This window comes from Ihuprevotella massiliensis, from assembly GCA_900095835.1.
Classification (GTDB): domain Bacteria; phylum Bacteroidota; class Bacteroidia; order Bacteroidales; family Bacteroidaceae; genus Alloprevotella; species Alloprevotella massiliensis.
In genome coordinates this window covers 2,692,861-2,750,531 of sequence record LT608321.1, presented here as the reverse complement: position 1 = coordinate 2,750,531, position 57,671 = coordinate 2,692,861, and the positions used below count along the sequence as shown (strand labels likewise).

The window sequence follows — 57,671 nt, the reverse complement described above, 5'->3', positions numbered from 1 at the left end:
TGGAGAAGATAACTTCCTGTCATCTTTCATTCTCTTGTTGGTATCTTGTTTTTGTTAGTTCTCACCGTAGCCCGCTACGTCTTCGAACAAACGGTAAACAATCTGCTCAACAATCTAATGAAATCTGTTCAGGATATAATGACCGATTTGGCTTTAATCTAAATAGCGTTTTGCGAGAGGAGCAAACTCTTCTATGCGACGATCGCGAAGGAAGGGCCACCAGCGACGCACATTCTCACTGCGCTGCAAATCAATGTCGACGATGGCAACGACTTCTTCGTCAATGTCAGCGCGGAACAAGAACTCTCCCTGAGGACCAGCCACAAATGAGCTTCCCCAGAATTGGATGCCGTGAGTTTGTCCACTAGGATCTGGTTCATGACCTGTGCGGTTGACCGCTATTACGGGAAGTCCGTTGGCTACCGCATGACCACGCTGTACAGTGGTCCAAGCTTCGCGCTGGCGAGCTTGTTCTTCGGGCGTATCACTGCTTTCATAGCCAATAGCGGTGGGATAAATGAGGAGGTCAGCCCCACGGAGTGCCATCAAGCGTGCGCCTTCGGGATACCACTGATCCCAGCATACCTGCACACCCAAGCGACCCACACTTGTGTCAATGGGTTCAAAACCGAGATCACCAGGGGTGAAATAGAACTTCTCATAATAAGCTGGATCATCGGGAATGTGCATCTTGCGATATTTTCCTGCGATGGTGCCGTCTTTTTCGATGACTACAGCGGTGTTATGATAAAGACCAGCTGCGCGACGCTCAAAGAGACTGGCTACAATCACGACCCCAAACTGGCGCGCCAACGTACCGAAGAAGTCGGTGGAAGGACCGGGAATGGGTTCTGCCAAGTCGAAGAGGTCTGGATTCTCCGTCTGACAAAAATAAGGGGTGTTGTGGAGTTCTTGCAACACCACGAGTTCTGCCCCACGTTGGGCAGCTTGTGCAATTCCTTTGGCAAGTTTCTGAAGATTGAACTCGACATTGGGAGTGCAAGACATTTGTATGAGGGCTACTTTCATGAGCTAATAAATGGGATATTGGAGAGAAGTCGGAAATCGCAAACTCTGATTTGACGATGAAAACAGAACTTCCAACTATTAGGCACAAATTATTGAACAGGAGTGCGGAACACTTCGCGTGGAAACTGCATAGTGGCGCAGTGCAGCGAACCATGTTGACGAATGAGAGCACGACAATCTACCCCCACAATTTCGTGGTCAGAGAAAGCCGTTTGGATGATTTTGAGTGCCAAGGCGTCTTTCTCTGGCTGAGCATAGGTGGGCACAAGCACCGCCTTGTTCATGATCAAGAAATTGGCATAGGTGGCAGGCAATCGCTCCTCTTCATCGTAGCACGCATCGGGCAGGGGCACAGGAATCAAACGATAAGGCTTACCCTCGAGGGTGCGAAAGGCTTGAAGTTCGCGCTCCATAGCCGCCAGCGCTTCGTAGTGTTCGTCTACCGTGTCCGTGCATTGCACATATATAATTGTATCATTGGGACAAAGACGTGCGAGAGTGTCGATGTGAGAATCGGTGTCATCCCCTGCCAAATAGCCATGGTGCAACCAAAGGATGCGTTCCACTCCAAGGCGTTCTTTGAGGAGAGCTTCCACTTGTGCTTTATCGGATGTTGGCACTGCATCGCCTTGACGACGTCGGTTGGGATTGAGCAAACATTCTGCCGTTGTCAGCAGCGTGCCACGACCATCACTCTCTATGCCACCGCCTTCTAGTTCAAAGTCGAGTGCATCAACATAGTGTCCGCGCACGAGATTCGTGGCATACAGCAGCTTGTTGGCAGCATTGTCGTGTTCAGCTTTGAACTTTCCTCCCCAACCATTGAAGCGGAAATCCATCAGCTCCGCTCCGCCTGTACTTTGAACAGTGAGAAACCCATAGTCGCGCACCCAGGTGTCGTTGGTGGTGGGCACGAAGACGAAGTGGATGTTCTTCATTGCCGCTTGAGGAAGTTGTTTAGAGAGATAGTCTTCTAGCTTCAATCCTTCGACAGTGAGGATGATCAGTGGTTGGCGCACTGCTATTTCATAAGCTAGGCGGACATAACACTCCGTTACTTCCTGGAGGATGTCTGCCCAGTCCGTGGCAGCGTGGGGCCAAGTGATGAGAATCGCGCTTTGAGGTGCCCACTCCGCAGGGAGTGTGCGCAATGGTCGCGGCTCTTGTTGCTCAACATCAAGGGTTTGATGGAAGTTTTCTAAGTTGAACTCGGCGGTCATTCCGTGACCGGGACGAGGGGGAAGGGCTTCGAGAGGCATTGATTTTATTGACGTTTATAGGGCGTCATCCTAATATCGGGTGCAGTATGAATACTACACCACACGTATATCACACGTTTACCAGACTAGAACAAAGAATTATGATACGACCTCCTTTACCCCAAATCGGTCATTAGACCGTTATAGTGCAGATTGTTATAGAGAAGATAACTTCCTGTCATCTTTCTTTTTCTTGTTGGCATTTTGTTTCTTGTTCGTTCTCGACGTAGCCCGCTACGCCTTCGAACTCACAAACAACCATCTGCTCTACAACCAAATAAAATCTGTTCAGGATCTAATGGCCGATTTGGGGTTACACTACTCCACTCGGAGTTCGGCATCGGGACGATAACCACGGAGAAAATCCGTTATCGTCATGCGCTTTTTACCTGCAAGTTGGAGCGTTGTGAGGTGAAGATAACCATCAGAGAGGGCAACTTTCAAATAAGTTTTGCCATCACTAACCACATTTCCTACGGCATGTGCAGGAGTGCAAAGTTCTTTCTCTGTGGCAAAGAGTTTCACCACCGTATGTTTGCCAGAGACGTCCACAAATTCGGTCCACGCTGCGGGATAAGGCGACATGCCGCGCACAAAGTCATAGGCGGCTTTCACCCCTTTATCGAGCGACAAGCGACAAGTGTCTTTGAAAATCTTTGGCGCGTGGTGCATCTCCGCATCGGGAGCAAGTTCTATCTGAGGAATTGGACGAATGTTGCCTTGCATGATGTCATCGACCGTGCGGCAAACGAGGGGTGCTCCAAGATTCATCAATTTGTCGTGAACATCTTCGGCATTGTCTGTGTCGAGGATCTCCACTTCTTCGCGATGCAACACCAATCCGGTGTCAATTTCGTGATCCAACAAGAAAGTAGTCACTCCAGTCTTCTTCTCTCCATTGATAATCGCCCAGTTGATGGGAGCAGCTCCACGATATTGGGGCAAGAGAGAGGCATGAAGGTTGAAGGTGCCATGCGGCGGCATGTTCCAAACTACCTCAGGCAGCATGCGGAAAGCCACTACGACTTGCACATCGGCACGGAAATTGCTGAGTTGCTGCAAGAACGTTTCGTCTTTCAACTTCTCAGGTTGGAGCACAGGAAGTCCCTGACTCACGGCATATTGTTTGACGGCACTTTGGGAAAGCTCAGTTTGGTGACGCCCCATAGGTTTATCGGGCATCGTCACCACTGCCACAACATTGTAACCGCCTTCGACAAGTGCGCGCAAAGATGCCACTGCGAAGTCGGGGGTGCCCATGAAGACGATTCTAAAATCGGATTTCTGCATATAAAACGCTATATTTTTCTGCGAAGTTACGGCTTTTTCGGGAAAAAAGCACTAACTTTGCTCCGCTAAATATATAGCTTTACCACTAAATCATCTCAAATCTCTTAATTGAATGAGGGTTTTGTAGCTGATTTTGAACAACATTTCCCCGCGGCAATGCCGCATCCAGACAGAATCATCAACAATAAAAAAATAAAGAAACTCCCACCATGAACATTACTCTCGAAAAGAATGGTGTAAGTGCCCTCGTAACGGTTAAATTGGAACAGGGTGACTACCAGGATGCAGTAAAGAAAGAACTCAAGAATATCTCAGCAAAAGCTGAAATGCCTGGTTTCCGTCCTGGCAAGGTGCCTGCTGGTGTGATCAACAAACGCTTCGGTGCTCAAGTGAAAGCAGACACGATTAACCGTGTGTTGGGCGAAGGTTTGATGAACTACATCAATGAAAACAAGGTGAACATCCTTGGCGAGCCCATGATGTCTGAAAAGCAACAGCCCCAAGACATCGAGAACCAAACTGAGTTTGAGTTCATCTTCGACATCGCTCTCGCTCCTGAGTTCAACTTCGAGCTTTCAAGCGCAGACAAGCTCCCTTACTATGACATCGAGGTGAGCGAAGAGCAAATCGACACTCAAGTGAAGAACTTTGCTCAACAAGCTGGTCACCCCGAAAGCGTAGAAGAATATGCTGACCGCGATATCCTCCGTGGTGCACTCGCACAACAAGACGAGAAGGGTAACGTACTCGAAGGCGGTCTCGCACTCGACAAGGCTAGCTTGATGCCTGCTTACTTCGTTAACGACGACCAAAAGAAGATTTTCGAAGGCGCTAAGGTGGGTGATGTCATCACTTTCAATCCCTCTGCTGCTCATAGCGAAAACGAACTCGCTGCTCTCCTCAAGGTGAGCAAGGAAGAGGCTGCACAATACAACGGTAACTTCACTTTCCAAGTGGAAGAAATCAGCCGCTTCGTGCCTGCTGCTCTCGACCAAGAACTCTTCGACCGCGTGTTTGAACCCGGCACTGTGAAGTCTGAAGAAGAGATGCGCGCTAAGATTAAGGAGCTCATCCAAAACCAATACAACGAAGACGCTGACTACAAGTTCCTCCTCGACGTGCGCAAGTATGCTGACGAGAAGGTGGGCAAGCTCGAATTCCCCGAAGAGCTCCTCAAGCGCTTCATGAAGGAACAAAATGCGGACAAGGGTGAAGAGTTTGTAGAAAACAACTTCGCTCAAAGCCTCGAAGAACTCAAGTGGCACCTCATCAAGGAAAAGCTCGTGGCTAAGGCTGAAGTGAAGATTGACGATGCTGACGTGCGCGCTGCTGCTGTGAAGACTGCTCGCTTCCAGTTCGCTCAATACGGCATGAACAATGTGCCCGAGGAATACCTCGAGAACTATGCTGCTGAACTCCTCAAGGATCGCAACCAAGTGAATGGCTTTGTAGAACGTAGCATCAACGAAAAGTTGGCTAAGGCTCTCAAGGAAGTGGTAACTCTCGAACACAAGTCTGTGAGCGTGGAAGACTTCCAAAAGCTTTTCCAAGACGAAACTGCTGAGTAATCAGTTCCGCTGCTTCCCCGAAACCTATAGACACTGCGGTGTCGGCAAAGGTTGGTAGCAGTGTCTTATGACTCCATCTCGACAACGGGGAATGACGATGCTCACTTGCGCATCGTTGCTTCTCCGTTGTCCTTTTTTATCTCCTATCAGAGAGAAGTGATACCACAGTGCGCTGAAAAATACACTCCCCTTCTCTCCCAACCTCAAGAGATTATGCACCAAGATTTTCGCAAGTTTGCCACCAAACACATGGGCATTAACTCCCTCGTCCTTGACGATGTAGTGGCAGCACAAAACCAATATCTCAACCCCTACATCCTAGAAGAGCGCCAACTCAATGTGACGCAGATGGATGTATTTAGCCGATTGATGATGGACCGCATCATCTTCCTCGGCACAGCCATTGACGACTACACCGCCAATACGCTCCAAGCTCAACTGCTCTATCTTGACTCTACCGACCCTGGCAAAGATATCTCCATCTACATCAACTCTCCTGGTGGTAGTGTTTACGCTGGACTTGGCATCTACGACACGATGCAGTTCGTGCAAAGCGATGTTGCCACCACCTGCACTGGCATGGCTGCCTCTATGGCTGCCGTTCTCCTCGTGGCAGGACAGGAAGGCAAGCGCGCTGCCCTCCCCCACAGCCGCGTGATGATTCACCAACCTTTGGGTGGTGCACAAGGTCAAGCCTCTGACATCGAAATTACTGCACGCGAAATTATGAAGCTCAAAAAGGAACTCTACACCATCATCTCCGAACACAGCCACACCGAGTTTGACAAGGTATGGGCAGACAGCGACCGTGACTACTGGATGACTGCTAGCGAAGCCAAGGAATATGGTATGGTAGACAGAATCCTTTCGCGCAAAGGTTGAGCTTCTCCCACTCGCTGATGACTTCTGAACAATAATGCTCCAGCTTTCTCTCTTCTGTTCTTTTGCAACTAGCTACTAGCTTAGCTAACATATAGAGAAAGGCTGGCGGCATCTTCCATGAGGAAATCACAACGCGCCCTTATACGCAAGGTGTTATCCTTATATTCAAGTTGAAAACTCCCTTCAGCGAGCAATATCACTCCAGAAAAAATGGCAAAAAAAGACAATAACCAAAGACACTGTTCCTTTTGCGGTCGTGGCGAAGAAGAAGTAGAATTGTTGCTCACCGGCCCTGACGGAAACATCTGCAACGATTGTGCACAACGTGCTAAAGAGATGGTGGACATCGCCATTCCCACGCACACTTCTTCTGAGCACATCGAAGAGGAATTTGGCACACTCCCCACTCCCAAGGAGATTAAGACGTATCTCGATGAGTATATCATCGGACAAGACGCTGCTAAGAAATATCTCTCTGTGGCTGTGTACAACCACTACAAACGCATTCTCAACAAAAACAAGGCTTCTGACGATGACCAGGTGGAGATTGAGAAGAGCAACATTGTGATGGTCGGCTCCACGGGTACGGGTAAAACACTCCTGGCACGCACCATTGCCAAGCTCCTCAAAGTGCCTTTCACCATCGTCGACGCTACGGTCTTCACCGAAGCTGGTTATGTGGGTGAAGACGTAGAGAGCATTCTCTCTCGTTTGCTCCAAGTGGCTGATTTCGATGTGGAGAAAGCTGAGCGCGGTATCGTGTTTATCGATGAAATCGACAAGATTGCGCGCAAGAGCGACAATCCCTCAATCACGCGTGATGTGAGCGGAGAAGGTGTGCAACAAGGTATGCTTAAGCTCTTGGAAGGCAGCATTGTTAATGTACCTCCCAAGGGTGGCCGTAAACACCCCGACCAAGATTACATCCACGTAGACACCCACAACATTCTCTTCATCTGCGGTGGTGCTTTCGACGGCATTGAGAAGAAAATTGCTCAACGTCTCAACACGCACACTGTGGGTTATGACTCTGTGCAAAATCTCAAAAAGATTGACGCTTCCGATTTGATGCAATATGTGGAACCTCAAGATTTGAAATCCTTTGGTCTCATTCCCGAAATCATTGGTCGTCTTCCCGTGCTCACCTACTTGAAACCTTTGGACCGCACGGCATTGCGCAATATCCTCACCGAACCGAAGAACTCGATCATCAAGCAATACATCAAGCTTTTCGCACTCGACGACATTGCGCTGACCTTTGAAGACGCCGTACTCGACTACATTGTTGACCAAGCGGTGGAATACAAACTCGGTGCACGTGGACTCCGCTCCATCGTAGAAACCATCATGATGGACGCTATGTACGAAGCGCCTTCGAGCGACAAGAAGTCACTCACCATCACTTTGGACTATGCTCGCCAGCAGTTTGAGAAAACAAATCTCTCTGCTGTATAATCATTCGCAAAAGTTTTCCATCATTAGTTCTCCAGCAAAGTTGGCGAAGATGCTCCATCTTCACCAACTTTGCTTTTTTGTGCGCTGTTTATAAAGCCTCCTTTATTTGATTCGTTCCTTCAACTGCGAGTATTATCCAGAAGAAAAGCATTCTAAAATCAGAACCACAAAAAACTGCACCAACGCATAAGCATTGATGCAGTATAAATTTAGCACTTCGTTCGGCTGTATTAAGGCAAAACTTCCATTTGTGTGGGGAAACCTTGAACGCGGAGGGCAAGTCCAGTGATTTTCTTTGTAGCTAAATCGTAGGCATAGAAACCATTATCATCGGCATTGCTGACACCGAAATAGATTTTTCCATTGGCTTCTGCCACTGCCACAGCGTGACCATTAGAAGGTTTGACGCCTGGAATATAAGTTACAGTGCGCTTTTCGAGATCGATACACACAGGCACCATCACTTTTGCAAGATAAGGATTACCCGAAGCATCCAATTCGTAAGAGGCAGCCATAGCATAGAGTTTACCATCTGACCCCAAACGAACTGTTCCCAAATAATTGAGTGTGTGGTTGAAGTTCTCCACTTTGGCTTGCGCAATGTTCAAAGCATAGTCGGCGTCAAATTCTGTTTCTCCTTTTTTGATGCGCAAAATACCACCATCAAATCCTGGTTTGAAACCAAAAGAACCCATGCAATTCAAATAGATAGCACCGTCTTTGGGATTGACAAAAATGGAATGTGCATCAATGGGACGCGTGGCAAAGGAGAGCTGATGCTTGGTATCTACTATTTTCTTTAGCAACTTTCCTGCTTTAGTGTCAATGATGGCCACTTCTGCTTGCTTCAAACGGGGCATCCACTGACTATCAAACTGATTGAGTCCGACAAACAACAAACCATCGCGCACAACCATAGCACCTGGTGCCACACGCACCTCTGGTTGTGCGAGAGCATTTAGGTCTATATCGCGCACTTTTTGCATCGTGGTGGGATTAAACTCCATGACGATGCCAAGGTTTTGCATGCTTATATAGGCTTTATCTTCAGATGTCAATACGATATTGCTAGCCCCAGAGTTAGCAGGTAGAGTAAGCGTGCCACGCTCTGAAAGATTACCTTTTTTGTCGGTCACATAGTGAGTGAGCACAGACTTTGTGCTTCCCATATAGTCGGGGAGGATAAAAATGTGCTGACCAATGACAATAGGAGGTACACCAAAACCTGCTGGACGAGCTTGAGCATTATTGATAGAGCCTTCCATTTTTTCAACTGTTTGGAAGTAGCTCACTCCACTTGCCCCATCAGTATTGACAACATTAGTAGTGATGAGAAAACGGCCTCCAGCGGTTTCCGGTGTGTTTGGAGTGTCTTTGTCGCAACTAGGTATTGCAACGAGAGCAAGCGCAAAGGCTAGCCCAGAAAAAAGATGTTTGAACATAGGATAATATATTTGATGAATTAGAAAATGCAAAACATAGATGTTCTTATCGGAATAGATAGCGCAATTTGATGGAGAAATTACGTCCAGGCAGAGGTCTATTGAATTCTGAAACAACTTCTCTGTTGGTTAGATTTCTCAATTTGAAAGTCAGCGTCCATCGATTATTGTCGAAACTATGTTCGATAGCGGCGTCGCAAGTGAGTGATGTAGGAATCTTTCGATCTTGATAACGGCTCAATTCGAAATCATAGAAATACTGATGGATATAAGATGCATCAAGAAGCACGCGTGTGTTTTGTCCTTGTCCTCCTAACCAGTTTCTTCCGTGAAGTTCCAAACCACAATTAGCCATCATATAAGGCACATTGGGGATACGTTTTTCGTAAGAAGGATTGGGGACTTTAGTTTCTGGGATAAATTGACGAACATCGCGCAAATCTTGCCAAGTAGCATTTACATAGGCATAAAGCCAAGGAGTGAGATCACCTTTCACCTCTCCCTCGATGCCTCTAGAATTTACAGCACCAAAATTAGCATATCGCGCAGTAGAAGGTATCATTCCTGGAGTAAAGCGAATCATATCAGTGAGTTGACTAGCAAAAACATTGAGTTCTGCTTCAAACATACCTCCACGTTCTAAGTTTTTATGATAAAGCACACCCAAATTCAGACTATTATTGCGCTCAGGTTTCAGTTCTGGGGAGGGCACAATGGTATATCCATTGCCAATGAGCTCTTCGCTAGAAGGGATGCGCACTTCGGAACTTACCGCTGCTTTGAAGAGCCATTCTTGAATAGGTCTATAGGCAACAGCAAAATTCGCTCCCCATTCTACACGATCTATATAGATGGGTTTCAACTGATTGAGAAAATAATTCTCGAGATGCTGCCCTCTAGAATTGATGTAGAAGTTTTTGAGTGTCAAAGCAGTTTGCAGACGACGGTTGAAGAAAAAAGCGTCGTAGGAAAGACCAGTAGTGATGCTATTGAGTCGGGAGTCATAACCCACTCTGTATCCTAAAGCCCGATCCATCACTGTATTTTCAGGGTGCAAGGCCGTACCACTGCCATACACATTGAGGTTGACGAGATGGTTTTCGCTAAGTTCATAGTTCATATTGAGTTTTGACACCCAATTCAAAGTGCTGTTGTGAGAGTCGGAAGGAAAATTCATGGTCTCTCCACCATAAGGCGACTGCGAACGGTGCGTAGTTCCATCCCACCTATGCACCACATGCGCTGTGTCTACTTGACCATAACTCCCTACATTGACGGCTGCAGATAGGTCAAAATCCAATCCTTTGACGAAGAAATTTTGTCGTTTGGCTGTAACTGAGCCAAGAATCGAGCGTGCATGGTTGAAAGCGTGCTGATAATCCAATTCGATACCTTGCAGTTCTTGTCGAGTGAGGGTAGCTATCGCTTCAAGTTTGAGTTCATCGAACCACCATTTTGTGGCTTTCAACGAACCTCCAGCAACGGCTTTCGTAAACGCATCGTGGTTACGTCGCACACGAATGTCACCTTGGTGATGAAGCGTCATTTCATAATCATTGTCAGAGTGTACATATAGACCGCCTGCACCCCATTCTAAACCAGTCTTAGCATCGTGGCGTTTAAAAACAGAGTTAAATCGATGAGTGTTGAACGAACCATATTCATAAGACGCATCCAAATAGCGTGGAGGATAATCTTTCACAACCACATTGACTGCGCCTCCCAAGGCATCCCCTCCCAAACGATAGGGCACAATGCCTTTGTAGATTTCCACACGCTCTATCATATCAGTAGGAATGTCGTCAAGATTTACAAAATTACTGAATTGTCCGATAGCAGCCTCATCCACAAAAAGCCCCATGCGCTTACCTTCAAGACCACGAACAGAGATACGCGATGGGCTTCCCACACCTCCTGTGCTCCTGATGGTGACTCCTGCCACGCGATTGAGCACCTCGTTAAGGGAAGAAGCTGTGCCTTGCAACTGACGCTCTCCCACTAAACTCACAATCTGTGGCGCATACTTGAGTTGGTGAACTGTAGAATGTCCCACCACATGGGCTGTGCCTAAATAATGCTTACGTGAAGAAGATGAAGTTGTGGAAGCCTCCTTAGAAGTGTAACTTTCGTTTTTCTGAGTATTCACCGTATCAACCACATTGTTCACTTGCAATGTGCCAGACCAATTAGGAGCTAAGTTGGAAGGATGACCAGCTCCCCTAACTGATAAAAATGGAGGAAAAGTAGCAAAGACTAATGCTACTAGATGTGCATTTCGCATAACAAACTTTTTGTTTGCAAAGTTGAGGAGAAAATACCAACTGCACAATACTCAAATATAGGTAAATAGGACAGACTTTATCGTGCATATTCCTACCAACATACCTACAAATGATGATATGAAACAACAAATGCACTATCCTATCCCTTCAAACGAAATGAAAAGATGAGGACTACCCAAACAGCGTTTTTCGCAAATCAGAACGAAAAAAAGTGGGATAAGCTATCGAAAATATCAAAAGTTCTTTCTAACTTTGCGAGAGCAAGTCATCTCTATCTTACTCTTGTATCCATGACGAACGACACCAACCTACACGAACCTCTCAAACGGTACTTTGGCTTCGAGACGTTTCGCAACAATCAGGAAGCGATTATTCGCAGCCTGATGGCGGGGCATGACGTCTTTGTGCTGATGCCTACTGGTGGAGGAAAATCAATATGCTACCAACTTCCAGCATTACTCATGGATGGTGTGGCTATCGTTGTGTCTCCACTCATCGCACTGATGAAAAATCAAGTGGATGCAGTGAGACAAACAAGAGCGGATAATTGTGTGGCGCACTATATCTATGCGGCACTGACGAAACAAGAGATTGTCGAGATAATGAACGATGTGACCACGGGCAAGACTAAACTACTCTACGTCTCGCCTGAATTGTTCAATAAGGACAGCTTTGTCGATTTTCTCAAAACCGTGAAAGTGTCGTTTATTGCGGTGGACGAAGCGCACTGCATTTCAGAGTGGGGACACGATTTCCGCCCTGAATATCGCAAACTTCGCCCCATCATCAATGAAATTGGTCAAGTGCCCATCATCGCACTCACAGCCACTGCCACCGACAAGGTGCGCATGGACATCAAAAAGAATTTGGGAATCCTAGATGCACTCGAGTTTAAAAGCTCGTTTAATCGCCCCAACCTCTACTACGAAGTGCGACAGAAGACGGCTAAAGTGGATCACGACGTCATCCGATTCATCAAGAGTCACCCTCATGTGAGTGGTATCATCTACTGCCTTTCTCGCAAACGCGTGGAAGAACTCACCGAGGTGCTTCGCACCAACGACATCAATGCGTGCGCCTATCACGCGGGACTTGATGCCCAAGTGCGCAGCAACACCCAAGATGCTTTTCTCAAAGAAGACATCGATGTGATTGTGGCTACCATCGCCTTTGGCATGGGCATCGACAAGCCCGATGTGCGCTTCGTCATCCACTACGACATTCCCAAAAGCCTTGAAGGATATTACCAAGAAACAGGACGCGCCGGCAGAGATGGCGGCGAGGGCCTTTGCATTGCCTTCTATTCTCACAAAGATCTCCAAAAACTGGAGAAGTTCATGGAAGGCAAGCCCATTAGCGAACAAGACATTGGTCGTCAACTTCTCAAAGAAACGGCCGCTTATGCCGAGTCTGCGGTGTGCCGACGCAAGTTGCTCCTTCATTATTTTGGAGAACAATATGAAAGCCCCGACGGCTGTGGCAATTGTGACAATTGTAAACACCCTCATAAACAAGTGGAAGGAAAAGATTATTTATGTAGAGTCATCGAGACTGTTCTTGATTGCAAGGAGAACTTCCGCGATGACTATATTAAAAACATATTGATGGGCAATGCCACAGATGAGATTGTGGCACATCATCACGATGATTTGGACAACTTCGGTTGCTCTGAGAATGATGAGGACGAACAACTGTGGAATGCAGTGATTCGCCAAGCACTTTTAGCCGATTTCCTCAAAAAGGATATCGACAATTATGGTATCCTCAAGGTGACTGCAGCAGGAAAGAAATTCCTCAAAAAGCCAACGAGTTTCAAAATTGTGGAAGATAACGATTTTGAGGATGAACCTTCGGACCCTCCTGCACAAAGTGGTGCAGCCAGCGCTCTCGACCCACAACTCTACCAAATGCTTAAGGACTTGCGCAAACGCATGTCGAAAGAGTTGGAAGTGCCCCCTTATGTGATATTCCAAGATGGCTCACTCGAAGCAATGTCTACGGTTTATCCACAAACCATCAACGATCTTCAGAATATCCCTGGAGTAGGTGCAGGAAAGGCAAAACGATATGGCGAGAAGTTCTGCGCTTTGATTCGTCAACACTGCGAAGAAAACAATATCGCACACCCAGAGGAGTTCCGCATTCGCACCATTGCCAAGAAGTCACAACTCAAAGTGGACATCATCCAAAACATCGACCGCAAGGTGCCACTCGACGAAATCGCAAAAGCGAAAGGCATCGGCTTCGACGAACTTCTGGATGAACTGGACGCCATTGTCTACAGTGGCACCAAAATCAACCTCGACTACTTCATCAAAGAGGAAATGGATGAGGATTCTGTGGATGATATCTATGATTATTTCCACGAGTCAGAAACCGACGACCTCGAAGAAGCTTACAACGAACTCAGTAATGACTATTCTGAAGAGGAAATTAGACTTGTACGCATCAAGTTTATTTCTGAAATGGCGAACTAATCCTCCTCTTCTTCCCCTATACTCGTGCGTCCACGCAGAGTTTTTAATCACACATCCAAAATGTCTACCACTCCTGAACTCTCCAACGAGCAAGAACTCGTGAATGAGAAAAAAGAATCGCTCAACTTCATCGAGCAAATTGTGAAAGATGACCTCGCCGCTGGCAAAAACGGCGGACGCTTGCAAACGCGTTTCCCACCCGAACCCAATGGCTATCTCCATATCGGACACGCCAAAGCCATTGCCTTGGACTTCGGCATCGCTGAACGCTTTGGAGGAGTGTGCAATCTCCGTATGGACGACACTAACCCTCAAAAGGAAGACCACGAATATGTCGAAGCCATCAAGCACGACATCGAATGGTTAGGCTACAAGTGGGACAACATCTACTACGCTTCCGACTATTTCCAAGATCTTTGGGACTTTGCCGTTGCGCTTATCAAACAAGGTCGCGCTTATGTCGACGAACAAAGCAGCGAACAGATTGCAGCTCAAAAGGGAACTCCCACTCGTCCTGGTACAGAAAGCCCCTATCGCAATCGTCCAGTGGAAGAATCGCTTCGTCTATTTGAAGAGATGAACAGCGGTAACGTAGAACCCGGCAAAATGGTGCTTCGTGCCAAGATTGACATGGCAAGCGACAATATGCACTTCCGCGATCCTATCATGTATCGCGTGCTGAATATGCCCCACATCCGTACGGGCAATCACTGGAATGCATACCCCATGTATGACTTCACTCACGGACAAAGTGACTTCTTAGAAGGCGTTACACACTCCATCTGCACGCTTGAGTTTGTGCCCCACCGTCCACTCTACGATTTGTTTGTCGATTGGTACAAGGAAGTGCGCGGAGAAGACCTCTCCGACAACCGCCCACGTCAGTTTGAGTTCAACAAGTTGAATCTCAACTATACGCTCATGTCTAAGCGCAATCTCTTGCTTCTCACGAAAGAAGGCGTGGTGAATGGTTGGGATGATCCTCGCATGCCTACCCTTTGTGGTATCCGTCGTCGCGGTTATAGCCCCGAAAGCATCCGAATGTTCATCGACAAAATCGGCTATACCACCTTCGATGCGCTCAACGACATCAAACTGTTGGAAAGTGCTGCGCGTACAGACCTCAACGAACGTGCCACCCGCGTGTCGGCAGTTCTCGATCCTGTGAAGCTCATCATCACCAACTATCCCGAAGGACAAAGCGAATTGCTCGAAGTGCAAAACAATCCCGAACGCCCTGAAGAAGGCACGCACACCATTGAGTTTAGTCGCGAACTTTGGATTGAACGCGCCGATTTCAAGGAAGTAGCCGACAAAAAGTTCTTCCGCATGGCTGTGGGCAAGGAAACTCGCCTCAAGAGTGCCTATATCGTAGACTGCACTGGTTGCAAGAAGAACGAAGAAACTGGCGAAATCGAAGAAATCTATTGCACTTACGACCCCACTTCAAAGGCAGGTACTGAAGGTGCGAACCGCAAAGTAAAGGGTACCATCCACTGGTTGAGCTGTGACCACTGCTTGCCCGCAGAGGTGCGCAACTATGCTTGCCTATGGACGTGCGAAAATCCTCGTGATGCCATCAAGCAATACGAAGAAGAAAATGGCGTTCGTGGCATCGAAGCTATGCGCCCCTTCCTCAATCCCGATAGCATCCGTGTGAACAAGCAAGCGTTTGTGGAGAAATTCGTGCAAACTCTCCCTGCACTCTCCTACTTGCAGTTCACTCGCACCGGTTACTATAACATCGATCCCGATTCCACTCCCGAACATCTCATCTTCAACAGCACCGTTTCGCTCAAAGAAGACAAACACAAATAAAGCGTAGTGCGGAGGTGTTGCAAAACTCGTTTTGTAACATCTCCTTTTGGTGTTTGATAAAAGGATAAAATGCAAGACATTGAGATGGAGGCTGAAGGGAGCATACTGAAGTCTGTGACCAAAGCTGAATGTCGAAAATAACGCAGCAGTTTGCCCTTTATGAAACACCCTGACTGCGTTTTCTCATGTCCCCCCAATAACTTTCACCATTATGAGGCGTTCTCCAGAAGAATTGCAATCCCTAGTGCGAGAGTATCAGAAAAACTTGTCGGAAGCGTCCATTCCTTTTTGGATGGATGTTCCCGACATTTTAGATATTCTCGACCATTTTGAGCAGACTCAGCAGACCATAGAAGCTGAGCTGTGCCTTCGCCTTGCCCAGCGCATGCACCCCGAAGACGCGGATATCCTCATGCGCAAGGTCTATCGCCTAAAAAACGATGGAAGATGGTATGATGCCGAAGTGTTGGTCAAGCAACACCCTGACCAAGAACACCTCGATGTGCAGTTCTTCTTGGCAGAAAAAGCCCTTAGTGAACTGAGATTTTTCGACGCTGACGGCATCTACGAAAGCATTCTCACGCGAGAACAACAAGCTCTTGAGGAAGAACTTTTGGAGAATCCCGAACAAACTGGCAGTCTTGACGATTTGCGCATGGAGATTGCCGAACTCTTCCTCGACTATGGTAGTGAGGTATTTGCCAAGAAATATCTTCTGCTCATCGATAAAAACTCTCCGCTTCAGCCACGAGTACACTTGTTGGAAGGCGAAATACTGATGCGCTATGGAGATCCCGTGCAAGCCGAAGAAGAAGTGGAACGAGTGATTGACGAAGATCCCTACAACATCGATGCGTGGATATTCCGTGCAGAACTCGCCAATGAGCGCAAGGACTTCGACAAATGCTTAGAAGCTGCTGAATATGCCCTTGCCATCGAGCCCAATCATCAAAAAGCGCTACGCATGAAAGCCATTTCAGCCTTGGGCAAAGAAGATTGGGACACCGTCCTCAGCACCTACGACATCTACCACACACTAGAGCCTAACGACTACACGATGTCGCTCTCTGTGGGAGAGATTTATCTCAATCGTCAGAACATCGTCAAAGGAAGAGAGGCGCTGCAACACGCACTTCAAAACTGCAATAACGAAAATCCAGACAAACAGCGCATCACACACGACCTTGCCGTATCTTACGCCATGCAAGGGGACATTCGCAAAGCCTATGTTTGTATGGCAACTCTCAGTTCTCTGGGCGTTCCTCACGACGATATGCTATTCCAAGCAGCACGCATCGCCTTCAACTATGGATTTATTCCCTTTGGCATGGAGTTGATGCGTCATCGATTCAGCGTTGTCTCTGGCAACGATGAACGAAATGTCCAAGTGGCACAACTTTTTTATGAGTGCAAACTCTATAAAGAAGTACAAGAGTTTTGGGAATATCTCTTCAAAGTAGGTTTCCCAAATGAGAGCGAGGCACAAGTCTATCTCGCTTATGCCGCAGTTCAACTTCGCAACAAAGACGTGTTTAGCGCTACTTCTGCAGTAGCTGTGCAACATCAACCTAGTTTGATGCAACAAGTCTTTGGCGGATTATACAAAGATTTGCCAGTGCATCAAATGCCTGCACAAATCTTAATCGATTACTTCAGCAATAACCCAAATTAAAAGCAATGAATAAGACCCTATTAGCGAGCCTTTTCGCTGGCGCACTCTGTGTGATGTCACCAGCTATGGCACAAAATGCGCGTCCCTTCGTCGTCCCCGAACTCACTTCGTGGCAAGGCGGTAAGGGCAACTTCGTGCCTTCTGGCAGAATCGTGGTGCAAGATCGTCAGTTTCTCCCTGCTGCACGAGCTTTCGCTCAAGACTACTACACGATGTTGGGCAAAAATCTCATCATCAACAGTGGAAAACCACAGAAAGGTGACTTCGTCATCGCCAAAGCTGGTTTTGCTCCAGCATCTAAAACTGATACTCTCGGCACCGAAGGCTATCACCTCAACATTGCCGACCACGTTACACTCACCGCTTCCCAACCTACGGGCGCATTTTGGGGCACACGCACCCTTCTCCAACTGAGCGAACAAACACAATCGCACGCCATTCCACAAGGTGTCACCACCGACCGTCCACAATATGCCCTTCGTGGTTTCATGATCGACGCTGGTCGTAAATACATCCCTATGGACTACTTGCGCCAACTCGTCAAGGTGATGGCTTACTACAAGATGAACACGCTCCAAGTGCACCTCAACGACAACGGATTCAAACAGTATTTTGGCAACGATTGGGCTAAGACTCCCGCCGCTTTCCGATTGGAGAGTGACTATTTCCCTGGGCTTACCGCCAAAGATGGTCACTACACCAAGAAGGAGTTCGTTGACTTCCAGCGCGAAGCCGCAGCACAAGGCGTAGACATCATCCCCGAGATTGACGTCCCTGCGCACTCTCTGGCATTTACTCACTATCGTCCCTCACTTGGCAGCGAAGAGTTTGGAGCCGATCACCTCGATTTGCGCAATCCCGCTGTAGTTCCCTTCCTCGACAGCCTATTTACTGAATATTGCAGTGGCAAGAATCCCGTCTTTGTGGGCAAACGTGTACACATCGGCACTGACGAATACAGCAACAAAGACAAAGAAGTGGTGGAACTCTTCCGTTCTCTCACCGACCACCTCATTAAACACGTAGAACGCTATGGCAAACAAGCCGTGGCTTGGGGCGCACTCACCCACGCAGACGGCAAAACTCCCGTGAAATCAAAGGATGTTTTGCTCGAAATGTGGTACAATGGCTATGCCGACCCCAAGAAGATGAAGGAGCAAGGCTTCCAAATGGTATCTATCCCTGATGGCTATGTCTACATCGTCCCTGCTGCGGGGTATTATTACGACTATCTCAACTGCCCCTTCCTCTACGACCACTGGACACCTGCCCAAATCGGCAACCAGAAGTTTGAAGAGGGCGACCCTTCTATCCAAGGGGGTATGTTTGCCGTTTGGAATGACCACGCCGGAAATGGCATCACTGTGCGCGACATTCACCATCGTGTGATGCCTGCACTCCAAACCATTGCCACCAAAACGTGGACGGCAGCCAAGACTTCTTTACCTTATGCCGATTTTGCGCGCCTTAGTCCCATCCTCAGTGAAGCTCCTGGTGTCAACCTCCTTGGACGTACGCTAGGCAAAACTGGGCGTACCTCTGTGGAATATGCGCACTTGCCTTTGCTTCCTAACACAAACCTCGATTGGTTCGGTCGCGAAATTGGTTACGACTACACCGTGGACGTGACAGTCAAAGCCGACGAAGTGACAAAAGGTGCCATACTGTTCCAATCTCCTGATGCAACAGTCTATTTGGCTTCCCCACAAAATGGCAAATTAGCCTTTGAACGCGAAGGATATCTCAATGAGTTCGACTACGTTTTGCCCAAAGACCGCGCAGTCCGCCTCACCTTCATTGGTACGAACAAGGAAACAACGCTACTCGTAGACGGCAAATTCCGTCAATCGCTCTACCCTCTCACCGTAGGTAGCGCACAAGTCAATGCAGGGGCTGCAGGTGCTACTTCCGATCCCTATGCAGCTTCTAAAATGTACTACCAGCGCACGCTGGTCTTCCCCTTGGAACGCACGGGCAACTTCAAAGGACAAATCTTGAAACTCACAGTTTCTAACTTCGCACAAGAGCAGTAGAAACGCGTCTGACGTTTTAACCCAAATCGGTCATTAGACCGTTATAGTGCAGTTCATTAGTGAGGAGATAACTTCCTGTCATCTTTCATTTTCTTGTTGGCATTTTGTTTCTCGCTAGTTCTCGCCGTAGCCCACTACGCCTTCGAACTCACGAGAAACAATCTGCTCAACAATCTAATGAAATCTGTTCAGGATCTAATGACTGATTTGGGTTTAACAAACGAGGAACGCACCATCCCTTTGGTTGGCGCGTTCCTCTTTTTTCGGACAATACCGATTTGGGTTTAAGAAAAAGGTACAATTCCCACACTTCCATTTAACGCGTTCTCTTGAACGACAATATCATAGTTCGGAAATACGCGATTTTCGCAGGCTTAGAATCATGCATAAACTTGCACTCTTCGCATGAATTTTGCCCATTTTTGTAAATATCAGCCATAAATAAAAGCGAACTCCCTATTTCTAAGCAAAAAACATCGGACTTCGCTCAAATTATCTCCCTTGAAATCTCGAAAACGTCCGACGAAATTTTGAAAATGTCCGACGAAATTTTGAAAACTTCCCACAAAACTACTCGAAGTTGCAGACAAAACAAAAAACAGCTCCCAAGGTCTATTTATTTCTTCTCTAGATGCACCTAAAATCTAGAGATTTTTCCCCTCTGATTTTAACACACCACACCGCGTAAATCCATTAGATTCGTTAATAAGTGCGATGATATTTCAGTAATCTAGCACGAGTACCATTGCCAGAAGCATACTCCAACTCTATATATCGCAGCTATTCATAGCGTCATCCTTTTATTGACAGAGAACAACATATAAGTTGGCATACAACTTGCAATCTGAACACACAATTATCCAATCCTCAGAACACCTTATCCCTGCATTCATCTATTTCTTATCATATATTGTACACCTCATCACAACACCCCTATTTTTCTACTATGCAAGCTTTTCAAATATCACAATATAACGCCAAAGATATTTCAGTACAGTCTGTAGATATTCCCCGTCCCACACTGCGCCCTCATGAGATTCTCATAGAAGTCAAAGCTGCCGGTGTCAATCCACTTGACAACCTCATCACACAAGGTGAAGTAAAACTAGTGACTCCCTACACTCTACCGCTCACCATGGGCAACGAATGCTCGGGAGTCGTAGTTGAAGTGGGGGAAGCCGTCAAAAACTTCACTGTGGGTCAGAAAGTTTTCACTCGCCTTCCCACCAAGCAAATCGGTGCTTTTGCTCAATACGTCGCTGTGCCTGAAGATGCCGTTGCACTCATGCCTAACAATTTGTCTTTTGAGGAAGCAGCAGCCATTCCCCTCACAGCCCTCACCGCATTTCAAGCCCTCGAACTGATGCAACCTCAGCCTGGTCAGAGCATTTTCATTTCAGGAGGTTCGGGTGGTTTGGGAGCTATGGCAATTCCTCTCGCAAAGGCACGCGGACTTATAGTCTACACCAACGGAAACGCGCAAAGTAAAGAACGTGTGCTAGCCTTAGGTGCAGACAGATATCTAGACTATCGCACAGAAGACTACCTCGAACATTTGCCCAAGGTGAACTTCGTGCTCGACAGTTTGGGAGGCAAAGAACTGGAACGCCAAATGAATCTCCTCAAACATGGAGGAAAAATGGTGTCACTCCGCGGACTTCCCAATCGTTCTTTCGCACAACGCTTTGGACTTCCTTTATGGAAACAATGGCTCTTCGGCTTGGCTGCATGGAAAACCACTCAGCAAGCAAACAAAGTGGGAGCAACCTATGATTTCCTCTTCGTAGAAAGCAATGGTAAACAACTAGCGGAGATTGCAACTTTGGTAGAAAAACTTGATATCCACCCTTCAGTGGAACACATCTTCCCCTTTGCGCAAACCAACGAAGCCTTGCACCAAGTGGCACAACGCGGTTCTACAGGAAAAGTCATCATCAATTTTGACTAACTTGGCTTTCCCTTCATTTTGATTCAACCTCACACTTGCAAAACCATTGGCCTAAAAGCAGCATCCCCCATCGCTCTATGTGAACGATGGGGGATGTTTTGTATAATGCTCCCAACAAGGGGCAACAAAAGTGCGTGGCAGGTGTTTAGCTCACCACGTTCTGTGGAGTTCCAGCAAGGAAAGCCTCGAGATTGTCTGCCATAATGCTAATGATGCGACCACGAGCGGCAGCACCAGCCCAAGCAATGTGGGGAGTGACATAAGTATTGGGCGCGGAAAGTATGGGATTGTCGGCAGCAGGGGGCTCTTGTGCCAGCACGTCACAAGCATACGCTGCAAGTTGTCCGCTATGTAGGGCTGCAGCAACGGCTGCTTCATCTATCAATCCGCCGCGCGCCGTATTGATGAGCACCAATCCTTTGCGCGCCTTCGACAAAAGTTCTGCGTTCACAAAACCTTTATTCTCGGGCTTCAGAGGACAGTGGAGAGAAACCACAGCTGATGTAGCAAACGCCTCATCCATCGTGATTTTCTTCACACCCTCAGGCAAAGATTCCGCAGCTTGGCTCGTGACCACACACACCTCAGCTTCAAGCACAAGGAGCAATTCTGCTACCTTTCTGCCGATATTTCCCCACCCTACTATAGTAATGCGCTGTTGTGCGAGTTCTTCCACAGCTTCGTCCCAAAGACTGAAATCGCGACTGCGCGCCCAGTAGCCACCGCGGTTGAGTTCGGCATAATGTCCCACACGATTGGTATGCTCCAGCAAGAGCGCAAGCGTATGTTGCGCCACAGCCAGCGTGCTATACGCTGGAACATTGCACACCGTCACACCATGACGGCGCGCAGCTTCGAGATCAATGACATCATAACCCGTGGCGCAAACCAAGATGAGTCGCAATTTGGGAAGTTGCGCAAAGATTTCTTCCGTCATCCGCTTTTTGTTGAGGATAATCACCTCAGCATCTTTGGCGCGCTCTACAATTTGGTTGGAAGGGGTGCGGTCATACACCGTAAACTGCCCAAATTCTGCCAAGCGTCCCCACTGGAGGTCGCCAGGATTGAGCACAAAACTATCGAGAAATACGATATTCATAGTCTTATCTAATTAGAGTTGAGTCAAAATAATTATCGATAACCTTAGCTTAGCAGCAACAAAGATGGCAGAAGACAGCATCTATCGCTACCGAGCAGGAAAGGCGAAGCTCTACTTTATGGACGAAAATGAGGAATCTCCACAGGCATTCCACCTTGTTCAGCCGAAGCTCGGGTAAGCTCCACAAGGCACGACCATTCCGCAGCATCATATACATCGATGTCAAGGGGCAAACCAGCCTGCAAACACCCTATGAACCGTGCATCCATGGCATAGTTCATCGGATTTTCCAAACCACGCGCCTTACCCTCCTGCCACAACTTCATCTGGGCCGTCAGAGAAGCGCTCCACAACTGGGCTTCAGCTTCCTCATGGGTCCAAACTCCATCATCCGTTTGTAAAGTAACATTAGGATATTTCTGCGCAAAGGCTTTTGTGCCACAGAGCGTTTGCAAACGGCTATAAGGGCGTGGCGTGGTACAGTCAAACTGAAGCAAAATGGTTACGCCCTTCTCCGTTGTGATTAGGGTAGAATTTGCATGTCCCAAACTACTTTCATGCCCCATTGCTCTGCCCGTCATTGACACGAGTCGCACCATACGGTCGTCATTGTCGCGCAATAATTGCCCTATTGGAGCAATACCATGCGTGGGATAGGGATTGCCACCCTGAAAAGCGCCTTGCTCGTAGCTCTGTGTTTGAGCATCGGCAAAAAACTTCCGCCAATCATGCAGATAACCGCCTTCAGCATGCGTCAACGTACCGAAAAAACCGCTATTATATAAAGAGCGCGTGGCGAGCGAAAACCAGTCATAGCAGCAATTCTCCGTCATGAAGCAATGTCGCTGCGTTTCTTCTGCCGTGCGCACCAACATCCAGCATTCCTCTACGGAGGTAGCAGCAGGAACTTCCACTGCCACATGCTTGCCAGCGCGCATTGCCTCCACAGCCAAGGGAGTATGAGAAGCCCAATCGGTACAGAGATACACCACATCCACCTCACCCGAATGAATCAGTCGGGATGCGGCATCTTTCCCCACGTAGCATTGGAGCTTTTCTGCTGAGCAACGAGCCCAACTTTCAGAGGGTTCTCCCACTTCCTCAGACTTATGCCAACCTTGCAGCACTGACTTTGCTGACGCCACGCAGGTTTCCGACAAATCCGCCAAAGCAGTGACCTGCACTCCACCTATATATTGATAACGGCGCAACGTAGCAAGTCCCCTTCTGCCTAGACCGACAAAACCAATGCGGACAAGCGGAAGAGGAGCACAGCGAAGTGCAAGTGCAGAAGTGCGAGAATGAATCATGAGCAATGCGATTTTCAGACGAGAAACAGCAATTTTATACTAGGCAAAGATACGAATTTTCGCCCAACTATGACGAGAATATATGCAATAATAAGGTATATGCACCCTCCCGGCTAGGATTTTCCTTCTGTTTTCGATACGACTCTTTGAACAAAAACAGCCCCTTCTACCCTGATGTAAGGATTTCTCGCCTTCTAAATCCCATGAAAATCGCATTTTCTTCAAAGATTTTCATCCAAACTCTTGGTCGTTTGAAAAAAAGTACCTACTTTTGCACTGCGTTTGACAAACAAATGCACCCAAGGAAGGTTGGGTGAGTGGCTGAAACCACCAGTTTGCTAAACTGACGTACGGGCAACCGTACCGGGGGTTCGAATCCCCCACCTTCCGCACCTTAAGGTGCCTTCATCTAATGGTTAGGATACATGCCTCTCACGCATGACATACGGGTTCGATTCCCGTAGGCACTACCACTAAATGGCACAAACGACTAGGCGAGTTTCTCATTGAAACTCGCTTTTTTTCTTAAAAGCCTTTACACCCTACAGCACACTTGCGCACTTCCAGCACAAGCCCCCTGCGCAACACATGGTCATCTACACCAATTTGCCCCATGAATACTTATAACATCGCTGTCGCTGGCACTGGATATGTCGGCATGAGCATCGCCACTCTCCTTGCACAGCACCATCACGTCACTGCTGTTGACATCGTTCCCGAACGTGTCGATGCCGTCAACGCAAGACGCTCCCCCATCCAAGACACTTATATCGAAAAATATCTGGCAGAAAAGGAATTAGACTTGACTGCCACCCTCGATGCTGCGAGTGCCTATCGCAACGCTGACTTTGTGGTCATTGCAGCTCCCACCAACTACGATGTACAACGCAATTTCTTCGACACCTCTGCCGTAGAAGCCGTGATAGAAGCTGTGATGGCTGTCAACGACAACGCCATCATGGTCATCAAAAGCACCATTCCCGTGGGATATACTGCACAGATTCGCCAGCGAATGGGGAGCGAAAACATCATTTTTTCGCCTGAGTTTCTACGAGAAAGCAAAGCGCTCTACGACAATCTTTACCCTTCGCGCATCATCGTGGGACGTCCCGAAGGCGATGCTCGACTGGACGAGGCTGCACACACCTTTGCCGCTCTGCTTCAACAAGGAGCTTTGAAGCCCGACGTCGACACGCTCTTCATGGGACTCACCGAAGCCGAGGCAGTAAAGCTCTTTGCCAACACCTATCTCGCACTGCGCGTGAGCTACTTCAATGAACTCGACACTTACGCCGAACTCAAAGGGCTCAACACCGAGCAGATTATACATGGCGTTTGCCTTGATCCACGCATCGGCAACGACTACAACAACCCTTCCTTCGGATATGGTGGCTATTGTTTGCCTAAAGACTCCAAACAACTTCTGGCGAACTATCAAGATGTGCCCCAAAACTTGGTGCGTGCCATCGTGGAATCCAACGTAACGCGCAAAGACTTCATCGCCGAACGCGTGTTGCGCGCAGCAGGATACTATGGTGAAAACCCAGCTTTCAATCCTGCCAACGAAAAAGACTGCGTGATTGGTGTGTATCGACTGACGATGAAAGCCAATTCCGACAATTTCCGCCAAAGTTCCATCCAAGGAGTGATGAAACGCATCAAAGCCAAAGGCGCAAAAGTAGTAGTTTATGAGCCTACCCTCCAAGATGGCAGCACCTTCTTCGGTAGTTTGGTGGTCAACGATTTGGAGAAATTCAAATCGATGTCGCAAGCCATCATTGCCAATCGCTACGATGCACAACTCAATGACGTCAAAAACAAGGTCTACACTCGCGATCTTTTCTCTAGAGACTAAACAAACTAGAGCAAATTTATGAGGTCGCTACGCTCTTTTAGGGCGATTTTCAATGCAAAATCGACTTTTTTCAGGATAAAACGCGAAAAAAACGCAGAAACATTTGGAGATTTCAGAAAAAGCGCGTAATTTTGCACCCGAAACAAGGAAACAATGCTACTAAGCACTGCACTCTTAGCTCAGTTGGTAGAGCAACTGACTCTTAATCAGTGGGTCCAGGGTTCGAATCCCTGAGAGTGTACCAACCTCCTTTGGAGGATTTAGTAGCAAAGTTCCAATGTTGCACTCTTAGCTCAGTTGGTAGAGCAACTGACTCTTAATCAGTGGGTCCAGGGTTCGAATCCCTGAGAGTGTACTCCAAAAGCTTCATCTCAATGAGATGGAGCTTTTTTTGTGTGACAAGAATAACCTGCTTCCCCTCTACCACAACCTCTCATTCATTTTCAATCAAACGGAACAACCTATAAAGACTGCGACGAACACCTAAAGAGCATCTATTCCTAATTACTCATCGCGTTCATCGCAGTCTTCGTATATACATAGCCACTATTGGCGTGTTTTGCTATAAGAGAATTAAAATCATCGCTCTATCGGCTTTGACCATCCCATAAACATCTTGGTCACTTCAGCACTATGATGACTAGGTATAATTACTGGTTCATGAGTGTCTAGCTGAGCAAGCACAGACATTTCTTCTGAACTCAGCTCAAAATCAAAGACATCAAAATTTTCAGCCATACGTTCTTTGCGCACAGACTTAGGAATCACGATGACATCGCGCTGCAATAAGTAGCGAAGTGCCACTTGCGCAACCGACTTTCTATGATTTTCTCCAATCGACTTCATAACTTCATTGGAAAAGAAGTTATTCTTTCCCTCTGCAAGCGGTCCCCATGACATATGTTTCACGCCCAACTCGTCCATATATTGACGCGCCTCCTGTTGCTGAAAGAACATATGCGTTTCCACCTGGTTGACTGCAGGTATGACCTCCATAAAGTTAGAAAGATCAATCAAATGATCTGAGTAGAAATTGCTCACTCCTATGGCACGAACCTTCCCCACCTTTAACGCTTCTTCCAAATCGCGATAGGCATTATATCGATCACCATAGGGTTGATGTAGCAACATTAAGTCTATATAGTCAGTACCAAGTTTGCGCAAACTATCCTCTATACTTTTTGTTGCAGAATCTCCTGCGTATTGCGAAAACCATATTTTATCGACGACAAAAAGATCTTCGCGTTTGATACCGCTTTTCTGAATAGCACGCCCCACCCCTTCTTCGTTTTGATAGGCTTGTGCAGTATCAACCATACGATAACCTACACTCAAAGCATCAGCTACGCAACGCTCCGCTTCATCTGGCGACACTTGAAACACGCCATAACCTATTTGTGGCATTTCAACGCCATTGTTCAATGTGATAGTTCTCATGACTTCTTGATTTTAGTTTTACATTCAGCTAAATAAAATATAGTTATTTATTGGATACTCTCGTTGACAACACAACTTTTTCCAAGTTCATTCCATGTTTTGTGTAATCTTCTCGGAGCAGTAAAAAAACAGCTCTAATTTCTTACGGCTACAACCTGAGAATTATCAGTTAGGAGTACAAGAAGAAGTTTCAAAAGAGGTTTTTAACCCAGTCTACAGAAGTAAGACCAATGAGGAAACCTCCTACTACAACTAAGAATAGTCCGAGGAAAACACGTTTAAGTTCCCACTTCGTCTTACGTTCTCCCAAAATATATATACTACCAAGAGTAGCTAGCACTACATTCATCTGAGCCATAGAAGCAGCAATGGACACTCCATTAAACTCAATCGATATAAGATAAAGCAGAACTGCGATGGCAAAGATAAAACCACCTAGCAAGTTTTGGGCACTCTTTTTAGAAAATGGACGCTGACGTAGAAAGAAAAGAGAAAGCAACAGAGACATAACCACCATTCCAAGAGCTTGTGGGAAAAATGCAACTTGACCAGACACATGAAATTTGGCAGGAATAAACGAAAAGCCCACATAGCCCACGGTAGCAATGGTGAGTGTAATCAATCCACCTCGCATATCTCTTTGAGGAGCTTTCGATTCATCATGAGAGACACCACCCACCTCTTGCAATAGTTCCACACTAGCGTTGGACACAGACTCTTTTTTCTCTTCCAACGTGGTGAGATAAATACCAATAACAATGATGGCAATGGCACCGAATCCCAGGATGCGTTCACCCAAAGTCGGCCAATCTCCAAGAAACAGAGTACCCACCACAGCATTTGCTGTTAATTGCATCCCCACAGAAATAGGAATACCATTGGAAACTCCGATTTGCTCAAAAGAACGATACTGTAGCATTTGAGCAAATGCCCAAAAAGCACCCGACAGGGCGCACCAGCCAAAAATACTCTGCCCAATTTCAGGACGTTGTACAAGGAAGACCAACGAAGCCACAAGAAAAGTGCCGACGGTTGTTCCTATAATTTGTTGAATAGGACGTCCGCCAACTTTAGCAACTGCTAGAGGTAAAAGCCCCCAAAACAAAGCTGGCAGCAAAGAAAATAGGATATACATAATCGTAAAGTTTGTTGAGTATAAGTCTGTCAATAAGACTTCACAGACCATAGCCGAGAAATTAGAGAGGGTACAAAGGTAACAATTAATCAACACCTACATTGTAATACTAGAAAAAAAATCATTTTATGGCTTACGTACTATCGATTTTGGAAATCTCATGTGACACTTCGCAAAAAGTGTGTCAAATTACGCTTCATTTTTGGGACTTTGCTCAGAAAACGAAAGGCTATTCGTCTAGAAATCCGTATTTTTGCAAGGAATAGCTTGACTACAACATAGAGACAAACATGACAACTCCTACAACAAACAAGACTAATACGAGTCACTCATCGGCAACAGCCCACAATGACATGGGCAACAAACCATCGCTTCTTGGACTTTCGCTCGAAGAACTCACAGAAGTGGCACTCGCTTTGGGCTTACCCAAATTTGTGGGAAAACAAATCTGTGGTTGGCTCTACGACAAGCATGCGCGCTCCTTTGACGAGATGACTAATCTCTCCAAGGCTGCGCGACAAAAACTCGCAGAAAACTACCAGATTGGCATCTCTACTCCTGTAGAAAGCGTGGAATCTAAAGATGGCACCATCAAATATCTCTACAAGACAGAGCGCGGACACTATATCGAAACGGTGTACATCCCTGATGGCAAACGCGCCACGCTCTGCGTTTCGTCGCAAGTGGGCTGCAAGATGGCTTGTGAATTTTGCATGACTGGCAGACAAGGCTTCATGGCAAACCTCACAGCAGCCGACATTCTCAACCAGATTTATTCGCTCCCTCAGCGCGAACAGCTCACCAACATCGTCTTTATGGGTCAAGGTGAGCCGATGGACAACATAGAGAATGTGCTCCGCGCCACCAAAGCCATGACTGCCGAATGGGGATATGGCTGGAGTCCAAAGCGCATCACGGTGTCTACCGTGGGAGTTGCCAAAGGTTTGATTCGTTTCCTCAATGAAAGCAACTGTTCGCTAGCGGTTTCTCTCCACCATCCTTTGCCAGATGAGCGCAAAGCCATGATGCCTGCCGAACGTGCTTTTGGCGTTGAAGACCTGGTTCAGCTGCTGAGTCAATATGATTTCTGCCGCAAGACCAACGAGGACTACGCAGAAGGCGCAAAGCAACGCCGACTCACTTTTGAATACATTGTCTTCAAAGGCATCAACGATTCGATAGAGCATGCCAAAGCCTTGATTAAACTCTTGGCTCCCTTGGATTGTCGCATCAATATGATTCGATTCCACACGATTCCCGACACGCGCTTTGACGGCACAGACGAAGTGGCGATGGAACGTATGCGCGATTATCTCAATAATCACGGCATCACCACCACCATTCGCGCTTCACGCGGACAAGACATCTACGCAGCCTGTGGTATGCTCACCACCAAGCGTATGGAAGAAGAACGCGCATAATCACTCTGCCCTCCCAATGAGCAGACAAGTTTTTCCAGGACTCTCTTCTACAACCTCTTAGCATCAACAACATGACACATAAGATACGCGTGGGCATCACCCACGGAGATATGAACGGCATCGGCTATGAGACGATTCTCAAAGCCTTTTCTCAACCCGCTCTCTTTGAACTTTGCACACCCATCGTCTATGGTAGTGACCAAGCAGCCCAAGTGCACCGCCAACAACTCGGACTGGAGACCACATGGAAAGTAGTAGCCTCAGCTGAGGCAGCCAAAGAAGGGCAACTTAACTTGGTCGATGTGACAGAAGGCGCTGAGGTGCAAGTGAACTTCGGGCAACCTTCGGCAGAAGCTGGTCGATGGGCACACCAAGCACTCGAACGCGCAGTTGAAGACATCAAAGCTGGCAAGATTGATGTAGTGGTAACCTGCCCCATCAATAAGGCGAGCATCCAAAGCGAGACTTTCCAATTTCCTGGACATACGGAGTTTTTTGAAGCACGCAGCGAAGGTAATGCCTTGATGATTTTAATGAATGAGTTGCTTCGCGTAGCTTTGGCAACAGTGCACGTGCCTATCAAGGAAGTGCCTGAGCAGATTACCCTAGAGCGCGTGGAGGCTTGCATTCGCCAAATCCTAGCCAGCCTGAAGCGCGACTTTGATTGTTCTGCACCTCGCCTAGCTGTGCTCAGTCTCAACCCACACAACGGCGATGGAGGCTTGTTGGGCAAGGAAGAACAAGACGTGCTCAAGCCCCTCATCGCGCAGTTGCAAGCCGAAGGTCTCCCCGTTTTCGGCACCTACAGCCCTGACGGCTTCTTCGGTGCCGGAGCTTACCGCCATTTTGACGCAGTTCTCGCGATGTATCACGATCAAGGGCTCGCACCTTTCAAGGCGCTCTCCATGGAAGATGGAGTAAACTTCACGGCAGGGCTAAACATCGTGCGCACCTCCCCAGACCACGGCACGGCTTTCGACATTGCGGGCAAGGGTGTGGCTTCGGAACTCTCTCTCCTCCAAGCTATTTATGCGGCTATCGACATTTATCGCCACCGTCTAAGCTACGACGAGGCAAATGCTAACCCTCTTCCCTTCGCTCCTCGTCATCATCGTGAGGATCGTCGCCCACGTCAAAACTAAACGACCCTGGTTCTTTCTCCACTTAATTAGATTATTGCTAACACTTTCTCCCTATATGAAGAGATTTCTCCTCTTGCTACCGCTCCTCATACTAGGCTGTTTGTCAGCCAGTGCCCAACGATTGGTGGGCCGCGTGCTTGATGCCAAGACGGGCGAGGCGACTCCTTTCGCCAATGTCTTTTATGATGGCACAAAGGGTGCGGTGCAAACTGATGCTGAAGGCCGTTTTTCAATCCCTTTCCGCAAGGGAGGCAAACTGATTGTCTCAAGTATTGGCTATCAAACCCAGAGCTTACACCCTAAATCGACCGCAGATTCGCTCATTGTTAAGTTGCGCACCATCGACATGAACCTTAATACAGCAGTGGTACAGGCGAAGCGCGAAAAGTATTCTCGCAAGAACAATCCTGCGGTCATCTTGATGGAAAAGGTGATTGCCGCCAAAAAGGCTAGCAACCTCCGCCAGCGCGACTACTACAGCGTAGAGAAATACGACAAACTCGCCTTTGCACTGAGCGATATTACCCCAAAAGTCTTTGAAGAAGGCACCTTTAAGGCGATGCCTTTCTTGAAGGAACACGTGGAAACCTCACCCGAAACTGGTAAACTCATCCTTCCGCTCTCGGTGGATGAGACAGTGTCGCAAGAGATTTATCGCAAGAAGCAGGACGAGAAAAAGAGCATCATCAAAGGTCAACGCACGACGGGCATGAATGAACTCATTGACACGGGTGACATCCTGGCTTCTATGCTCCAAGACGTCTTCACGGAGGTGAATATCTACGAAGACGACATCCGCTTTGTCCAATCGCAGTTCTTGAGCCCCATAGCCACGAACGGAGCTATCGCATTTTATCGCTACTTCATCGAGGACACCACCTACGTTGATGGCAACAAGTGTATCCAAGTGTCGTTTGGTCCTAATAACTCTCGCGACTTCGGCTTCACAGGCTCCCTCTACATTATGGCGGACTCCACCTTCCGCATCGCCAAAGCCGACATCAGCATCCCCATCAAGTCGACGGTCAACTACGTGAAGCGCATCAACATCGCCCAACAGTTCACCCAATTACCCAGCGGTGAGCAAGTTCTAGCCAAAAACGACATGTTTGTCTTGTTGGAAGCTGCTAAATTCTTGAAAACTTTGGAGGTGAAACGCTATACAGAGTATACTAACTACTCTTTTGAGCCACTTTCCGACCGTCTGTTCCGATTCCGTGGCAATACCAAGATAGAACCCGATGCGATGATGCAAGAAGACAAGTTCTGGGCTCAGCACCGCACAGAACAACTCACCAAGTCGGAAGACCAAACTTCGCTCTTCGTGAAGCGCATCATGAACATTCCGGGCATCAAGCCCTTTATTTGGGTAGGTAAATCCCTAATTGAAAACTTCGTTCCAACCTCTATTGACGACGAACATCCCTCAAAATTGGACGTAGGTCCAGTAAACACGATGGTAACCACCAACCCTGTGGATGGACTTCGCCTTCGTGCTTCAGCACAAACCACAGCGAATTTCAATCCCCACTTCTTTTGGCGTGGTTACTTGGCGTATGGCTTCCGCGACAGACGCTGGAAAGGTATGGGAGAAATGACCTATTCTTTCAAGAAGAAGGCTTATCTGCCCATGGAATTTCCCACTGCCAACCTCACCTTCAACTACTCTTATGACGTGGGTGTGCCTTCCGACCAATATCTCAACACAGATAAGGACAATGTGTTCCGTGCATTGACGTGGTCTTCTGTGAAGCACATGATGTACGATCGCAGTTTCAAGTTGATTTTCGACCGCGAATGGGAAGATGGCCTCCAATGGAAGACGCAACTTCGCCACAGCCAGACAGAGCCCACCTACCATCTCTTCTATCAACCAGTGTCTCACGCTCACCAATCTGAGGTAGGACAGCCCTACACCATCACACCTTGGGGACCAGATAGCGGACGCAATTTCGCCAACCTCAACCGAAATTTCCTCAACACGACGGATCTTTCGATGACCCTCAAGTACCAACCTGGTGTCGCCTACATCAATACGAAACAAAGACGTATCTTGGTGAACAAGGAAGCTCCGATTTATCGCATTTCCCACACCGTGGGTTTGAAAGGACTTGCCAGTGATTACACCTACAACCTCACAGAGATAGGCGTGCGCAAGCGTGTATGGCTCCACTCTTGGGGACGCATGGACTTCGACTTCGCAGCTGGTGCGCAATGGAATAGAGTTCCTTTCCCGCTCCTCATCATGCCTAAGGCGAATCTCTCTTATGTCTACGAAGACGATATGTATTATCTCGTCAACAACATGGAATTCTTCAACGACAGATATGCGCAGTTGATGTTCAACTGGAACCTTCATGGCAAGATTTTCAACCGCATTCCGCTCATCAATCGTTTGAAGATTCGCGAGCACATTGGGGTGAATGTGCTGTGGGGACGCCTTACAGACAAGAACAATCCGAATATTGAGCAAAACCGCAACCGCGAAGATCTCTTCATCTTCCCTGGTGAGTTCAAGAATGGCGTATTTAAGTCCACTGGTTATGCCATGGATCCCAAAGTACCCTACGTAGAAGCCGCCTTCGGTGTCCACAATATCTTCAAACTTGTTCACGTGGACTATGTGCGTCGCTTCACCTACATCGACGATCCTTCGATTGCGCGCTGGGGTATCCGCTTCATGGTGCGCGTCATCTTCTAATTTTCTCCTTATTATAATAGGATAACGCAGCACCCTTTCTTCAAAGAAAGTGGTGCTGCTTTGCTTATTTTCCCTTTGTATCTCTCGTTTAGGGGATGGAAATGCTCCGTGTCTTCATGACATCGCTCGGAGATTCAGTCCACCCCACAATAGATAATCCCATACCTCTACATGAAATTTGCCATCATTGCCGCAGGCGAAGGCAGTCGTCTAGCCACAGAAGGCGTCACTCAGCCGAAACCTCTGATTCCACTCTGCGGAGTTCCCATGATAGAAAGGCTCATTAGCATCTTTCATCGCTGTGGAGCAGAAGAAATCATCGTAGCCGTCAATAGTGCGCGCCCAGAAACCCACCAGTATTTATTGGAGTTTTCGGAGGCCAATCCCACCTTTCCTTTGCGCATTGTGGTGGCAGACACCCCTTCGTCCATGCACACCTTCGCGGCACTCGCACCCTACTTGCAAGAAGCTCCCTTCTGCTTGACCACGGTAGACACAATTTTTCAAGAAGAAGCCTTTCGCGCTTACCTGCATGCCACAGAACAATATCTACTTGACGGATATGACGGTTGCATGGCGGTAACAGATTTCGTAGACGACGAAAGTCCGCTCTATGTTGCTGCAACATCACAGTTCGACATCACTGGTTTTCACGACAAAATCACGGATGTTTCTGATAGGAAGGCTGACTTCTCAGACAAGAATACAGACTTTTCCGAGGAGAGTTCAGACAGAGACAAGAATCATCATGTAGACTCAATCTTCATCTCTGGAGGGATTTACACCCTTTCTCCAAAGGCACTCACCACCCTCTCGCGCTGCATGGCAGAAGGTCAGCATCGTTTGCGCAATTTTCAGCGCGGTCTTCTCGTCGATGGTCTGCGACTAAAAGCACATCTCTTCGACAAAATACTTGACATTGACCACGCCAGCGACATTGCTAAGGCAGAAAGTTTCTTGCAAGAAGGGATATAACTTTCTATTCTAGCCACGCCTGTCGTAGCGAAACAAACAGCTCCGCGCCCTCTAACGTCTAACGTCTAATTTCTTACGTCTAATATGCTTACCCTCATCGCAAGACATCCTCGTTACTCTCCAAATTCTGAAGCACGTGACGAAGCGCTCTTCCGTTCTCTCGTCATGAACTTCGCGCTCCAAGGCGTGAGTGTCGCCACATTCGACGAAGCAGTATTTGAAAATCACCCACCACAGTTGGAAAAGTCCACACTCATCCTCTCCATGGCGCGCAGCGAAGCAGCTCTCCATGCCCTTTCAGCTGCAGAAGAATGTGGAGTGACAGTCCTCAATAGCCCACGAGCGCTGCAAAAAGCACAACGCACCGACTTCCAACAGTGGTTTGCCGAGAGTGGACATGCCGCCAAGCATTGGCACACTTCCGAACTGACTCCAGAGCTCAAAGTTACTCTCCCCTTTCCTCTCTGGTGGAAGCGCAACAACACTGCCACAACCTCCGCCAACGATGTGCAATTTGTGGAGCATCTCGCCCAACTCGACGCGATTCTCTCCGAGCACGCAAACGAAGATGCACTAGTCATGGAGCATATCGACGGACAACTGGTGAAATTCTACGGAGTGGTAGGCACGAATTTCTTTCATGCCGAGCCGCACTCTCCAAAGGGATTCTCTAAATTTGGGCATGAACAGCACAACCACCACAAGGAATTGGCTCTATCCTCCCCAATGTGGAAGCAAACGCTCCGCGCCATGCACACCGCTGCCACACAAGTGGCACAACAATCAGGCTTTTCCATCTATGGAGGTGATGCCATCCTTCGCGAAGATGGCACCTTTGTCTTCATCGACTTCAACGATTTCCCCTCCTTCTCCGCTTGTTTGCCCGAAGCCTCCGCAGCCATCGTGCAACATTGTCTTTCTCTCCTTGCTAAATAAAGGCTAGAAATTGCCCTTCAACAGCTTTTCTTTCTTAGCATTCTCAGAATAGTCCTTCCGGCTTATCCTTCTTTTTCAATCCCCTCTCCAACAAATTCCTTATCTTCTCATGAGCGAACAACCTATTTCTCTGCAAGCCACGCTAAAAAGTAGCGACACCGAAGAAAACATCGACGTTTATTTCACTCGTCCCATCGGACTTCTTTGGGCGCGCTTCTTTCGTGCACTCCACATCCATCCCAATGTGGTCACTATTCTTAGCATTTTTCTCGGTATCGGTGCGGCATATTTCATGTACCTTGGAGAGAACAACCTGCTTTTCACCCTCATAGGCATTGCACTACTCATGTGGGCGAACTTTTATGACTCAGCGGATGGGCAACTTGCCCGAATGACGGGACAGAAAACCCTTTGGGGGCGCATCCTCGATGGCTTTGCCGGCAATGTTTGGTTCATTTGCATCTATCTTGCTGTGGGACTTCGCCTCTACAATCAGCCCATGGTTCCTGGGTGGTCGGAGAGTCCCAACTGGCATTTGACCATCTTCGTACTCCTCTTACTCGTTGGCACCCGAATCCACGGACCGCAAAGCCGACTAGCCGACTATTACCGCAACATCCATCTCTATTTCATTCGAGGGAAAGCCCAAAGCGAACTCGATAGTTCTCGACAACTGCGCCAAGATTTCGCAGAAGTTTCCGCACGTCAGCAACCTGCGTGGAAAATCTTCCTCTGGTTCTACATCAGCTATACACAAGCGCAAGAACAAGCTACGCCACAGTTCCAACAATTCAAGCGCACGCTCGATGAACACTATCCTGCGGAACTTCCCGCATCTTTAGTAGAAACATTCCGCTCTGGCAGTCTTCCGTTGATGAAATGGGCAAATGCCCTCACTTTCAACTGGCGTGCCTTTGTGCTTTATGCTAGTTTGCTCCTCGCCGTATGGCATCCTTGGGCAGTCATCTTGTTTCCACTTGCCGACCTCACCGTGTTTTTGGTCATCTACATCCACATGCACCGCCAGCACGAAGCACTGTGTCAGCGACTTCGCCTGCAAATCGAATCAGAAACTACGGAAGAATAAGAGCTGAGCTATCACTTTTTATCCCTAATCGGTCATTAGATCCTGAACAGTTTTTATTTGATTGTTGAGCAGATGGTTGGTTGTGAGTTCGAAGGCGTAGCGGGCTACGTCGAGAACGAACAAGAAACAAGATGCCAACAAGAGAATGAAAGATGGCAGGAAGTTATCTTCTCTATAACGAATTGCACTATAACGGTCTAATGACCGATTTGGGTTTATTCTCCCTCTCTCCCCCCTTCTCTCATTCCTCTGCAACTCCTTGCATGAAACCTCTCTATCGCAATCTGTTCTTCGCCTTTGGACTGCTCGCCATCGGGCTTCTCATCTGGCGTTTCCCTGATGGGTGGCAAGTCATTCGCCACAATCTTGTCCGCGTAGTCCGTTATCTTCCTCTCGTTGTAGGAAGTTGGATTCCTGTTTACGTCCTCAACGCCTATGCTTTTCAGCTTTTAGTCAATACAGGGCACGCTGATCATCACATTTCTCTCGCACGCGCTGGCCAACTCACCGTGTCGGGCTTCGCCTTTTCCTACACCACTCCCTTCGGTTCTGGCGGAGCTCCTTATCGCGTTCTCGAACTTTCGCACCTCGTAGGCACACAGCGCGCACTGGCTTCTGTGACGCTCTATTCGCTGCTTCACGTTTTTAGCCACTTCTTCTTGTGGACCACTGCCTTGATTGTTTTTGTGGTTTGCCACTTCTCTGCAATTACACCTTGGCTTGCTGGCTTGTTCGCTCTCTACCTCTTGTTGTTTGTGGCTGCAATTCTCTTTTTTCAGCAATGCTACAAACGCGGAGTTGCCTTACGTTTCTTCCAGATTCTTGGTCTTCTTCCCTTAGTTGGAGGATGGGCAAAGCGATTTCGCGAAGCGCATCAAGCCAACCTCCTCACCATCGATGGGCACATCCGCACCCTCTACGCTCATCCGCGCGTGTTTCTCCGCGCCCTCTTGGCAGAATATGTGGGACGTTTGTTTAATAGTTTTGAGTTCTACGGCATCCTCCTTGCCTTCGGACTCACCAATGCCACGCTAGCCGATGGCCTCATCATTCTAGGTTTCTCTTCGCTCATGGGAAATCTCCTCTTCTTTCTGCCTATGCAGTTGGGAGCGCGCGAGGGAAGTTTGGCTGTTATTGTCGCCCTACTCTTCCCTACTGTCGGAGCTTCTATGGGCGTCTACGCGGCTTTCTTCACCCGCATCCGCGAAATCTTTTGGATAGTGGTCGGAGTTGCTTTGGTGAAAATCAAACCTGCTCACCGACACTCGCCTCCCTCTCCTCAATAACCTCCCTTTCTTTCTCGACATTCTCTCATGCCTACCCTCCTTTTCGACTATGGCGGAACGCTCGATTCCGATGCACGCCACTGGAACTACGTGCTTCGCGATGGATTCACCAAAGCTGCGATCGAACACCCCGCACTTGCGCAACTCGACACCGACACTTGGCGTGCAGCCTATGTGCACGGTGAGCGCGCACTAGCCCAACATCCCATCATTCTCCCGGAAGATGACTTCGCTACTCTCCTACATAAGAAAGTGACGCTCGAAGTGGAACACCTCTGCACTGAAGGAGGTTTTCAGTTCTCAGCCGAAGAGCGCGAGAGCATCGTAGACATTGTGGCGACCTATTGCGACACGCAAGCACGCCACACCACACTTCGTGCGCGCAAAGTCCTTGACACGTTAGTTGCACGCGGATATGACTTCGTGCTGGTCACCAATTTTTATGGCAACATCCGTGCTGTGCTGCAAGGCTACGGACTGCTCGACCTCTTCCCTCGCATTGTGGAGAGTGCCACGGCTGGAGTGCGCAAACCCGATCCCACGATATGGCAACTCGGCATCGACCTTGCCCAGCGCGCCCCACAAGATTGCATTGCCATCGGTGATGCTTTCGGCAAAGACATCGCACCTGCTCACACTTTAGGGTGCAAAACCATTTGGTTTCGTGGGGAAGAATGGACGCCAAAGTCCGTAGATGAATCTATCCCTACGCACATTATCGAAGACCTCTCGGAGCTACTCACACTCCTGCCGTAGTCTTCCCTTCACCCACACTGACATTTGCCACACACAAAGGGTCGTCTCTCGCAAACCTTGCCAGAGACGACCCTTTTTCTCATTTTATCTTTTTACCACAACCGCAGCTATTTCTTCTACTTCCGCCGTATTATCTGTGAGATTCTCCTCCAATAGCTGTGGCTATTAGCCTATGGCTTCAATATAGCACTCTCAATTTTCTTATCAATCTCTCGACTTCCAGCCTGATGCTTACGCCCAAATCCAAAATTGTAAGCCACAGTCAGATTCAAACATCTACCTTGTGCTTCAAAGGCTCGGACAACCTCGCGCTGATACTGGCCATAATCCATGTGAATTTGCTGTTCAAAATAGCGTTTAAACACATTCTGCGCAGCAAAAGTCAGACTCCAATCCTGATGTGTCCATTGTACACTGAAACTATAACGAGGGTCAATGCGCACAAAAAAGGGTTCACGAATGTCAAGAGCATGATACCCACTAGTGAAACGAGCATTTATCCGAAAATCTCCCACAAGATAAGTGACATTGCCCGCATAGCGCAATATAGACTTCGAGAGGTGATAATCATCGCCACGGAGATAATTCAACTCTTGTTGGACAGTCGTTGTAAGCAATAAGTGGTTTTGGAAGAAATTATGCGAAAGCTCCAATGTAAAATGGTTGCCACAGAAGAAAGAGTGGTTTACCCTCATACGATAAATACGCGATTCATCTAATGAAAATCTGTCAAGTTCATTATCAAAATAGCACAAACTCAAATAAGTTCCAGAGAGTTTTAGCCCTTTCACGCTCGTATTGTAAGAAAGCGTGTTGGTCATCACTTTAATGGGCTTAATATTCGGGTTACCGACCACAGATTCAAAAAAAGAAACTGGCACGACTACCGAGTTTTTGTTGGAGGGTGTGAAGTTTGTATGGGTGAACTCTCCATTCAAACTCACACTACTCTTCTCGTTCAACAAATAATTGCCCCCATAATATAGTACAGGATGCAAATAATGTTGGCGGTCGCCATTGAGATTGACCCCAATATTTGAAATACCAGCAAACAGATAGCCATAATATTTCTCAGTATATCGCGAAATGCTCAAAGCTCCATAAGAATTTTGCGTGGTGAGTGACTGGTTGCTAGGAGATGTGCCGAGATATTCATCATCATAATGTTTCCACTCATGAGAAAGCTGGACTTCTCCAGACCACCCTCCTTCCCAATATTTGGAATATTGAGAAACAGCCAACACACTATGCGTGTGTTCCGACGCATCTGTCCACAAATCTGATTGATTATCCTCGTGGTTAAATAAAGAGGTTTTCTCCCTACCTAGGCCAGCATTTAAAATGATTCGCCAATTTTGATTGTGCGGCAAAGAACGCTGATAGTCAATGTACAAAGTAGGCGTCCATGCTCTACCATGATAACGATCATACTTTTGAGTTTTTCCCATATACTTCCCAGCATAAGTGGCTTCATTCACAGTTTCGTGGCTAGGACTTGCAGAATACACAAAATTGAGATAGGAGTTAAAAGTGGATTCTGGTGTAGTGTGGGTGTACTTCAACCTTCCCCCAAAACTATTATCGGAGTTGAGATTACCTTTGTTGGACATGATGCGCGACAACTCATCACCATTGGTAAATTTATAGTGCTCTTTTCCTTCTGTATAGTCATGATTGCGCGACCAATTTTGGAAGATGAGTGTAGAGAAGTAGGATTTACCTCGCGTATAATCCGCAAATGCTAGATAATCTCCCTTTTTATATGCCATTCCTTGTTCTGCCGAGAGGTAGATATTTCCACCACCTTCTGCCAAATCTGTGACAAAATTCAGTAAACCTGCTTTTCCTACATATTTACCAGAGGGCGTTCGGGTGTACTCCACTCGTTTAATTCGCTTGGCACGCAACGTTCTTACCTCTTCCATCGTGGCTTCTCGCCCATCGATGCAGACAACCAGTTCGCCTCCTCCTTTAAGGGAAATGGCATAATCCAAGAGGGATACTTCAAGTTGGGGGATTTGGAGTAAATCTAAGAGTTGGAATCCATTGGTACTATGTTTTTTCTGTAGCTTTGTAGGTAGGAACAAAGAGGCAACTGGGGTTTCCACTTGTGTATTAGCGGTGACTTTCACTTCATCTAACTGGCGAGTCTGGACACTGTCAGTAGGTTGCTGCGCCATAACCCCTAAGGGGAAAGCTAGAAAAACGAAAAGACTAGAAAAGTTAGCACAGGTCATGGTCGTTATGCACTTGAAAGTAGAGTTGATTAGACTAAGTCCTCACAAGAAAGAAGGTCAGAGATCATGTAATTCTTCCATTCCTGCAATAGCCAAAGGCTGAATGCAAGAAAAATGATAGTTACAAAAGTAGGAATTATCTAGCAACTGCCAAAAACATAGCGTGTTTATTTCAAGAATAAGGAGACCAAAATCCACGATATTCCTAGAAGAAACAGGATTCTTCGGAGGAACGCAAAAAAACGTCGGAGATTTTCGAAAAAACGTCGGACTTTTTCCAAAAAACGATGGACATTTTCGGAAAAACGTCGGAGATTTTTATTTGACAGCTTGGAGAAGGATGAAGAAAGGAGGGAGAAGAGGCAAAATAAAAAGGAACTTTCCCACCATAGGGTGAGAAAGTTCCAAGCAGAAAATAGGAGATTGCCAAGCAAGATATAGTACTTTGCAGGTGGCAATCCTCAATAGCGCAACCAACGGAACATATCTTTCAGCGAAGGTTTCTTGCCATACATCAAGATGCCTACGCGATAAATCTTAGCGGCGACAAAGACCATGCCGATAGAAGTGCCGTAAAGTAAAGCTAGACTCAAAAGTTCTTGCCACAAAGGTACGCCGAAGGGGATGCGAATCATCATGACGATGGGAGAAGTGAGGGGAAAGAGTGATGCCCAAAAGGCGAGCGGTCCATCGGTGTTGGAGGCACTGCCCATGGCAGCGTACATGCTGAAGAGCAACAACAAGATGATGGGCGACATGAACTGACTAGAATCTTCCTGACTATTGATAGCTGCGCCAATTGCTGCGAAGATGGAGGCAAAGAAAAGGTAACCTCCGAGGAAATAAAGCACGAAGAGGAGGAGCATCTCGCCTAAAGGAAGACTGAAAATAGCAGAGAAGATCGCAGTTTCTCCGGACAATATCGAAGCTGCATCGGTGGGTGCGGTGGGTGTTGCGCCACCCATGAAACTACTAGCGGCAGAAAGAATGATGCCCCCAAGGACACCCCAAAGCAACAACTGGGTGATGCCCACCAGCGCAACGCCGATAATCTTGCCCATCATGAGTTCAAAAGGACGAACGCTCGATACCATGATTTCCATGATGCGATTGGTTTTCTCTTCCATCACACCTTGCATCACCATTCCTCCGTAGGTGAGGATGAAGATATAGATGATGAGGGTGAAAAAGAAACCAGCTGCTTTTGCCACTTCGGACGAAGAAGTGGCGGTTTCTCCCTTTGCATTCCACTTTGCTGTGGAGATTTCCACGTTGCTTCCCATGTCACTGACGATGGTATCTAGTCCTGAGATGCCGTAGCGCGCTATTTTCTGTTCGCGCACCGCACTGTCTAAGAGATTACTTACGTGATTATTCAAATCGCTCTGCACTTCTTTGTGGCTGAGCACCTCAAGCGCATTGCGATTGAGGCTCAGATCGGACTTGATGTGCACCACAGCTTCTATATCCTCTGGGAGATCGGTGAGTTTGGGCAGTGCTTTCTCGTGCACAAAGTGGAACTGCGGAGTGGATCGAAACAAAGAGTCGTAGAGATGACTCTCATCGACCACCATGACGGTGCGATTCTCTCCGCTCGAAATGCTGCCAAGCCAGATGGGAACAAACACGAGGGCTACCATCAAAATGGGCATGAGGAGTGTGAGCAATAGGAAAGATTTGCGACGGATACGCGTGAGATATTCGCGCTGTATGATGAGAAATATCTTGTTCATGAGAAAATGGAGCTTGAAATGGGGAATGAAAACACCTAAACTGTACCCTTAACGATCAGGAAAGGGGAAAGGTTAGGCTTGCTGTGTTTGATTGCCAGTGAGGGCAGCCACGTCGTCGCCTACCGTGCGTAGGAAGATGTCGTTCATCGTGGGAAGGATTTCCGAAAAGCTACGGATTTCCACCTCACTGGCTAGGCTTTGCACCAGGGCGGAATTGGAGAGTCCTTCTTGTTTTTTCAAGCGATAGGTGATGAGTCCATGGTGTTCCACTTGCTCCAAGATGGAAAATAGTTCGGGATGCTCGGAGAGTTGCCCTGCAGTGGTGGTGAGGGAAAATTCGCCCGTGCGATGTTGCTCGCGAATCTCTCGCACACTGCCCTGCAAACGTACTTGTGAGCGGTGGATGAGTGCGATGTCGTCGCAAACTTCTTCGACACTTGCCATGTTGTGCGTGGAGAAAATGATGGTGGCTCCGCGATCGCGCAACTGCAACATTTCGTGTTTCAGCAACTCTGCATTGAGGGGATCGAAGCCCGAAAAGGGTTCGTCGAAGATCAACAACTTAGGTTCGTGCAAGACAGTGATGATAAACTGTATCTTTTGTTGCATCCCCTTGGAGAGTTCTTCGAGCTTCTTGTTCCACCAAGGCATGATTTGGAATTTCTCAAACCACATTTCCAACCGCTGTTTGGCTTCGGCGTGAGAAAGTCCCTTGAGTTGTGCAAGATACAAGGCTTGTTCGCCCACTTTCATCTTACGATAGAGTCCGCGCTCTTCGGGAAGATAACCAATATAAGCCACATCTTCTTGAGTGAGTGGCTTTCCGTCGAACAACACCTCGCCCGTGTCGGGGAGAGTGATGTGATTGATGATGCGAATGAGGGTGGTTTTGCCTGCCCCATTGGGACCAAGCAAACCAAAGATGCGACCGCGTGGCACTTCGATGCTGACATTGTCCAACGCAGTGTGCGCTGCAAATCGCTTAGAAACCCCACGAACAGAGAGGAGATTAGACATATTAGAGGTTAGATATTAGAAGTTAGAAAGTAGACGTTAGAGGGTAGACATTAGACATTAGACGTTAGAGGGTAGACGTTAGACGTTAGAGCATAGAGGTTAGAAGGTAGGAATTAGAATGTAGTAGACACACGAAGATGGATGTACAATCTAATATCTAACGTCTAACGTCTAATCTCTAACGTCTATATCATGGCTCTGTTTCGCCTTCAATGTAATCTTCCAAGAAAAGATTTTCTCCATCGAAGACAGCGTAGGTGAAGAGGCTAATCCAGTCGCCCAGAATTACGACACGCGATGATTTTGACAACATCAAATCGTAGTCAATATGGCGATGTCCAAAAAGGAAGAAGTTGATGTCAGGATGATCTTTCAGGTATTGTTTTGCAAACAGAATGAGATGCTCCTTGTCTTCTCCCATAAATGGGGGTTCTTTGCCGTCTTCACGCTTCAAACGACTGTGTTTCGCCCAGTTCAGTCCGAAACTCATGCCCCAACGTGGGTGAATCGCTGCAAAAAGTGCCTGCGCAATGGGATTATGAAAGAGTGCGCGCAAGAAACGGAAGCCACGGCTGTCGTCGCCAATACCATCGCCATGGGCTAGATAAAAGATTTTACCATATAATTCTACGGTGCACGCGGTCTTATGAAGCACTACTCCGCACTCTTCTACGAGATAGTCTTTCATCCAAAGGTCATGATTGCCCGTAAAATAGTGCACTTCTACGCCAAGGTCGGTGAGTTCGGAGATTTTGCCCAAGAATCGGGTGAAACCTTTGGGAACTACCGTCTTATATTCATGCCAGAAGTCGAACATATCGCCAAGCAGATACACGGCACCTGCCTTGTGTTTGATGCTATCGAGGAAGCGTACGAGACGACGCTCCTGCATGCGACGGCTTTGAATGGCGAGACTGCCAAGATGTGCATCGGAGAGGAAATAGATGGGTTTCATATAGACGTTGGACGTTAGACATTAGACGTTAGAGGGTAGACGTTAGACATTATAGCCTAGACCTTAGAGGCTAGATGATAGAACGGAGAATCTAGGCTGAAATACCGATAGATGGGCATTTAACTTCAATTGTTAACCATCAAATGGTGAGTATCCTGACATAAAGTGTCGGATTTTAGTATCTAGCAACTAGGAGTTTGGTGTTGGATCCTCGCTACTCTCTGAGGAGGGTTTGGGCGTATTGGGACGATATGCCCGCAGTTCGTTAGGATTAAAGACGGCAGTAACATCGGGAATACCAAGTTCTTCGGCAGAAAGTCTGCCCGAGTGGTACTGTCCTGCCGCACAGAGGGTGAAAAATCTCAGACGAGCATCACTCACCGCTGCGATGGTGCGCGCAATACTGCTGAGAGTGGCTCCCACCGTGAGGACATCGTCGAGGATGATCCAGCACTTGCCTTGCAGACGTTCGGGATGTTGCACCGCAAAGATGCCTTCTACATTGGCTTTTCGTTCGGTAGGCGCAAGCGTGGTCTGGGAGGGATTGTCCACCTTACGCACCAGAATGTCTGTCACAATGGGAAGTCCCGTGATGGCAGACACACCACGCGCGAGGAGTTCACTCTGATTATAGCCACGCTTAGCCATTCTTTGTCGAGATAATGGCACAGGAATGATGCCGGCTACGCCCTCAAAGAAGTCTGTGTCACGGAGTTCCGTGGCCATGGCTCTGCCAAAACTTTGTGCGAGTGCCGTGCGCCCTTGATATTTGAAGCCATGCACAGCTTGCGCCACGGCATATTCTGGCTTATACCACATGAAAGCACTCACGCGCTCTACGTTAGGTTCGCCCCAGAACACACGTTCTAACACATTGCCCTTGCGGCCTTTGAGGTGGGTATAGGGAAGTTTGAACCAGCATTGTGGGCAAAGTCCGTTGCCATAAAGGGTTTTACCACAAATGGCGCAGCAGGAACCTGTGAGCTGTGCCCATGCGAGTTTAAGAACCTCGCGGAGGGGCTGCCATGCGTTGGTATTTTTCTGCTGCGCCATTGTGTGTCAATGATTAGTATTTTCCCACCATCACGACAATCATTGCACGTTGTGTTCACCAATCATCGGCTGTACACTTCGAAAATGTCTCATGGCGAAAGGTAGAAAAAGGAAACGGACTAGAGGAAACCAAGGTCGAGCTTGGCTTCTTCGCTCATCATTTCGCGGTCCCACTCGGGTTCAAACACGAGATTGACACGAACATCCTTCACACCTGGCACACCTGCGCTCTTGATGCGCACATCCTCCATGATGAAATCTGCGGCAGGACAGTTGGGAGCTGTGAGTGTCATCTCAATTTCTAGGAGACCATCTTCGGCAAGATCGATATTGTAGATCAAACCAAGGTTATAAATATCTACAGGAATCTCAGGGTCGTAGACGGTCTTGAGGACTTCCACGATTTGTTCTTCGATTTTCAATTTTTCTTCTGGAGTCATGTTTGTTGTTTGTTGCGTTGTTTGAATCCAAATCGGTCATAAGACCGTTATAGTACGACTCATAATTGAATAGATAACTTCCTGTCATCTTTCATTTTCTTGTTGGCATCTTGTCTTTCGTTCGTTCTCGCCGTAGCCCGCTACGCCTTCGAACCAACGACAAACAATCTGCTCAACAATCTAATGAAATCTATTCAGAATCTAACGACCGGTTTGGGTTGAAAGAATAGTTCAAAAGGAGTTGTGCCAAATCATAAACGATTCTGGTCGGCATAACTATAATACTGCGTGTCGGCTAGGATGATGTGGTCGATAAACCGCAAATCCACTTCCCGACAAGCGCGTTTGAGTTGCTGAGTTATTGCATCGTCTGCTGCAGAAGGTTCGGGATAGCCCGAAGGATGATTGTGACACAGGGCGATGTGTACAGCATTGCTCACCAAAGCCTCGCGGAGAATGACACGGATGTCAATCGTGGTGCCATCAATGCCGCCACGTGCCACCATGACACTACGGATGAAGCGGAGATTATGATTGAGCAAAAGCACGTGCGCTTCCTCAATGGGGAGATCATGTAGCTTTTCGTAGAAGAAACGATAGAGCTTTTCGGAACAATTAAACTGTTCTTCTTGCAGCCCCTCGGCACCTCTGCGCGCTCCCAACTCACAAGCCGCCAAGATGGTCACTGCTTTGGCTGGTCCAATGCCGTGATAGGCGCAGAGTTCTTCGATGCTTCGTTTGCCCAATGTGGTGAGTTGTCCATTGCAGTCGGAGAGGATGCGTTGCATCAAGGTGACTGCGTTCTCCTTGTCATTACCACTTCCCACAAGAATCGCCAAGAGTTCTGCTGCGCTGAGGGAACTTCCGCCAGAAGTCATGAACTTCTCTCGAGGGCGGTCGTTGATGTCCAACTCAGTGATGGACTTTTTCTGAGGTTGCAGCGTAGGTGCAGAAGGTTCAAGGAGTTTCATAGTGAGAAAGATTGGAAGGGAATGCGGTGTCTCTCGGTGCGCTACCTGCTACGCTGGGATTGCCTTGCAGTGACACCGTGGCTAATGTCTGATTTACAGCAGAAATACAGAATACTTCTATTGATAGAAGGTTTGAGAGAAGGCTTCAAATTCGCCCTCCCCTCGCACATTACATCGCCACCATGCAGAGAGATAGCCGGTGCCGTAGCCCGTGAGCTGCACGAAAGCCGCAGCGATGGAAGTAATGCCCACAGCGAGCGAGCAAGATTGCCGAGTGGCATCGACACCAATCAGAAGGGCAAAGAGCAACAAGGGACTGAGGCTCACGAGTGTCCCTATTTCACAGCCAAAACACAGAGATAAGAGCGCGAGCACAAGAAGAAAGGCTACGCCCAAGGTGAAGACGGCTGGCAAAAGATGGACAAGTTTGTGAGTTCCAGGGTGACGATGGGAGAGATGTATGCGAGCGATGCCGCTATTGTGCACTTGTTTGAAAAACTTCTTCAAGTCGGTGCGACGTTTATGATAGACCCACGCTTCGGGAAATAGGCGACAACGATAGCCACTCTTGAAGATGCGGGTGGAGAAATCAATGTCTTCGCCAAAACGCATAGCTGAAAATCCCTCTAAGGCTTGGTAAACCTCGCGGCGCACTCCCATGTTGAAGGAGCGTGGATAGAACTTATCCAACTTAGCTTTGCCCCCTCTGATGCCTCCCGTGGTGAAAAAAGAAGTCATGGCGTAGTTAATCGCCTTCTGCGTGGTAGAAAACGACTCGTGTGCTCGGTCAGGACCACCAAAGGCATCGCAGGGATTAGCTGCAAGTTCGGCATCAATCGCTGCAAAATAGCCTTCGGGCAGCACGACATCACTATCGAGAATGATGACATATTCGCCATTGGCGCGCTCCACTCCATAGTTTCGGGTCTGCCCCGGTCCACTATTGGGCTTGTCGTAGTAGTGCACGGCAAGTTTGTCGGCATATCGTTCCACAACATCGCGACAAGGCACGCTACTTCCATCCTCAACGATGATGACTTCAAAGTCGCGCTGAGTCTGATGGGTGAGACTTTCCAAGAGTTCTTCGCACTCATTGGGGCGATTGTACACAGGAACGATGACAGAATACTTCATTTCTCAGGAGGTTATATATGGTGCAAATGTACAAAAAACTCGGGATAATGCCAAGAGAAATGCAAAGCACACTATAAAATATCCGCTCTCCCCCTAATAAACATAGGAGAAGAGCGGAATTCCTTGAAGCAATCGCGAAAAACACAAGGCAAGTGGGGCATGGCACTTTGGCTTATGTGCTGGACAATCGCCTAGCTCCCCCCCTTGAAATAGCCACTTTGTTCTTATCGCATAACCTCGTATCGGCTAGGAAATGCCAGAGTGCGGCTAGTCCTTATAGATTTCCTTCTTCGCAGCTGCGAGGGTGTTTTGCATCAACATGCAGATGGTCATCGGACCTACGCCACCTGGCACGGGAGTAATGGCAGAAGCAACTTCTGAAACTGCAGCAAAATCGACGTCACCTGAGAGACGATAGCCAGTCTTGCGCGAAGCATCGGGCACACGTGTCGTACCTACGTCGATGACGACGGCACCTGGTTTCACCATGTCGGCAGTGACAAATCCAGGTTGCCCGAGAGCAGCGATGAGAATGTCGGCTGAGCGGCACTCCTCAGCGATGTTTTGCGTGCGGGAATGCACGCATGTCACTGTGCTGTCGGCACCTTCTTTCTGGAGCATCAGTTGCACCATGGGTTTTCCTACAATGTTGCTACGTCCCATCACCACGCATTTCTTGCCTTTCGTGGCGATGTTGTAGCGGCGCAACAAGGTGAGAATGCCTAAAGGCGTAGCGCTGATGAAGGCTGGCAGACCAATCGCCATGCGCCCTACGTTGATAGGATGAAAACCATCGACATCCTTGCGCGGGTCTACGGCTTCGATGACGCGCTGTTCGTTGATGTGGCGAGGAAGCGGGAGTTGCACGATAAAGCCGTCAATATTTTCATCTTGATTGAGCTGATGGATGCGCTGGAGCAATTCGGCTTCGGTGACATCATCTTCGTAGCGAATGAGGGTGGAGTCGAAACCACATGCTTCACAAGCCAAGACTTTGTTGCGGACATACGTTTCACTTCCGCCATCGTGTCCCACAAGTATGGCAGCAAGATGGGGAGGGCGATGACCTTCGGCAGTGAGTTGCTGCACCTCTTGGGCTATTTCTGCTTTGATTTGTGTGGCAAGTGCTTTGCCGTCAATGAGAGTGGCTGGCATAAAGAACTAGGTTTTAGGATGAAACTAAACCGATAACAGGTTGAATAATCAGAAGATTTCGTCGCATCTCTCGGAGGGCATAAGACAAACATCGGAGATCTCTCAAAAAACGTGGGAGATTTTTTTTGGAAAAGTCGAAGAGTGCTCCACAAAACCTTAGATAGTCGAGATAGAAAGTAACGAGAAAGGACTAGTCCCAGCGACACTTGCTATGGTGCAACTCGGACTAGTCCTTTGAATATCAATTAGAATTTGGGCATACCTGGCAAACCTTTGGGCATACGGCTCATCATTTGGCGCATACCTCCTCCGCTCACCATCTTCATCATCTTGCGAGTTTGGTCAAACTGCTTAATAAGACGGTTGACATCTTGCACAGTTTTACCTGATCCCTTGGCAATGCGCTCTTTACGACTGCCATTGAGCACTTCGGGATGTTGGCGTTCGTAGGGGGTCATCGACAAGATAATCGCCTCCACTCCGAGAATGGCGCGGTCGTCCACTTCGACATCTTTGATTGCCTTGCCCACACCTGGAATCATCGCAGCCAAGTCTTTGATGTTGCCCATCTTCTTGATTTGCTGCAACTGTGCGAGGAAGTCGTTGAAGTCAAACTGGTTCTTCTGGATTTTTCTCTGAAGTTTACGAGCCTCTTCTTCGTCGTATTGCTCTTGCGCACGCTCTACCAAGGAAACGATGTCGCCCATGCCGAGGATGCGGTCCGCCATACGTGAGGGGTGGAATACGTCGAGAGCTTCCATCTTCTCGCCAGTACCGACGAACTTGATGGGCTTATTCACTACAGAACGGATAGAAAGTGCAGCACCACCGCGAGTGTCACCATCGAGCTTGGTGAGCACCACGCCATCAAAGTCCAAACGGCTGTTGAACTCCTTGGCGGTGTTCACGGCGTCTTGTCCGGTCATGGCATCGACCACAAACAAGGTTTCGTCAGGGTTTGTAGCTTCTTTAACCGCTGCAATCTCGTTCATCAGTGCTTCATCTATCGCCAAACGACCAGCGGTGTCCACGATAACCGTGTCATAGCTCTTAGCTTTCGCCTCTTGGATGGCAGCAAGCGCAATTTTTACGGGATCTTTTTCCTCCAAGTTCAGATAAATAGGCACATCAATCTGCTCTGCCAACACGCGCAACTGCTCGATTGCAGCAGGACGGTAGGTGTCGCAGGCTGCCAACAACGGACGGCGGTTCTTCTTTGTCTTCAAGAAAAGGGCGAGTTTACCAGAAAGTGTGGTTTTACCTGCACCATTCAAACCTGCCATAAGGATGACACTGGGACGATGCTCCAACTTGAGGTCGGTACTTTCGCCACCCATCAATGTAGCCAACTCATCGTGTACAATTTTCACCATAAGTTGCGAAGGCTTCACAGCCGTGAGCACGTTTTGTCCAAGGGCTTTTTGCTTCACCGTGTCGGTGAATGTCTTAGCCACCTTGTAGTTTACGTCGGCATCAAGGAGAGCGCGGCGCACATCCTTGAGGGTTTCGGCTACGTTGATTTCGGTGATTTTGCCCTCACCTTTGAGTATTTTGAAGGAGCGTTCAAGTCTTTCGCTGAGATTATCAAACATGTATGTGGAGTCTTATGGAGATGTATCTATAGATAATGCGTTGTCGCATAGGATTCATCGTGCAAATATACGAAAAGTTTTTGAGAAATTGGCGGATTCTTCGCGACAGAATGTTAGACCACTCGGGAATGCAGCCCCAACTGTGCGACATATTCTGATAGATTCTCAACAGATTCCTATACACAAATCTGCATCTTCCTATATACTATTCGACATTCTCCTATATATAATAGGAGTGTTGGAGCACGATGTGGGCTGTGTTTGCGCTTTATCTCCGCCAGCTTGCTGTGAACAAACAAATATACCCTCGCTCGTCTCACGACGCACGAGGGTAAGGAGATATAGAAAACCTATTAACTATGTCGAATAAACTCGTGCCCTATGGTGAGAAGAGTACTCAACCATCGGATAACTCCGTGAGTCCCTCTCCCTTTTGGGGCATGAATATTGTGCTTTAGAAAGTGAGTTCTACGCCAAGACCAAAGACTTGGTTGGTACGAGTGAACGTATCAGAACCTTTGACCGCACCAGATTCTACCAACTGAAGGGCACGATCTGCGCCTTCTGCCAACCCAATGATGTTAGCAACGTTGTTGTAGTTTTGAGAAACCTTGTTGTAGGTGTCGTAGAAAGTCTTGAAATATCCAGCGTTCACCTTAACCTTCTCGTTCACTTGGTAGCCAACGCCCAAGCCGAGGCTGGTGGAATTGGTAGTAAACGTGAGGTCATTCATGTATTCATCGCTGTTAGGATAGACCGTACGCTGAACACCTGCGCTAATTTCCCACTTCTTTGTCAAATCATATTCTGCGCCAAAGAGATATTCTTTGGTGCCCCCCTTGAGAAGTTCGTTGCGATATGCGCCTTTCACGCCAGACTTCGCCTGCTTGTCGAAATATTGGTGGTAGCCCAAGTTGAGACGAAGGCCTTCTACTGGGCGAACTTGTGCACCAACGGTGAGCAATGCAGGAATGTCGCTACGCACTTGAGCGCCATCGCGATAAGCAGCAAGAGCAGTAAGGTTCTCAGCACTTTGACTATTTGCCGATTCGTTCTTGAAGGCAACGCGTGTACGGAACTCATATTTAGCAGAAGCATCAAAGTATTGGCTGTGGAAATGCGCACCAACGATGGGGGCAAAGCCAAAACCGCTCTGGTCTGTATTAAGAGTCACGTCTTGTGTTGCAGCAGCGAGTACGCTCAACTGACGAAGACGGGGTGCTAAAGTAGGATTTACGGCTACAGCAGGCTGAAGTGCCTTAGCAGTCTGTGCAAAGAAAGCAGGAGCAGACACAAAGTTATTGCCACTTCCTGGATTGATTTGGATGTTCTTCAGATATCCGTAGTAATGTGCTGTGGCATACACGCCACGAACTCCGCCATATACAGAGAAATTGTCGTTGATGCGATAGCTCGTTCCGAGAGTAGTACCGAAATAATACTGCTTTCCGTGCATGTAAGCGTCAACTTTATACTTGTTGAAGCCGAGAGCAGGCATCACAGCTGCCATGCGCTGACCCACCAGTCCGAGAAGTGCAACTTGACTCTCGAAAGAACCCATGCCTTGCTCGAACTCTGCTTTACCACCACCGCCAACGAGGGCAAAATTAAATTGAAATGCCCAGCGGTCCTTCACCCAAGCAGCTTGCAGGGATGGGATGATGGGGGCAGAAGCTGTGGCTTTGAAGAGCTTTGTGTCGCTTGTGTTGTTAGCACCAAAGACAAAGGGCGCAAATTGTGACGTAACTTCGCGAGTTTGGAAGGCAGATTGCCAGTTGACCCCTACGTGGAATCCTTGTTTCAAAAAGGACACACCAGCAGGATTGGAGTAAACACCATTGAGGTTAATCGCTGCGTCCTGTGCTGGGTTGCGCAAGAAAGCTACACTTTGATTGGTGTTTGTGAGATATCCTCCCGCAGTAGCGGTCAAAGCTGCACCCAAAAGGGCTACAGACATCACGATTTTTTTCATATACTTCCGTTCGATTGGTTGATTTTTCCGACAAAGGAAAGCCTTCTTCTGCACAACTCCAAGAGAAATGTGCAGAATTCTTGTATATTTCGCGAAGTAATCTCCAATTTGCTACCTAGAAATAGCAAGAGACCAGTATATCACGCCTTCACCCTCACAGAAGAATCGAACAAACCATCGGTAAGAAAGTAACAACTTCATCGTCTTTTTCAACAGATATCGCACGAAAAACGCTGCATCCGTCAGCAAGACAATGCAGCGTTATAGATAGAACTCGAATTATAAATTCAAGATTTCGAGAAAAATATAGGACGGTTGCGCAGGAATAACCCTACTCTACCCAAATAAGTCTTATGAACTAAGTAGAAAAACACAACATAGGCGCAAAGTATCCCCTACAAAACTCCGAAAAACACAAATTTTTCAAGAAAAATAGGGGGAAATTCACGAGAAACCAACCGCATATTTAATATGAGAACAGCAAAGAAGCCCACAAGAAAATGGAGACTCCACAAACGACCAACTGAGTCTCTCTCCTAATCTTGCGTAGCGACTGTTACACTCCTCGGTCAATCCTCTGTGGAACAATTGAGTTCTTGGCGCACAGATTCGTATTGTTGGAGCAATTTTTTGTATTTACTGTCCTTCAACTCGCTTTGCACCTTCTCATAAGCCTTTTGCCAGTCAGTGTCTAAGGAGAAAGGGGTCACTTGGTTCTCATCGGGAAAAACAAACTTCAGCGTAACTCGCTCATTGCTATCATAGAAACAAGGCGTACTCAAAGAGATGTCTCGGAAAATCAAGCGCAAAATCTCATGATCCTCGCTCGAAAGGGTGTCATTCACAAAACTTACATAGTAAAGACTCAGAAAGTCTGTCATGCTAAAGGCTTGCAAGTCGAGCCAACGTCGGTTGATTCGGGCGGTATCTCGACTGACTTGCTGCTTCTCTTGGAGATAGAGCAACGCCGCTTCTTGAAACAAGGCAAACTGTACGGACACATAAGTGGCACGACCGCTTCGGAGCGTACGTTGTGCGCACTCCAACTCTAGCTCAAACACAGAATCTCTCCTCGCAAATGCGGGGAGTGTCAGCAACACTAACAAGAGTAAGAGTAGTTTCTTCATGATCAAAAGAAATTATGAGCTAGAATTGAATGAGCATATTGCGAGAGTAGGCTCATCTCCTGCCACGATTAGGGAGAGTAGTCGGAGCTATCACCCCTACCCTTCCTAGAAACAAGGGCTATTCTCCGAACTTTGTAGCAGATGTCTTGTAAGAATGCCATCCCCAATAGGCAGGTGTAATGCCCCATCAAGGTTGCAATGCTTTCAAACCTCGGATGAAGCGCTATAACCAAGGACGGAGCGCCGACGAATCAAGGAAGTGGCACTCTCACACCTAGGATAGCTTACTCACAAATTCAGGAGCGGATGCGATGCCCATTTTGTTTAACGAAATCGTCCCACGAAGCAGACTTGCCGGAAGTAGGAGTTTTCTTAGCTTTTGTCAGCAAGGGGATCTTGCCCTTCACACCGTGCGTGCAGGTATTAATGAAGTGACAGTAAGCCGCAGCGAGTGCATCGGTGGCATCCAGGTAAGGCAACATACGCTCATCGGAGATTTTGAAGGTGCGCTGCATGATACTCGCCACCTGCTCCTTAGAGGCAGCACCATTGCCCGCTATCGCCTGCTTAATCTGCATAGGAGCATATTCGTGAATTGGGATTTGTCGGGCTATCGCAGCGGCAATCACCACCCCTTGTGCGCGCCCGAGTTTGAGCATCGACTGCACATTCTTGCCGAAGAAAGGCGCTTCGATGGCTAACTCATCGGGATGGAAGGCATCAATCACGCCCATCACACGCTCATAAATGCGACCGAGCTTCAGATACACGTCGGAGACCTTGCGCAAATCTATGACACCCATGGCGAGCATTTGAGTTTCCTTGCCCGTCACAACCATAATTCCGTAGCCCAATACGTTGGTACCGGGGTCAATGCCCAAGATAATTCTATCGTGCTGCGTGAGAGTTGCCTTATTCATAGAGCAAAAGTACATCTTTAACGACAAAACTAGAAGAAATCACTATTAAAGATTACTATTCCGCGCATTTTCTTACCATATCCCACGGATAAGTGTTATATTTGCACTCATATTTCATTGAATAAAATCGGAACATCATGATTAAAAGACTCTTTTCTACGCTTGTGTGCGGCCTTGTTTTAGGCGTTACCACCGTAGCTGCACAAGCTGTCATCACCTTCAAGACTACAGAACATAACTTTGGTAAGTTCAATGAAAACAAGGAACAAACCTATGTTTTCAAATTTAAGAACACAGGTGACAAACCTCTCGTCATCGAACAAGCTGTTGCCTCTTGCGGTTGCACCGTTCCCACCTACACTCAAGCGCCTATCGCTCCCGGTAAAAGCGGAGAAATCAAAGTGGTCTACAACGGAAAAGGCAAGTATGCTGGCGAGTTCAAGAAGCTAATTACCATCCGTTCTAACGCAAGCAACGAATTGGTGCGCCTCTACATCATGGGCAACATGGAAGCTGCTAAGCCTAGCAACTAATAAACGCTCAACGAAACCCTTAGCTCTCTCGGATTTTCCACCTTTAGGTCCCCCACACTATGATCTCACATCAACATCTTGTCATCATGGCAGGCGGCATTGGTAGCCGCTTTTGGCCGATGAGTAGTGTAGAGCGTCCCAAGCAGTTTCTCGACATCTTGGGATGCGGGCGCACTATGCTCCAGCTCACTGTAGATCGCTTTGAGGGCATCGTGCCAGCCTCCAACATTTGGGTGGTCACTTCCGAGCACTATGCCGACATCGTGCGCGAACAGTTGCCCGATGTCCCAGCCGACAACGTGCTTCTCGAGCCCTGCATGCGTGGCACTGCGCCTTGCATCTGCTATGCTTCGTGGAAAATCAAAAAGCGCGACCCTCGTGCTACCATCGTTGTCGCACCTTCCGACCATAATGTCAAAGACGTCGCCTCATTTTCCCAATGTATTGGCGAATGTCTCGAGTTTGCAGCCGAAACAGACGCCATAGTCACCATCGGCATCAAGCCCCATTGTCCCTACACGGGCTATGGTTACATCAAAGCCGACCTAGCTTATTCCTCGTCGCGCAAACGAAACATCTACGCTGTCGATGGATTTAAGGAGAAACCTGAGTTGGCAGTGGCACAACAATACGTGTCGCAGCCCAACTACTTCTGGAATGCAGGCATTTTCGTGTGGAGTGTGACCACCATCGTCAATGCTTTTCGCGTGTATGCGCCCAAAATCTCCAGCATCTTCGAAGGTTTGCTCCCTTATTACGACACGCCTGAGGAGAAAACTAAGATAGCCGAACAATTTCCTCTGAGCGAAAACATTTCGGTGGACTATGCTATCATGGAGCACGCCGAAGATGTCTTCGTGCGCCCTGCAGATTTGGGTTGGAGCGACCTAGGTTCCTGGAGTTCTCTCCACGATGAATTGCCACATGATGCCTACAATAATGCAGTTGTAGGCGAAGGCGTCAAACTCTTTGAGAGCAACAACTGCATGATCCACGTTGCCCCTGGCAGAAAAGTCATCGTTCAGGGACTAGAAGGCTATATTGTGGTCGAAAAAGAAGGAGCTTTGCTCATTTGCAAAATGAGTGAAGAACAGCGCATTGGGCTTTTCCAAAAGAGCTAATCTCAACATTTCAGCACTTCTTCCCAAGTCATTGGAGAAGAAGTGCCTGTTTTTTTTATACCCTACCTCGCTTCATGGGTAAAATCTCCCTTAAGTTATTCACATGAATCCATCTCGCATCGCTTGTTCTATCGCAGCTCTTGTCAGCGCTGCAGCAGCTCAAGCACAAACCTCCAAACCCAATGTCATTGTCATCATGACCGACGATGTGGGCTATGGTGACTTCTCCTGCTATGGTGCCACTCGCGTGCACACGCCTCACATAGACCAGCTCGCAGCCCGCGGCACTCGCTTCACCGATGCCCACGCTTCAGCCTCCACCAGCACCCCTTCTCGCTATGCCTTCCTCACGGGCGAATATCCCTTTCGCAGACCTGGCACTGACGTAGCGGCTGGTAATGCAGGAATGATCATCAAACCTGAGCAATTCACCCTTGCCGACCTCTTCAAACGCGCAGGATATGCCACGGCAGCCATAGGAAAATGGCATTTAGGCTTGGGAAGCAAGACAGCGCAACAAGACTGGAACGGACGTCTCGACCAAACTCCTGCTGATTTGGGCTTTGATTACAGTTGCATCATGGCAGCAACAGCCGATCGCGTCCCATGTGTATTCATTGAAAACGACCAAGTCAAAAATTATGACCCATCCTCGCCCATAGAAGTCAGCTACCGCAAGAACTTTGAAGGCGAACCTACCGGAAAATCAAATCCAGAACTCCTGCAACTTCAGCCTTCTCATGGACACGACATGAGCATTGTCAATGGCATTTCTCGCATTGGCTATATGAAAGGAGGCGGAAAGGCTCTGTGGAAAGACGAGAACATCGCCGACTCCATCGCTGCTTATGCCATCAACTGGATAGAAGAGCGTGTAGACATGGCGCAAAACGCCTCGCACTGCCGCAAGGGTGAGTGCGACCACACAAGACGCAGTGAAGCAAGTCTGCCCTTCTTCATGTATCTTTGCACCAACGACGTCCATGTGCCACGATGGCCACACGCACGCTTCGCAGGAAAGAGCCCCATGGGTTCGAGAGGCGACGCCATTCTTCAACTCGACTGGACCGTAGGTCAAATCACCGCAGCGCTCCAGCGCATGGGTATCGCCGACAACACGCTCATTATCCTCACTAGCGACAATGGTCCTGTCTTAGATGACGGCTATGCAGACCAAGCAGAGGAGTTGGCAGGCGACCACCGTCCTTCAGGGCACTGGCGCGGTGGGAAGTACAGCGCTTTTGAAGCCGGAAGTGCCGTTCCATTCATCGTAAGTTGGCCCGCGGGAAAAGTGCCTCAAGGCAAAACAAGCCGAGCTTTGGTGAGTCAAATCGATGCTGTGCGCTCGCTCGCCGCCGTGGTAGGAGAGCAACTCTCAGACACCCTGGCAGTGGACAGCCGCGATCAGCACCGCAC

The 57,671-nt window shown here is 47.9% G+C and carries 42 protein-coding genes and 4 tRNA genes; 24 read left to right on the top strand and 22 right to left on the bottom strand.

The features are described from left to right. Nucleotides 1–153: 153 nt before the first annotated feature. From BQ2633_RS11100 to fmt, 3 genes are all read right to left on the bottom strand, one after another. Complete coding sequence (locus tag BQ2633_RS11100) at nt 154–1,029, bottom strand: carbon-nitrogen hydrolase (RefSeq protein WP_075567103.1); 876 nt, start codon at nt 1,027–1,029, stop codon at nt 154–156. A gap of 89 nt (nt 1,030–1,118) precedes the next feature. Further along, nucleotides 1,119–2,288, bottom strand: a complete 1,170-nt coding sequence (locus BQ2633_RS11095; RefSeq protein WP_075567101.1) for an agmatine deiminase family protein — start codon at nt 2,286–2,288, stop codon at nt 1,119–1,121. 318 nt (nt 2,289–2,606) lie between these two features. Continuing rightward, complete coding sequence (fmt, locus tag BQ2633_RS11085) at nt 2,607–3,578, bottom strand: methionyl-tRNA formyltransferase (protein ID WP_075567100.1); 972 nt, start codon at nt 3,576–3,578, stop codon at nt 2,607–2,609. Between the two features lie 209 nt (nt 3,579–3,787). On the opposite strand from fmt, the gene tig reads away from it, so the two are divergent. From tig to clpX, 3 genes are all read left to right on the top strand, one after another. Further along, the gene (gene tig / locus BQ2633_RS11080) at nt 3,788–5,146 is read left to right on the top strand and encodes a trigger factor (protein ID WP_075567098.1); all 1,359 of its coding nucleotides are present in this window, start codon (nt 3,788–3,790) and stop codon (nt 5,144–5,146) included. Between the two features lie 213 nt (nt 5,147–5,359). Further along, nucleotides 5,360–6,028, top strand: coding sequence for an ATP-dependent Clp endopeptidase proteolytic subunit ClpP (gene clpP / locus BQ2633_RS11075; protein WP_075567397.1), 669 nt, complete (start codon nt 5,360–5,362; stop codon nt 6,026–6,028). Nucleotides 6,029–6,238: 210 nt separating this feature from the next. Continuing rightward, on the top strand, nt 6,239–7,483 hold the full coding sequence (gene clpX, locus BQ2633_RS11070; RefSeq protein WP_075567097.1) for an ATP-dependent Clp protease ATP-binding subunit ClpX: 1,245 nt from the start codon (nt 6,239–6,241) through the stop codon (nt 7,481–7,483). Nucleotides 7,484–7,713: 230 nt separating this feature from the next. On the opposite strand, the gene BQ2633_RS11065 is transcribed toward clpX, so the two are convergent. Next, nucleotides 7,714–8,925 (bottom strand): hypothetical protein, encoded by a 1,212-nt coding sequence (locus tag BQ2633_RS11065; protein ID WP_075567096.1) that lies wholly within the window; start codon nt 8,923–8,925, stop codon nt 7,714–7,716. A 46-nt stretch (nt 8,926–8,971) separates the two neighbouring features. Then, nucleotides 8,972–11,206, bottom strand: coding sequence for a TonB-dependent receptor domain-containing protein (locus tag BQ2633_RS11060; protein WP_075567094.1), 2,235 nt, complete (start codon nt 11,204–11,206; stop codon nt 8,972–8,974). Between the two features lie 291 nt (nt 11,207–11,497). On the opposite strand from BQ2633_RS11060, the gene recQ reads away from it, so the two are divergent. The 5 genes from recQ to BQ2633_RS11030 all read left to right on the top strand — a co-directional run bounded on the left by recQ (nt 11,498) and on the right by BQ2633_RS11030 (nt 21,155). Then, nucleotides 11,498–13,684 carry a DNA helicase RecQ gene (recQ, locus tag BQ2633_RS11055; protein WP_075567092.1) on the top strand — a complete coding sequence of 729 codons (2,187 nt, stop codon included), beginning with the start codon at nt 11,498–11,500 and terminating at the stop codon, nt 13,682–13,684. 60 nt (nt 13,685–13,744) lie between these two features. After that, the gene (locus tag BQ2633_RS11050) at nt 13,745–15,502 is read left to right on the top strand and encodes a glutamine--tRNA ligase/YqeY domain fusion protein (protein ID WP_075567091.1); all 1,758 of its coding nucleotides are present in this window, start codon (nt 13,745–13,747) and stop codon (nt 15,500–15,502) included. Nucleotides 15,503–15,713: 211 nt separating this feature from the next. Next, nucleotides 15,714–17,174 (top strand): tetratricopeptide repeat protein, encoded by a 1,461-nt coding sequence (locus BQ2633_RS11045; RefSeq protein ID WP_141700209.1) that lies wholly within the window; start codon nt 15,714–15,716, stop codon nt 17,172–17,174. A 5-nt stretch (nt 17,175–17,179) separates the two neighbouring features. Next, nucleotides 17,180–19,207 (top strand): family 20 glycosylhydrolase, encoded by a 2,028-nt coding sequence (locus tag BQ2633_RS11040; RefSeq protein WP_075567089.1) that lies wholly within the window; start codon nt 17,180–17,182, stop codon nt 19,205–19,207. 946 nt (nt 19,208–20,153) lie between these two features. Further along, entirely contained in the window at nt 20,154–21,155 is a 1,002-nt protein-coding gene (locus BQ2633_RS11030; protein WP_075567088.1) for an NADP-dependent oxidoreductase, read from the top strand. Nucleotides 21,156–21,300: 145 nt separating this feature from the next. Here BQ2633_RS11030 and BQ2633_RS11025 read toward each other — a convergent pair whose 3' ends face one another. Then, nucleotides 21,301–22,254: a D-2-hydroxyacid dehydrogenase gene (locus BQ2633_RS11025; RefSeq protein ID WP_075567087.1), complete on the bottom strand. Its 954-nt coding sequence runs from the start codon at nt 22,252–22,254 to the stop codon at nt 21,301–21,303. 116 nt (nt 22,255–22,370) lie between these two features. Continuing rightward, nucleotides 22,371–23,564: a Gfo/Idh/MocA family protein gene (locus tag BQ2633_RS11020; protein WP_075567086.1), complete on the bottom strand. Its 1,194-nt coding sequence runs from the start codon at nt 23,562–23,564 to the stop codon at nt 22,371–22,373. A 303-nt stretch (nt 23,565–23,867) separates the two neighbouring features. On the opposite strand from BQ2633_RS11020, the gene BQ2633_RS11015 reads away from it, so the two are divergent. From BQ2633_RS11015 to BQ2633_RS10995, 5 genes are all read left to right on the top strand, one after another. Next, a tRNA-Ser gene (locus BQ2633_RS11015) sits at nt 23,868–23,954 on the top strand. Between the two features lie 8 nt (nt 23,955–23,962). After that, nucleotides 23,963–24,037 (top strand) — tRNA-Glu (locus BQ2633_RS11010). Nucleotides 24,038–24,177: 140 nt separating this feature from the next. Beyond that, on the top strand, nt 24,178–25,419 hold the full coding sequence (locus BQ2633_RS11005; protein ID WP_075567084.1) for a nucleotide sugar dehydrogenase: 1,242 nt from the start codon (nt 24,178–24,180) through the stop codon (nt 25,417–25,419). Between the two features lie 168 nt (nt 25,420–25,587). Further along, nucleotides 25,588–25,663 (top strand) — tRNA-Lys (locus BQ2633_RS11000). Between the two features lie 38 nt (nt 25,664–25,701). After that, a tRNA-Lys gene (locus BQ2633_RS10995) sits at nt 25,702–25,774 on the top strand. A 224-nt stretch (nt 25,775–25,998) separates the two neighbouring features. Here the strand turns inward: BQ2633_RS10995 and BQ2633_RS10990 are convergent. Together BQ2633_RS10990 and BQ2633_RS10985 are read right to left on the bottom strand one after the other, a co-directional pair. Further along, entirely contained in the window at nt 25,999–26,856 is an 858-nt protein-coding gene (locus tag BQ2633_RS10990; protein ID WP_075567083.1) for an aldo/keto reductase, read from the bottom strand. Nucleotides 26,857–27,046: 190 nt separating this feature from the next. Further along, complete coding sequence (locus tag BQ2633_RS10985; protein ID WP_346048665.1) at nt 27,047–28,087, bottom strand: GRP family sugar transporter; 1,041 nt, start codon at nt 28,085–28,087, stop codon at nt 27,047–27,049. Nucleotides 28,088–28,344: 257 nt separating this feature from the next. On the opposite strand from BQ2633_RS10985, the gene rlmN reads away from it, so the two are divergent. From rlmN to BQ2633_RS10940, 8 genes are all read left to right on the top strand, one after another. Continuing rightward, a complete protein-coding gene (gene rlmN / locus BQ2633_RS10980) occupies nt 28,345–29,412 on the top strand; it encodes a dual-specificity RNA methyltransferase RlmN (RefSeq protein ID WP_075567079.1) in 1,068 nt (355 codons plus the stop codon). Between the two features lie 71 nt (nt 29,413–29,483). Continuing rightward, nucleotides 29,484–30,554, top strand: a complete 1,071-nt coding sequence (gene pdxA / locus BQ2633_RS10975; RefSeq protein WP_075567077.1) for a 4-hydroxythreonine-4-phosphate dehydrogenase PdxA — start codon at nt 29,484–29,486, stop codon at nt 30,552–30,554. A gap of 55 nt (nt 30,555–30,609) precedes the next feature. After that, nucleotides 30,610–33,255, top strand: a complete 2,646-nt coding sequence (locus BQ2633_RS10970; protein ID WP_075567076.1) for a DUF5686 and carboxypeptidase-like regulatory domain-containing protein — start codon at nt 30,610–30,612, stop codon at nt 33,253–33,255. Nucleotides 33,256–33,426: 171 nt separating this feature from the next. Further along, a complete protein-coding gene (locus BQ2633_RS10965; RefSeq protein ID WP_075567074.1) occupies nt 33,427–34,230 on the top strand; it encodes an NTP transferase domain-containing protein in 804 nt (267 codons plus the stop codon). 84 nt (nt 34,231–34,314) lie between these two features. Further along, nucleotides 34,315–35,166, top strand: coding sequence for a hypothetical protein (locus BQ2633_RS10960; RefSeq protein WP_075567072.1), 852 nt, complete (start codon nt 34,315–34,317; stop codon nt 35,164–35,166). Nucleotides 35,167–35,275: 109 nt separating this feature from the next. After that, entirely contained in the window at nt 35,276–36,253 is a 978-nt protein-coding gene (locus BQ2633_RS10955) for a CDP-alcohol phosphatidyltransferase family protein (RefSeq protein ID WP_075567070.1), read from the top strand. 263 nt (nt 36,254–36,516) lie between these two features. Continuing rightward, nucleotides 36,517–37,539, top strand: a complete 1,023-nt coding sequence (locus tag BQ2633_RS10945; protein ID WP_075567068.1) for a lysylphosphatidylglycerol synthase domain-containing protein — start codon at nt 36,517–36,519, stop codon at nt 37,537–37,539. 27 nt (nt 37,540–37,566) lie between these two features. After that, complete coding sequence (locus tag BQ2633_RS10940) at nt 37,567–38,295, top strand: HAD family hydrolase (RefSeq protein ID WP_075567066.1); 729 nt, start codon at nt 37,567–37,569, stop codon at nt 38,293–38,295. Nucleotides 38,296–38,465: 170 nt separating this feature from the next. Here BQ2633_RS10940 and BQ2633_RS10935 read toward each other — a convergent pair whose 3' ends face one another. From BQ2633_RS10935 to ruvC, 13 genes are all read right to left on the bottom strand, one after another. Then, a complete protein-coding gene (locus tag BQ2633_RS10935) occupies nt 38,466–40,289 on the bottom strand; it encodes a porin family protein (protein ID WP_141700208.1) in 1,824 nt (607 codons plus the stop codon). A 704-nt stretch (nt 40,290–40,993) separates the two neighbouring features. Next, nucleotides 40,994–42,265, bottom strand: coding sequence for an ABC transporter permease (locus BQ2633_RS10930; RefSeq protein ID WP_075567062.1), 1,272 nt, complete (start codon nt 42,263–42,265; stop codon nt 40,994–40,996). Between the two features lie 72 nt (nt 42,266–42,337). Further along, nucleotides 42,338–43,282 carry an ABC transporter ATP-binding protein gene (locus BQ2633_RS10925; protein WP_075567060.1) on the bottom strand — a complete coding sequence of 315 codons (945 nt, stop codon included), beginning with the start codon at nt 43,280–43,282 and terminating at the stop codon, nt 42,338–42,340. A 190-nt stretch (nt 43,283–43,472) separates the two neighbouring features. After that, the gene (locus BQ2633_RS10920) at nt 43,473–44,237 is read right to left on the bottom strand and encodes a UDP-2,3-diacylglucosamine diphosphatase (RefSeq protein ID WP_075567058.1); all 765 of its coding nucleotides are present in this window, start codon (nt 44,235–44,237) and stop codon (nt 43,473–43,475) included. Nucleotides 44,238–44,426: 189 nt separating this feature from the next. After that, nucleotides 44,427–45,290, bottom strand: coding sequence for a ComF family protein (locus BQ2633_RS10915; RefSeq protein ID WP_075567056.1), 864 nt, complete (start codon nt 45,288–45,290; stop codon nt 44,427–44,429). 119 nt (nt 45,291–45,409) lie between these two features. Then, on the bottom strand, nt 45,410–45,730 hold the full coding sequence (locus BQ2633_RS10910) for a metal-sulfur cluster assembly factor (protein ID WP_075567054.1): 321 nt from the start codon (nt 45,728–45,730) through the stop codon (nt 45,410–45,412). Nucleotides 45,731–45,981: 251 nt separating this feature from the next. Continuing rightward, entirely contained in the window at nt 45,982–46,701 is a 720-nt protein-coding gene (gene radC, locus BQ2633_RS10900) for a RadC family protein (protein ID WP_141700207.1), read from the bottom strand. A gap of 117 nt (nt 46,702–46,818) precedes the next feature. Continuing rightward, nucleotides 46,819–47,835 (bottom strand): glycosyltransferase, encoded by a 1,017-nt coding sequence (locus BQ2633_RS10895; RefSeq protein ID WP_075567052.1) that lies wholly within the window; start codon nt 47,833–47,835, stop codon nt 46,819–46,821. A gap of 267 nt (nt 47,836–48,102) precedes the next feature. Further along, nucleotides 48,103–48,990, bottom strand: coding sequence for a bifunctional methylenetetrahydrofolate dehydrogenase/methenyltetrahydrofolate cyclohydrolase FolD (folD, locus tag BQ2633_RS10890; protein WP_075567051.1), 888 nt, complete (start codon nt 48,988–48,990; stop codon nt 48,103–48,105). 245 nt (nt 48,991–49,235) lie between these two features. Beyond that, nucleotides 49,236–50,582, bottom strand: a complete 1,347-nt coding sequence (gene ffh, locus BQ2633_RS10885) for a signal recognition particle protein (protein WP_075567050.1) — start codon at nt 50,580–50,582, stop codon at nt 49,236–49,238. A 454-nt stretch (nt 50,583–51,036) separates the two neighbouring features. After that, nucleotides 51,037–52,554, bottom strand: a complete 1,518-nt coding sequence (locus tag BQ2633_RS10880) for an OmpP1/FadL family transporter (RefSeq protein ID WP_075567049.1) — start codon at nt 52,552–52,554, stop codon at nt 51,037–51,039. Nucleotides 52,555–53,123: 569 nt separating this feature from the next. Then, nucleotides 53,124–53,681, bottom strand: a complete 558-nt coding sequence (locus BQ2633_RS10875; protein WP_075567047.1) for a hypothetical protein — start codon at nt 53,679–53,681, stop codon at nt 53,124–53,126. Nucleotides 53,682–53,977: 296 nt separating this feature from the next. After that, complete coding sequence (ruvC, locus tag BQ2633_RS10870) at nt 53,978–54,601, bottom strand: crossover junction endodeoxyribonuclease RuvC (RefSeq protein ID WP_075567045.1); 624 nt, start codon at nt 54,599–54,601, stop codon at nt 53,978–53,980. A gap of 137 nt (nt 54,602–54,738) precedes the next feature. On the opposite strand from ruvC, the gene BQ2633_RS10865 reads away from it, so the two are divergent. From BQ2633_RS10865 to BQ2633_RS10855, 3 genes are all read left to right on the top strand, one after another. Continuing rightward, a complete protein-coding gene (locus tag BQ2633_RS10865) occupies nt 54,739–55,134 on the top strand; it encodes a DUF1573 domain-containing protein (protein WP_075567043.1) in 396 nt (131 codons plus the stop codon). 59 nt (nt 55,135–55,193) lie between these two features. Then, nucleotides 55,194–56,255 (top strand): sugar phosphate nucleotidyltransferase, encoded by a 1,062-nt coding sequence (locus tag BQ2633_RS10860; protein ID WP_075567041.1) that lies wholly within the window; start codon nt 55,194–55,196, stop codon nt 56,253–56,255. A gap of 103 nt (nt 56,256–56,358) precedes the next feature. Beyond that, the coding region (locus BQ2633_RS10855) for a sulfatase-like hydrolase/transferase (protein ID WP_346048653.1) at nt 56,359–57,671 on the top strand (1,313 nt) is incomplete at its 3' end.

What these genes read in the sequence shown, in the direction of transcription:
- BQ2633_RS11100 (WP_075567103.1), bottom strand. Translation starts at nt 1,029, where the DNA reads ATGAAAGTAGCCCTCATACAAATGTCTTGCACTCCCAATGTCGAGTTC.
- BQ2633_RS11095 (WP_075567101.1), bottom strand. Translation starts at nt 2,288, where the DNA reads ATGCCTCTCGAAGCCCTTCCCCCTCGTCCCGGTCACGGAATGACCGCC.
- fmt (WP_075567100.1), bottom strand. Translation starts at nt 3,578, where the DNA reads ATGCAGAAATCCGATTTTAGAATCGTCTTCATGGGCACCCCCGACTTC.
- tig (WP_075567098.1), top strand. Translation starts at nt 3,788, where the DNA reads ATGAACATTACTCTCGAAAAGAATGGTGTAAGTGCCCTCGTAACGGTT.
- clpP (WP_075567397.1), top strand. Translation starts at nt 5,360, where the DNA reads ATGCACCAAGATTTTCGCAAGTTTGCCACCAAACACATGGGCATTAAC.
- clpX (WP_075567097.1), top strand. Translation starts at nt 6,239, where the DNA reads ATGGCAAAAAAAGACAATAACCAAAGACACTGTTCCTTTTGCGGTCGT.
- BQ2633_RS11065 (WP_075567096.1), bottom strand. Translation starts at nt 8,925, where the DNA reads ATGTTCAAACATCTTTTTTCTGGGCTAGCCTTTGCGCTTGCTCTCGTT.
- BQ2633_RS11060 (WP_075567094.1), bottom strand. Translation starts at nt 11,206, where the DNA reads ATGCGAAATGCACATCTAGTAGCATTAGTCTTTGCTACTTTTCCTCCA.
- recQ (WP_075567092.1), top strand. Translation starts at nt 11,498, where the DNA reads ATGACGAACGACACCAACCTACACGAACCTCTCAAACGGTACTTTGGC.
- BQ2633_RS11050 (WP_075567091.1), top strand. Translation starts at nt 13,745, where the DNA reads ATGTCTACCACTCCTGAACTCTCCAACGAGCAAGAACTCGTGAATGAG.
- BQ2633_RS11045 (WP_141700209.1), top strand. Translation starts at nt 15,714, where the DNA reads ATGAGGCGTTCTCCAGAAGAATTGCAATCCCTAGTGCGAGAGTATCAG.
- BQ2633_RS11040 (WP_075567089.1), top strand. Translation starts at nt 17,180, where the DNA reads ATGAATAAGACCCTATTAGCGAGCCTTTTCGCTGGCGCACTCTGTGTG.
- BQ2633_RS11030 (WP_075567088.1), top strand. Translation starts at nt 20,154, where the DNA reads ATGCAAGCTTTTCAAATATCACAATATAACGCCAAAGATATTTCAGTA.
- BQ2633_RS11025 (WP_075567087.1), bottom strand. Translation starts at nt 22,254, where the DNA reads ATGAATATCGTATTTCTCGATAGTTTTGTGCTCAATCCTGGCGACCTC.
- BQ2633_RS11020 (WP_075567086.1), bottom strand. Translation starts at nt 23,564, where the DNA reads ATGATTCATTCTCGCACTTCTGCACTTGCACTTCGCTGTGCTCCTCTT.
- BQ2633_RS11005 (WP_075567084.1), top strand. Translation starts at nt 24,178, where the DNA reads ATGAATACTTATAACATCGCTGTCGCTGGCACTGGATATGTCGGCATG.
- BQ2633_RS10990 (WP_075567083.1), bottom strand. Translation starts at nt 26,856, where the DNA reads ATGAGAACTATCACATTGAACAATGGCGTTGAAATGCCACAAATAGGT.
- rlmN (WP_075567079.1), top strand. Translation starts at nt 28,345, where the DNA reads ATGGGCAACAAACCATCGCTTCTTGGACTTTCGCTCGAAGAACTCACA.
- pdxA (WP_075567077.1), top strand. Translation starts at nt 29,484, where the DNA reads ATGACACATAAGATACGCGTGGGCATCACCCACGGAGATATGAACGGC.
- BQ2633_RS10970 (WP_075567076.1), top strand. Translation starts at nt 30,610, where the DNA reads ATGAAGAGATTTCTCCTCTTGCTACCGCTCCTCATACTAGGCTGTTTG.
- BQ2633_RS10965 (WP_075567074.1), top strand. Translation starts at nt 33,427, where the DNA reads ATGAAATTTGCCATCATTGCCGCAGGCGAAGGCAGTCGTCTAGCCACA.
- BQ2633_RS10960 (WP_075567072.1), top strand. Translation starts at nt 34,315, where the DNA reads ATGCTTACCCTCATCGCAAGACATCCTCGTTACTCTCCAAATTCTGAA.
- BQ2633_RS10955 (WP_075567070.1), top strand. Translation starts at nt 35,276, where the DNA reads ATGAGCGAACAACCTATTTCTCTGCAAGCCACGCTAAAAAGTAGCGAC.
- BQ2633_RS10945 (WP_075567068.1), top strand. Translation starts at nt 36,517, where the DNA reads ATGAAACCTCTCTATCGCAATCTGTTCTTCGCCTTTGGACTGCTCGCC.
- BQ2633_RS10940 (WP_075567066.1), top strand. Translation starts at nt 37,567, where the DNA reads ATGCCTACCCTCCTTTTCGACTATGGCGGAACGCTCGATTCCGATGCA.
- BQ2633_RS10930 (WP_075567062.1), bottom strand. Translation starts at nt 42,265, where the DNA reads ATGAACAAGATATTTCTCATCATACAGCGCGAATATCTCACGCGTATC.
- BQ2633_RS10925 (WP_075567060.1), bottom strand. Translation starts at nt 43,282, where the DNA reads ATGTCTAATCTCCTCTCTGTTCGTGGGGTTTCTAAGCGATTTGCAGCG.
- BQ2633_RS10920 (WP_075567058.1), bottom strand. Translation starts at nt 44,237, where the DNA reads ATGAAACCCATCTATTTCCTCTCCGATGCACATCTTGGCAGTCTCGCC.
- BQ2633_RS10915 (WP_075567056.1), bottom strand. Translation starts at nt 45,290, where the DNA reads ATGGCGCAGCAGAAAAATACCAACGCATGGCAGCCCCTCCGCGAGGTT.
- BQ2633_RS10910 (WP_075567054.1), bottom strand. Translation starts at nt 45,730, where the DNA reads ATGACTCCAGAAGAAAAATTGAAAATCGAAGAACAAATCGTGGAAGTC.
- radC (WP_141700207.1), bottom strand. Translation starts at nt 46,701, where the DNA reads ATGAAACTCCTTGAACCTTCTGCACCTACGCTGCAACCTCAGAAAAAG.
- BQ2633_RS10895 (WP_075567052.1), bottom strand. Translation starts at nt 47,835, where the DNA reads ATGAAGTATTCTGTCATCGTTCCTGTGTACAATCGCCCCAATGAGTGC.
- folD (WP_075567051.1), bottom strand. Translation starts at nt 48,990, where the DNA reads ATGCCAGCCACTCTCATTGACGGCAAAGCACTTGCCACACAAATCAAA.
- ffh (WP_075567050.1), bottom strand. Translation starts at nt 50,582, where the DNA reads ATGTTTGATAATCTCAGCGAAAGACTTGAACGCTCCTTCAAAATACTC.
- BQ2633_RS10880 (WP_075567049.1), bottom strand. Translation starts at nt 52,554, where the DNA reads ATGAAAAAAATCGTGATGTCTGTAGCCCTTTTGGGTGCAGCTTTGACC.
- BQ2633_RS10875 (WP_075567047.1), bottom strand. Translation starts at nt 53,681, where the DNA reads ATGAAGAAACTACTCTTACTCTTGTTAGTGTTGCTGACACTCCCCGCA.
- ruvC (WP_075567045.1), bottom strand. Translation starts at nt 54,601, where the DNA reads ATGAATAAGGCAACTCTCACGCAGCACGATAGAATTATCTTGGGCATT.
- BQ2633_RS10865 (WP_075567043.1), top strand. Translation starts at nt 54,739, where the DNA reads ATGATTAAAAGACTCTTTTCTACGCTTGTGTGCGGCCTTGTTTTAGGC.
- BQ2633_RS10860 (WP_075567041.1), top strand. Translation starts at nt 55,194, where the DNA reads ATGATCTCACATCAACATCTTGTCATCATGGCAGGCGGCATTGGTAGC.